The sequence below is a fragment of the Psychromarinibacter sediminicola genome, from assembly GCF_029168335.1.
Lineage (GTDB): Bacteria > Pseudomonadota > Alphaproteobacteria > Rhodobacterales > Rhodobacteraceae > Psychromarinibacter > Psychromarinibacter sediminicola.
This window is the reverse complement of record NZ_JARGYC010000005.1, coordinates 56554-112390: the sequence shown is the minus strand read 5'-3', so window position 1 is coordinate 112390 and position 55837 is coordinate 56554. Positions and strand designations below refer to the sequence as shown.

52 protein-coding genes (2 of these 52 running past the window's edge) are annotated in these 55837 nt (G+C 69.5%); 16 read left to right on the top strand and 36 right to left on the bottom strand.

What is annotated here, in order from left to right; all coding sequences use genetic code 11:
* Positions 1–415, top strand: partial view of an alpha-hydroxy acid oxidase gene (locus P1J78_RS03430; RefSeq protein WP_275565925.1) — the end only. 755 nt of this gene lie to the left of the window's left edge; the window shows 415 of its 1170 coding nt (coding positions 756–1170); its start codon lies off the left edge, out of view; it ends in the stop codon at positions 413–415.
* Between the two features lie 18 nt (positions 416–433).
* Here the strand turns inward: P1J78_RS03430 and P1J78_RS03425 are convergent, their stop codons facing one another.
* On the bottom strand, positions 434–1606 hold the full coding sequence (locus tag P1J78_RS03425) for an MFS transporter (protein ID WP_275565924.1): 1173 nt from the start codon (positions 1604–1606) through the stop codon (positions 434–436).
* A 182-nt stretch (positions 1607–1788) separates the two neighbouring features.
* On the opposite strand from P1J78_RS03425, the gene P1J78_RS03420 reads away from it, so the two are divergent.
* The 3 genes from P1J78_RS03420 (at position 1789) to P1J78_RS03410 (ending at position 3848) form a co-directional block, all read left to right on the top strand.
* Positions 1789–2448 (top strand): 50S ribosomal protein L25/general stress protein Ctc, encoded by a 660-nt coding sequence (locus P1J78_RS03420; RefSeq protein WP_275565923.1) that lies wholly within the window; start codon positions 1789–1791, stop codon positions 2446–2448.
* Between the two features lie 230 nt (positions 2449–2678).
* A complete protein-coding gene (gene pth / locus P1J78_RS03415; RefSeq protein WP_275565922.1) occupies positions 2679–3380 on the top strand; it encodes an aminoacyl-tRNA hydrolase in 702 nt (233 codons plus the stop codon).
* Positions 3381–3476: 96 nt separating this feature from the next.
* Positions 3477–3848: a DUF2237 family protein gene (locus P1J78_RS03410; protein ID WP_275565921.1), complete on the top strand. Its 372-nt coding sequence runs from the start codon at positions 3477–3479 to the stop codon at positions 3846–3848.
* A gap of 39 nt (positions 3849–3887) precedes the next feature.
* Here P1J78_RS03410 and P1J78_RS03405 read toward each other — a convergent pair whose 3' ends face one another.
* The 3 genes from P1J78_RS03405 to trpB form a co-directional block, all read right to left on the bottom strand.
* Positions 3888–4508, bottom strand: coding sequence for a helix-turn-helix transcriptional regulator (locus P1J78_RS03405; RefSeq protein ID WP_275565920.1), 621 nt, complete (start codon positions 4506–4508; stop codon positions 3888–3890).
* Complete coding sequence (locus tag P1J78_RS03400) at positions 4508–5011, bottom strand: hypothetical protein (RefSeq protein WP_275565919.1); 504 nt, start codon at positions 5009–5011, stop codon at positions 4508–4510. Before P1J78_RS03400 ends, P1J78_RS03405 begins: the two co-directional genes overlap by 1 nt.
* A 184-nt stretch (positions 5012–5195) precedes the next feature.
* Positions 5196–6428 carry a tryptophan synthase subunit beta gene (gene trpB, locus P1J78_RS03395; RefSeq protein WP_275565918.1) on the bottom strand — a complete coding sequence of 411 codons (1233 nt, stop codon included), beginning with the start codon at positions 6426–6428 and terminating at the stop codon, positions 5196–5198.
* Between the two features lie 142 nt (positions 6429–6570).
* On the opposite strand from trpB, the gene P1J78_RS03390 reads away from it, so the two are divergent.
* The 6 genes from P1J78_RS03390 to P1J78_RS03365 all read left to right on the top strand — a co-directional run bounded on the left by P1J78_RS03390 (position 6571) and on the right by P1J78_RS03365 (position 13172).
* Complete coding sequence (locus tag P1J78_RS03390) at positions 6571–8232, top strand: tannase/feruloyl esterase family alpha/beta hydrolase (RefSeq protein ID WP_275565917.1); 1662 nt, start codon at positions 6571–6573, stop codon at positions 8230–8232.
* A gap of 146 nt (positions 8233–8378) precedes the next feature.
* A complete protein-coding gene (tmk, locus tag P1J78_RS03385) occupies positions 8379–9002 on the top strand; it encodes a dTMP kinase (RefSeq protein WP_275565916.1) in 624 nt (207 codons plus the stop codon).
* Entirely contained in the window at positions 8999–10117 is a 1119-nt protein-coding gene (locus P1J78_RS03380; RefSeq protein WP_275565915.1) for a DNA polymerase III subunit delta', read from the top strand. The genes tmk and P1J78_RS03380 overlap by 4 nt, the downstream gene beginning before the upstream one ends.
* Before the next feature lie 23 nt (positions 10118–10140).
* Complete coding sequence (locus P1J78_RS03375) at positions 10141–10944, top strand: TatD family hydrolase (RefSeq protein WP_275565914.1); 804 nt, start codon at positions 10141–10143, stop codon at positions 10942–10944.
* A complete protein-coding gene (locus tag P1J78_RS03370) occupies positions 10941–11741 on the top strand; it encodes an MBL fold metallo-hydrolase (protein ID WP_275565913.1) in 801 nt (266 codons plus the stop codon). Before P1J78_RS03375 ends, P1J78_RS03370 begins: the two co-directional genes overlap by 4 nt.
* A 501-nt stretch (positions 11742–12242) precedes the next feature.
* Positions 12243–13172, top strand: a complete 930-nt coding sequence (locus P1J78_RS03365; protein ID WP_275565912.1) for an AEC family transporter — start codon at positions 12243–12245, stop codon at positions 13170–13172.
* Between the two features lie 74 nt (positions 13173–13246).
* Here the strand turns inward: P1J78_RS03365 and P1J78_RS03360 are convergent, their stop codons facing one another.
* The 6 genes from P1J78_RS03360 to P1J78_RS03335 all read right to left on the bottom strand — a co-directional run bounded on the left by P1J78_RS03360 (position 13247) and on the right by P1J78_RS03335 (position 19745).
* Positions 13247–14449 carry an ABC transporter permease gene (locus P1J78_RS03360; RefSeq protein ID WP_374213150.1) on the bottom strand — a complete coding sequence of 401 codons (1203 nt, stop codon included), beginning with the start codon at positions 14447–14449 and terminating at the stop codon, positions 13247–13249.
* A gap of 14 nt (positions 14450–14463) precedes the next feature.
* The gene (locus P1J78_RS03355; RefSeq protein WP_275565910.1) at positions 14464–16245 is read right to left on the bottom strand and encodes an ABC transporter permease; all 1782 of its coding nucleotides are present in this window, start codon (positions 16243–16245) and stop codon (positions 14464–14466) included.
* On the bottom strand, positions 16242–16532 hold the full coding sequence (locus P1J78_RS03350) for a DUF1330 domain-containing protein (protein WP_275565909.1): 291 nt from the start codon (positions 16530–16532) through the stop codon (positions 16242–16244). The genes P1J78_RS03355 and P1J78_RS03350 overlap by 4 nt, the downstream gene beginning before the upstream one ends.
* 126 nt (positions 16533–16658) lie before the next feature.
* Positions 16659–17771: an extracellular solute-binding protein gene (locus P1J78_RS03345; protein ID WP_275565908.1), complete on the bottom strand. Its 1113-nt coding sequence runs from the start codon at positions 17769–17771 to the stop codon at positions 16659–16661.
* A gap of 86 nt (positions 17772–17857) precedes the next feature.
* Positions 17858–18958, bottom strand: a complete 1101-nt coding sequence (locus tag P1J78_RS03340; protein WP_275565907.1) for an ABC transporter ATP-binding protein — start codon at positions 18956–18958, stop codon at positions 17858–17860.
* Positions 18959–19208: 250 nt separating this feature from the next.
* Complete coding sequence (locus tag P1J78_RS03335; protein WP_275565906.1) at positions 19209–19745, bottom strand: tetratricopeptide repeat protein; 537 nt, start codon at positions 19743–19745, stop codon at positions 19209–19211.
* A gap of 203 nt (positions 19746–19948) precedes the next feature.
* On the opposite strand from P1J78_RS03335, the gene P1J78_RS03330 reads away from it, so the two are divergent.
* Both P1J78_RS03330 and P1J78_RS03325 read left to right on the top strand, forming a co-directional pair.
* The gene (locus P1J78_RS03330) at positions 19949–20716 is read left to right on the top strand and encodes an SDR family oxidoreductase (protein WP_275565905.1); all 768 of its coding nucleotides are present in this window, start codon (positions 19949–19951) and stop codon (positions 20714–20716) included.
* A gap of 154 nt (positions 20717–20870) precedes the next feature.
* Positions 20871–21641 (top strand): sulfite exporter TauE/SafE family protein, encoded by a 771-nt coding sequence (locus P1J78_RS03325; protein ID WP_275565904.1) that lies wholly within the window; start codon positions 20871–20873, stop codon positions 21639–21641.
* A gap of 50 nt (positions 21642–21691) precedes the next feature.
* Here P1J78_RS03325 and recN read toward each other — a convergent pair whose 3' ends face one another.
* From recN to P1J78_RS03210, 23 genes are all read right to left on the bottom strand, one after another.
* A complete protein-coding gene (gene recN / locus P1J78_RS03320) occupies positions 21692–23341 on the bottom strand; it encodes a DNA repair protein RecN (protein WP_275565903.1) in 1650 nt (549 codons plus the stop codon).
* Positions 23342–23542: 201 nt separating this feature from the next.
* Positions 23543–24379 carry an outer membrane protein assembly factor BamD gene (locus P1J78_RS03315; RefSeq protein ID WP_275565902.1) on the bottom strand — a complete coding sequence of 279 codons (837 nt, stop codon included), beginning with the start codon at positions 24377–24379 and terminating at the stop codon, positions 23543–23545.
* A 381-nt stretch (positions 24380–24760) separates the two neighbouring features.
* Complete coding sequence (gene lpxC, locus P1J78_RS03310; protein ID WP_275565901.1) at positions 24761–25693, bottom strand: UDP-3-O-acyl-N-acetylglucosamine deacetylase; 933 nt, start codon at positions 25691–25693, stop codon at positions 24761–24763.
* A gap of 223 nt (positions 25694–25916) precedes the next feature.
* Positions 25917–27572 carry a cell division protein FtsZ gene (ftsZ, locus tag P1J78_RS03305; protein WP_275565900.1) on the bottom strand — a complete coding sequence of 552 codons (1656 nt, stop codon included), beginning with the start codon at positions 27570–27572 and terminating at the stop codon, positions 25917–25919.
* 170 nt (positions 27573–27742) lie between these two features.
* Positions 27743–29077: a cell division protein FtsA gene (gene ftsA, locus P1J78_RS03300; protein WP_275565899.1), complete on the bottom strand. Its 1335-nt coding sequence runs from the start codon at positions 29075–29077 to the stop codon at positions 27743–27745.
* Positions 29074–29964: a cell division protein FtsQ/DivIB gene (locus P1J78_RS03295; RefSeq protein WP_275565898.1), complete on the bottom strand. Its 891-nt coding sequence runs from the start codon at positions 29962–29964 to the stop codon at positions 29074–29076. Before P1J78_RS03295 ends, ftsA begins: the two co-directional genes overlap by 4 nt.
* Complete coding sequence (locus tag P1J78_RS03290) at positions 29952–30830, bottom strand: D-alanine--D-alanine ligase (protein WP_374213148.1); 879 nt, start codon at positions 30828–30830, stop codon at positions 29952–29954. Before P1J78_RS03290 ends, P1J78_RS03295 begins: the two co-directional genes overlap by 13 nt.
* 91 nt (positions 30831–30921) lie before the next feature.
* A complete protein-coding gene (murB, locus tag P1J78_RS03285; protein WP_275565896.1) occupies positions 30922–31851 on the bottom strand; it encodes a UDP-N-acetylmuramate dehydrogenase in 930 nt (309 codons plus the stop codon).
* Between the two features lie 96 nt (positions 31852–31947).
* Positions 31948–32202 (bottom strand): DUF2484 family protein, encoded by a 255-nt coding sequence (locus P1J78_RS03280; protein WP_275565895.1) that lies wholly within the window; start codon positions 32200–32202, stop codon positions 31948–31950.
* On the bottom strand, positions 32199–32450 hold the full coding sequence (locus P1J78_RS03275) for a DUF2484 family protein (RefSeq protein WP_275565894.1): 252 nt from the start codon (positions 32448–32450) through the stop codon (positions 32199–32201). The genes P1J78_RS03280 and P1J78_RS03275 overlap by 4 nt, the downstream gene beginning before the upstream one ends.
* A 10-nt stretch (positions 32451–32460) precedes the next feature.
* Positions 32461–33858, bottom strand: coding sequence for a UDP-N-acetylmuramate--L-alanine ligase (murC, locus tag P1J78_RS03270; RefSeq protein WP_275565893.1), 1398 nt, complete (start codon positions 33856–33858; stop codon positions 32461–32463).
* Positions 33859–33886: 28 nt separating this feature from the next.
* Positions 33887–34975, bottom strand: a complete 1089-nt coding sequence (locus P1J78_RS03265) for a UDP-N-acetylglucosamine--N-acetylmuramyl-(pentapeptide) pyrophosphoryl-undecaprenol N-acetylglucosamine transferase (RefSeq protein ID WP_275565935.1) — start codon at positions 34973–34975, stop codon at positions 33887–33889.
* Positions 34976–35091: 116 nt separating this feature from the next.
* On the bottom strand, positions 35092–36258 hold the full coding sequence (locus P1J78_RS03260; protein WP_275565892.1) for a peptidoglycan glycosyltransferase FtsW: 1167 nt from the start codon (positions 36256–36258) through the stop codon (positions 35092–35094).
* An 80-nt stretch (positions 36259–36338) separates the two neighbouring features.
* Positions 36339–37757 carry a UDP-N-acetylmuramoyl-L-alanine--D-glutamate ligase gene (gene murD, locus P1J78_RS03255; protein WP_275565891.1) on the bottom strand — a complete coding sequence of 473 codons (1419 nt, stop codon included), beginning with the start codon at positions 37755–37757 and terminating at the stop codon, positions 36339–36341.
* Between the two features lie 61 nt (positions 37758–37818).
* Positions 37819–38904, bottom strand: coding sequence for a phospho-N-acetylmuramoyl-pentapeptide-transferase (gene mraY / locus P1J78_RS03250; protein WP_275565890.1), 1086 nt, complete (start codon positions 38902–38904; stop codon positions 37819–37821).
* Positions 38904–40349, bottom strand: a complete 1446-nt coding sequence (locus P1J78_RS03245; RefSeq protein ID WP_275565889.1) for a UDP-N-acetylmuramoyl-tripeptide--D-alanyl-D-alanine ligase — start codon at positions 40347–40349, stop codon at positions 38904–38906. The genes mraY and P1J78_RS03245 overlap by 1 nt, the downstream gene beginning before the upstream one ends.
* Positions 40346–41830, bottom strand: coding sequence for a UDP-N-acetylmuramoyl-L-alanyl-D-glutamate--2,6-diaminopimelate ligase (locus tag P1J78_RS03240; protein WP_275565888.1), 1485 nt, complete (start codon positions 41828–41830; stop codon positions 40346–40348). The genes P1J78_RS03245 and P1J78_RS03240 overlap by 4 nt, the downstream gene beginning before the upstream one ends.
* 26 nt (positions 41831–41856) lie before the next feature.
* Entirely contained in the window at positions 41857–43638 is a 1782-nt protein-coding gene (locus P1J78_RS03235) for a peptidoglycan D,D-transpeptidase FtsI family protein (RefSeq protein WP_275565887.1), read from the bottom strand.
* Positions 43635–44006, bottom strand: a complete 372-nt coding sequence (gene ftsL / locus P1J78_RS03230; protein WP_275565886.1) for a cell division protein FtsL — start codon at positions 44004–44006, stop codon at positions 43635–43637. The genes P1J78_RS03235 and ftsL overlap by 4 nt, the downstream gene beginning before the upstream one ends.
* Positions 44003–45001 carry a 16S rRNA (cytosine(1402)-N(4))-methyltransferase RsmH gene (gene rsmH, locus P1J78_RS03225; protein WP_275565885.1) on the bottom strand — a complete coding sequence of 333 codons (999 nt, stop codon included), beginning with the start codon at positions 44999–45001 and terminating at the stop codon, positions 44003–44005. Before rsmH ends, ftsL begins: the two co-directional genes overlap by 4 nt.
* A gap of 3 nt (positions 45002–45004) precedes the next feature.
* The gene (gene mraZ, locus P1J78_RS03220) at positions 45005–45508 is read right to left on the bottom strand and encodes a division/cell wall cluster transcriptional repressor MraZ (protein WP_275565884.1); all 504 of its coding nucleotides are present in this window, start codon (positions 45506–45508) and stop codon (positions 45005–45007) included.
* 703 nt (positions 45509–46211) lie between these two features.
* Positions 46212–47300 carry an Mrp/NBP35 family ATP-binding protein gene (locus P1J78_RS03215; RefSeq protein ID WP_275565883.1) on the bottom strand — a complete coding sequence of 363 codons (1089 nt, stop codon included), beginning with the start codon at positions 47298–47300 and terminating at the stop codon, positions 46212–46214.
* 364 nt (positions 47301–47664) lie between these two features.
* Positions 47665–47940, bottom strand: a complete 276-nt coding sequence (locus P1J78_RS03210; protein WP_275565882.1) for a hypothetical protein — start codon at positions 47938–47940, stop codon at positions 47665–47667.
* 366 nt (positions 47941–48306) lie between these two features.
* On the opposite strand from P1J78_RS03210, the gene trpA reads away from it, so the two are divergent.
* Positions 48307–49098 (top strand): tryptophan synthase subunit alpha, encoded by a 792-nt coding sequence (gene trpA, locus P1J78_RS03205; protein WP_275565881.1) that lies wholly within the window; start codon positions 48307–48309, stop codon positions 49096–49098.
* A 42-nt stretch (positions 49099–49140) separates the two neighbouring features.
* Positions 49141–49965, top strand: coding sequence for a 2-keto-4-pentenoate hydratase (locus P1J78_RS03200; protein ID WP_275565880.1), 825 nt, complete (start codon positions 49141–49143; stop codon positions 49963–49965).
* 399 nt (positions 49966–50364) lie between these two features.
* Here the strand turns inward: P1J78_RS03200 and hisH are convergent, their stop codons facing one another.
* Both hisH and P1J78_RS03190 read right to left on the bottom strand, forming a co-directional pair.
* On the bottom strand, positions 50365–51003 hold the full coding sequence (gene hisH / locus P1J78_RS03195; protein WP_275565879.1) for an imidazole glycerol phosphate synthase subunit HisH: 639 nt from the start codon (positions 51001–51003) through the stop codon (positions 50365–50367).
* Between the two features lie 26 nt (positions 51004–51029).
* Positions 51030–51668, bottom strand: coding sequence for a TetR/AcrR family transcriptional regulator (locus P1J78_RS03190; RefSeq protein WP_275565878.1), 639 nt, complete (start codon positions 51666–51668; stop codon positions 51030–51032).
* Positions 51669–51766: 98 nt separating this feature from the next.
* On the opposite strand from P1J78_RS03190, the gene P1J78_RS03185 reads away from it, so the two are divergent.
* The gene (locus tag P1J78_RS03185) at positions 51767–52375 is read left to right on the top strand and encodes a DUF2306 domain-containing protein (RefSeq protein WP_275565877.1); all 609 of its coding nucleotides are present in this window, start codon (positions 51767–51769) and stop codon (positions 52373–52375) included.
* A 184-nt stretch (positions 52376–52559) separates the two neighbouring features.
* On the opposite strand, the gene proS is transcribed toward P1J78_RS03185, so the two are convergent.
* Positions 52560–53882, bottom strand: coding sequence for a proline--tRNA ligase (proS, locus tag P1J78_RS03180; protein ID WP_275565876.1), 1323 nt, complete (start codon positions 53880–53882; stop codon positions 52560–52562).
* A 391-nt stretch (positions 53883–54273) separates the two neighbouring features.
* Between proS and P1J78_RS03175 the strand changes: the two genes are divergently transcribed.
* Positions 54274–55837, top strand: the 5' portion of a protein-coding gene (locus P1J78_RS03175) for a pyruvate carboxylase (protein ID WP_275565875.1). The gene runs 1880 nt beyond the window's last position; the window shows 1564 of its 3444 coding nt (coding positions 1–1564); the start codon lies at positions 54274–54276; the stop codon falls past the right edge of the window.

Here is a 55837-nt window from a genome sequence, read left to right as displayed (position 1 = left end):
GGGCATCCTCGACGCCGAGGATGCGAAGATGGCCGCCGATGTCGGCGCCGACGCGATCGTCGTGTCGAACCACGGCGGCCGCCAGCTCGACGGCGCGCTGTCCTCGATCCGCGTGCTGCCGTCGATCCTCGACGCTGTCGGCGACAAGGTCGAGGTGCATCTCGACAGCGGCATCCGCTCCGGCCAGGACGTGCTGAAGGCGCTGGCGATGGGGGCCAAGGGCACCTATATCGGCCGCGCCTTCGTCTACGGGCTGGGCGCGATGGGGCAGAAGGGCGTGACCGCGGCGCTGGAGGTGATCCGCAAGGAGCTCGACGTGTCGATGGCGCTCTGCGGCCGACGCCGGGTCACCGATCTCGACCGCGATGTCCTGCTGGTGCCGGAGGATTTCGAGGGCCGCTGGCAGAGCGCCTGAGCCCGGCGAGAAGGCCCGTCAGGGCTGACGAGCGGCCACCTGCGCCCGCCGCCGGCCGGACAGCGCCCAGATCGCCGGGACGATCAGCGCCACGATGACCGCGACGGCCACGAAGGACATCCGCAGCCCGAACAGCTCGGCGATGCCGCCCATCATCGACGGGCCGACGAAGAACCCCACGACCCCGAACATCCACGCGCGCGAGATCGCGTGGCTGCGCTGCGCCTCGGTCACCCGCGCGCCGAGGATCGAGTTGGCCGAGGGCACGATGACGGCCATGCCCAGCCCGGTGATCGCCACGCCGGCGATCGCCACCGGCACCGTCGGCGCGGCGGCCAGCGTCAGCGCGCCGACGATCCCCAGCAGCGCGGAGCCGAAGATCAGCCTGGCGTCGCCGAACCGCGCGGTCAGCAGCTGACCCGACATCCGGCCGATCCCCATGACGAGCCCCAGCGTCGCGGGGCCGAAGCTGCCATGTCCCGCCTCGGCGCCCAGCGTGCGCTCGATATGCAGCGCCGACCACGCCTCGGTCGCGTTCTCGCCGATGAAGGAACAAAACATCACCAGCCCGGTCAGCGCGATCGCCCCCCAGGGCGCGCGCCCCGCCGGCTCCGTCGCCACCGGCGCCGCCCCGGCGCCCGCGCCGCGCGGCGCGCGCATCGCCAGGATCAGCGCGGCCACGACCAGCGCCATCGCCGGCAGGATCTGCGCCGGCCCGCCGCCCGCCTGCCGCGCCATCCCGCAGATCCAGGCGGCGCCGGCGAAGGCGAAGGAGAACATCGCGTGGTTCACGTTCATCAGGTGGCGGCCGTGCCGCGCCTCCAGCGCGCTGATCCGCACGTTCGAGGCGATGTCCAGAAGCGCCACCGCCACCCCCATGCCGAACAGCGCCAGCCCCAGCGTCCAGACCCGCTGTGGCAGGACCGGCAGCAGGATCGCGACCACCACCAGCGCGCCCAGGACCGGCAGCGCCCGCCGCCCCAGCCGCGCCGTGATCCAGGGCGCGGCCCAGAGCGAGATCAGCCCGCCCAGCGCCGACATCAGAAGCGCCACGCCCAGCTCGGCATCAGAGACGCCGACGCGGGCCTTGATGTCGGGCACCAGCGCGGCGAAGCTGCCCCACAGAACCCCCACCGCCATCAGGCCGGCAGCCGGGGCGCGCGACAGGCGCAGGGCAGAGATCACGGACATGGCGGGAGGTCCCGTTTGCGGTAACGCGGCCGCGACCCTAGCCCTGCCCCCGGCAAAGGCCAAGCCCGCCGCCGCGTCAAAAACGCCCTTTCCAACGCGCCGCGGATGCCCTATAGGCGGCGCTTCATCGGGGCATACACCCTTGGAGGATGCCCCATAACGCTGATTTAGGAGAACCGAACATGGCCGGCGAGATTCCCGATCTCATCGCCACGGAACGGACGGGGACAGGCAAGGGGGCCGCCCGTCAAGCACGCCGTGAACACCAGGTGCCTGGTATCGTCTATGGCGGCGGGGTCGACCCGCTGCCGATCAACCTCCACTATCACGACCTGCGCAAGCGCCTGAAGGCGGGCCGCTTCCTGTCGACGCTGTTCAACATGAAGGTCGACGGGCACGAGGATGTCCGGGTGATCTGCCGCGCCGTGCAGCGCGACATCGTCAAGGACCTGCCGATGCATGTCGACTTCCTGCGCCTGCGCCGGAGCACGAAGATCAACCTCTTCATCCCGGTGGAGTTCGTCGGCGAAGACGAGTGCCCCGGCCTGCGCAAGGGCGGCGTGCTGACGGTCGTGCGGCCGGAAGTCGAGCTGGTGGTGACCGCGGGCGACATCCCCGATCACATCACCGTCGACATCTCGGGGCTGAACATCGGCGACACCGCGACGATCTCGTCGGTCGACCTGCCGGCCGGCGCCAAGCCGACCATCGACCGCGACTTCGTCATCGCCAACGTCACCGCGCCCAGCGGCCTGCGCTCCGACGAGGACGAGGACGAGGGCGACGAGGTGGCCGCCGACGAGGTGCCCACCACCGAGCAGGGCGAGGAAGAGGACGAGTAATCGTCCCCCGCCTTTCGAGAGACAGATGCGACGGGGCCTGCGGGCCCCGTTGTCGTTTTTCTGTCCTTCCATCGCAAATCTATCGCAATAATTCGACTACAATGTTCGTTTTGTGATATTTTTGGATCGGCGGCTAAGCCTGCGCCCCGGCGACCCGTACCGATTGCGGCATTGCCGCCGCGCCCCGGCCGCACTAAGACGACCCGCAACCGCAGCAGGGAGTGTCCGCCATGCGCCTCTTCGTCGGGCTCGGCAACCCGGGCGCCAAATACGCCCGCAACCGGCACAACATCGGCTTCATGGCGGTGGACCGCATCGCCGAGGATCACGGCTTCGGCCCCTGGCGGTCGAAGTTCCAGGGCCAGCTCAGCGAGGGGCGGCTCGGCGCCGACAAGGTGCTGCTGCTGAAGCCCGAGACCTACATGAACCTCTCCGGCAACGCCGTCGCCGCGGCGGCCAAGTTCTACAAGCTGGAGCCCGCCGATATCATCGTCTTCCACGACGAGCTGGACCTCGCGCCGGGCAAGTGCCGGGTGAAGACCGGCGGCGGCCATGCCGGCCATAACGGCCTGCGCTCGCTGCACGCCCAGATCGGCCCCGACTACACACGCGTGCGCCTCGGCATCGGCCATCCCGGCCACAAGGACGCCGTCTCGCACTATGTCCTGCACGACTTCCACAAGTCCGACGCCGACTGGCTCGACGACCTCCTGCGCGGCATCGCCGACGGCGCGCCGGAGCTCGCCCGCGGCGACACCGGGCGCTTCATGAACGCCGTCGCCTTGCGCACGGCCCCCGCGCGCCCAGAGCCCACGGGGCCCGAGATGACACCGGCCGCGAAATCCGAACCGAGCCCCGAATCGCAACCGGCGCCGGAAGAAGAGCCCGACGACCGCTCGGCCCTGCAGAAGCTGGTGGACCGGTTCCGGTGAGCCTGCGCGACGCGCTGCGCCACCGGGCGCCGGGCGCTTGATCCGACCCCGCCGGCGCCTACCCTTTCCCCTGCCGCAGCCGAAGGAGGCCCGCCCATGGACAAGGACCCGTCGACGAACGTGATGGGGCGCAGACTCGCCCTTTGCTCGGCCGACCCGCTCACCGGCTTCTTCCGAAATGGCCAGTGCGACACCTGCGACCGCGACGCGGGCTCGCACACCGTCTGCGCGGTGATGACCGCCGAGTTCCTCGCCTTCTCGAAATATGTCGGCAACGACCTGTCCAGTCCGCGGCCGGAATTCGGCTTTCCCGGCCTGAAGCCCGGCGACAGCTGGTGCCTCTGCGCCGCCCGCTTCCTGCAGGCGCATGACGAGGGCTGCGCGCCGCAAGTCAATCTGGAGGCCACCCACCGCCGCGCGCTGGAGATCGTGCCGCTGGAGATCCTGCAGCGCTATGTGGCCGCCTGAAGGCCCGCGGGCGGGGAGACCCGCGGGCCGTCCGGACGGTCAGCCGCCTGAGTCCGGGGTCCGCGCGGACCCCGCGCCCGGGGAAAGCGGCCCGCCGATCAGCTCGTCGACGAAGTAACTCATCAACTGGATCCGTCCGGTCACACCGGCCTTGCGAAACACGGCATTCGTCTGGGACTTGACGGTGCCTTCGCTCTTGCCGGTCATCTTGGCGATCTCTCCGTTCGAACAGCCCTTCAGGGCGAACAGGCAGACCTCGCGCTCGGCCGGGGTCAGCCCCCACTGGCGGAATTCCTCGTCGAGCAGCTCGCCGAACGCGCCGCGGGCGGCGCGCAGCCGGCCCTCGATCTCGCCCGTGCGGCGCAGGATGCGGCGCAGCAGGTAGACGTTGATCACGATCGACAGAACCAATCCGACGCCGGCGGCGATCTGCACGATCTCGCGCAACGTGTAGGGCGCCGGGGTGGAGGTCAGCCCGCCGACATCGACGACGAAGAACGCCAGAAAGGCCGCGGCGCAGATCACCTGCACCAGCATCACGGCCAGGATCGCCAGGGACGCGCCGGAGAGCGACGACGTGACCGGCCGGGCCGGTCCGCCGCGCTCCGCAGGCGGGGCCGGCATCGGCCCCGCCCCCGGCGTATCCGCGTCCTGCGGCATCAGTTCCCGAGGCCGACGTCGGCGTCCACCGAGCCGTCCACGGACCCGCCGGTCCCGCCATTGCCGGCTTCGACACCGACTTCGGCGCCGGCGCCGACCGAGACCGAGGCGCCGCCATTCGAGCCGCTGCCGGTGCCGTTGCCGACCCCGGTCTCCGACTCCGCGTCCACCTTCACGCGCAGCAGCACGTCGCGCAGGATCTCGCCGGTCTGCTGGTGCATCACGATCTCGCGGACATGGGCGGCGTTCTCCGCCTCGATCCGGTAGCGCCCGAGCAGCGTGCGGCGGATGTTGATCTCGGTATAGCCCTCGGCCTCGAGCTGGGCCATGAGTTCTCCGATGCCCTGGGCCGCCGCCGTCTGCCGGTTCGCCTGGCTCTGCGACGCGGCCGAGCCGTTCGACGCGGACTGTGCGGGCGCGGCAGAGCTGTTGGACTGCGCCAGGGCCGGGGTGACGGCCAGGACGGTGCCGAGGGTGGTGGCGAGCAGGATGCTGCGTTTCATCTTTCGTCTCCATATCTCGTTTGCGGTTGAGGCGCCTCGTCTGCGCCGATACCGCCAACCTGTCCCGGCCGCCGCGCCCGGGCCATCGTCCCCCGGTTCGTTTCGGCCCGCATGAACCGGCGATGGAGGCGCCTGATCCGCGGGTTGAGGCCGAATGAACTCCGGTTCATGGCCTCCGGAGGGGTCAGTCGCCCTCGCCCATCTCCATGCCCAGCGCCCGGGCGACGGTGTAGATGTCCTTGTCGCCGCGGCCGCACATGTTCATGCAGATGACGTGATCCCCGGGCAGCTCGGGCGCGATCTTCATCACATGCGCCAGCGCGTGGCTCGGCTCCAGCGCCGGGATGATTCCCTCGGTCTCGCAGGAGAGCTGGAACGCCTCCAGCGCCTCGGCGTCGGTGATCGACACGTACTCCGCGCGGCCGGTGTCGTGCAGCCAGGAATGCTCCGGCCCGATGCCGGGATAATCCAGCCCCGCCGAGATCGAGAAGCCTTCCAGGATCTGCCCGTCGTCGTCCTGCAAGAGATACGTGCGGTTGCCATGCAGCACCCCGGGGCGCCCGCCGGTCAGCGAGGCGCAATGCTCCATCTTCTCGTCGACGCCCTTGCCGCCGGCCTCGACGCCGATGATCCGCACCTCCTTGTCGTCGAGGAACGGATAGAACAGCCCCATCGCGTTCGAGCCGCCGCCGATCGCCGCGATGATGGTGTCGGGCAGACGGCCCTCGGCCTCCTGCATCTGCTCCTTCGCCTCCTTGCCGATGATCGACTGGAAGTCGCGGACCATCGCCGGGTACGGGTGCGGGCCGGCCACCGTGCCGATGCAGTAGAACGTGTCGCGCACATTGGTCACCCAGTCGCGCAGCGCGTCGTTCATCGCGTCCTTCAGCGTGCCGCGGCCGGAGGTCACCGGCACCACCTCGGCGCCCAGAAGGCGCATGCGGAACACGTTGGGCTTCTGCCGTTCCACGTCATGCGCGCCCATGTAAACCACGCATTTCAGGCCGAACTTGGCGCAGACCGTCGCGGTGGCCACGCCGTGCTGCCCGGCGCCGGTCTCGGCGATGATGCGCTCCTTGCCCATGCGGCGGGCCAGCAGGATCTGCCCCAGCACGTTGTTGATCTTGTGCGCGCCGGTATGGTTCAGCTCGTCGCGCTTGAAGTAGACCTTGGCGCCGCCCAGCCGTTCCGTCAGCCGCTCGGCGAAGTAGAGCGGGCTGGGCCGGCCGACATAGTGCTTCCAGAGGAAATCCATCTCGTCCCAGAAGCTCTGGTCGGTCTTCGCCTTCTCGTATTCCGCCTCCAGCTCCAGGATCAGCGGCATCAGCGTTTCGGACACGAACCGCCCGCCGTAGATGCCGAAACGGCCCTTCTCGTCGGGGCCGGTCATGAAGGAATTGATCAGGTCGTCGGGCATGGCACTTCTCCGGGATCGAATTGCAGCGGTGTAGCCCGCGCGCGGGGCGGCGTAAAGCACGGGACGCCCCGCAGAAGCGAGTTGACCCTGAAGGTGTCCGACGGGCAAAGTCGTCCGGCATCGGAGTCGGGGGAGGAGAACCATGCACAAGCGCTTCCTGCTATGGTCGAGCGTGCTGGCCGGGCTTGCGGCCGGGCTGGGCGCCGGGCCGGCCGCCGCCGATGCCGAGGACTGCACCGCGATGGAGGCGGCCGCGCCGGCGGGCGTGACGATCACCGAGGCCGTGCATACCCCCGTCAGCGCCGAGACCCGGGTGGCCCACTGCCGCCTGCGCGGGGTGATGGACGAGCGGACCGGCATGGACGGCCAGCCCTATGCGCTGCGCTTCGAGCTGCGGCTGCCGGACGACTGGCAGGGCCGGTTCATGCACCAGTTCAACGGCGGCAACGACGGCACCGTCGTTCCGGCCACCGGCGAGGGCACGGGCGTCGCCACCTCGGAGCCACCGCTGTCGCGCGGCTTCGCCCTCGTCTCCTCCGACGCGGGCCACGACGGCGGTGCCAACCCTGACGCGGGGCTTGCCGGCTCGAACATGTTCGGGCTCGATTTCGAGGCGCGGCGCGACTACGGCTACGATGCGGTCGCCACGCTGCACCCGGTCGCGCTGGAGCTGGTCGAGCGCTATTATGGCCGCGCGCCCGATTACGTCTATGGCTACGGCCGGTCCAATGGCGGCCGCCACGCCATGGTCGCGGCCGAACGGATGCCCGAGGCGTTCGACGGGCTGCTGGCGGGCTATCCCGGCTTCAACCTGCCCCGCGCCGCGCTCCAGCACGCCTGGGACGTGCAGACCTTCCTGTCGGTCGGCGACAGCCTGGCCACCGCCTTTTCGCGCGACGAGCTGACCCTGGTCTCCGACGCGATCACCGCCGCCTGCGACGGGCTCGACGGGCTGGAGGACGGCGTCGTCTTCGCCACGATGGAATGCCAGGAGGTCTTCGACCCCGCCACGCTCGCCTGCGGCGAAGGTCAGAACAGCGCCTGCCTGCCGCCCGAAAAGGTCGCCGCGCTGAAGAAAATCCACGCCGGCCCGACCGACAGCGCGGGCACCCGGCTCTACAACTCGTGGCTCTGGGACACCGGCATCTCCACCGGCGACTGGCGGTTCTGGAAACTGGAAAGCCCGATCCCGCCCTGGGACAACAAGCCGCTGATCGCGGTGATGGGGGCGGGGTCGCTGGCGCAGATCTTCACCACGCCCCCCACCCGCGTCGGCGGCACGACGGAAGAGCTTCAGGCCTATCTCACGGGGTTCGACTTCGACACCGACGCGCCGAAGATCGACGCCACGACCGAGGCGTTCCCCGAAAGCCCGATGGAGATGATGACCCCGCCGAACGCGGACGACCCGACGCTGTCGGGCCTGGAGGAGTCGGGCGGCAAGCTGATCGTGTTCCACGGCGTGTCGGACCCGGTGTTTTCCTTCAAGGACACGGCCGACTGGTACGCGCGGCTGCGCGAGAACAACCCGGACGCCGCCGACTTCGTCCGCTTCTACGCGATCCCCGGGATGCCCCACGGCCAGGGCGGCAACGCGCCCGACGAGGTGGACATGCTGGGCGCGCTGGTCGACTGGGTCGAGCGCGGCGCGGCCCCCGGCGCCGTCACCGCCACCTTCCGCCCCGCGAACGAGGAGATCGACCCGGGCAATGCCGGCGCCGGCCGCCCGCTCTGCCCCTGGCCGCAGCACGCGGTCTATACCGGCGACGACCAGATGGCGGCGGACAGCTTCACCTGCGAGTGAGCCCGCGCCGAGCGCGTCGCAAGCGCCGGCAAGCGGCTTTCAGGGCGCGTCTCCCAGGCCGTTTCGAAACGGCTCGCGCGCCCAGTTGACCCCGCATCGCCCCGGGGCTAACCCGTCGCAATGACCCGCACGCCCCGCCTTTCCACATGACCGCCGGCCGCTTCATCACCTTCGAGGGCATCGACGGCTCGGGCAAGTCGACCCAGGCCCGCCTGTTGGCCGACGCCCTGCGCGCCGAGGGCCGCGACGTGGTGCTCACCCGCGAGCCCGGCGGCTCGCCCGGCGCCGACGAGATCCGCCGGCTGGTGCTGGAGGGCGACCCCGACCGCTGGTCGGCCGAGACCGAGATCCTGCTGTTCACCGCCGCCCGCCGCGACCACCTGGAACGGCTGATCGAGCCGTCGCTCGCCGCCGGCCGCACGGTGATCTGCGACCGCTTCGCCGATTCCACCCGCATGTACCAGGGCCTGTCCCGCGGCAACCTGCGCGACAAGGTCGACAAGCTGCACGCGCTGATGATCGGCCGCGAGCCCGACCTGACGCTCCTGATCGACATGGACCCCGCAACCGGCCTCGCCCGCGCCCGCGGCCGGCAGGGCCACGAGGAACGCTTCGAGGATTTCGGCCTCGACCTGCAGACCCGGATGCGCGACGGCTTCCTCGCGCTCGCCGCCGAGTTCCCCGCCCGTGTCCGCGTGATCGACGGCAACGCCCCGGTGGACACCGTCGCCGCCGCCGTCCGCGACACGCTGGCGGAGGCGCTGGCGTGACCGACGCGCCCGCCGAAGCCGACCGCGCCCCCGGCGCCCCCCACCCGCGCGAGACGCGGGCGCTGATCGGACAGGACGCCGCCGAAGCGGCGTTCCTCGACGCCTACACCTCCGGCCGGATGCACCACGCCTGGCTGATCACCGGCCCCCGCGGCGTCGGCAAGGCGACGCTCGCCTGGCGCATCGCCCGCTTCCTGCTGGCCACGCCGAAGGACGACGGCGGCGGCCTGTTCGCCGCCCCGCCGCCCCCCGCGACGCTCGACATCGATCCCGACCACCCCGTCGCCCACCGCACCGCCGCGCTGTCCGACCCCGGCCTGTTCCTCCTCCGCCGCCCCTGGGACGAGAAGGCCGAGCGGCTGCGCCAGGAGATTACCGTCGACGAGGTGCGCCGGCTGAAGCACTTCTTCGAGCTCTCCGCCGCCGATGGCGGCCGCCGCGTGGTCATCGTCGACGCCGCCGACGAGATGAACACCTCGGCCGCCAACGCGCTGCTGAAGCTGCTGGAGGAACCCCCGGCCGACACCACGCTCCTGCTGATCGCGCACCAGCCCTCGCGCCTGCTGCCGACGATCCTGTCGCGCTGCCGCCGCCTGCGCTGCCGCTCCCTCGACGCGCCCGAGATCGCCGAGGCGCTGGCCCAGGCCGGCGCCGACCCCGGCCCCGACGCCGCCGCCCTCGCCGCGCTCTCCGAGGGCTCGGTCGGCGCCGCCATCCGCCTGATCGGCCTGGACGGGCTGCAGCTCTATGCCGACCTCGTCGCCACGCTCGCCGACCCCAACGACCGCCCCCGCGCGCTCAAGCTCGCCGACGGCGTCGCCGGCCGCCAGAACGCCGACCGCTTCGCGCTGCTCATCGAGCTTTTCGACCTGTTTCTCGCCCGCGCCGCGCGCACGGGCACGCTTGGCCCCCCGGATCCGGAGGCGGCCCGGGGAGAGGCGGACCTGCTCGCCCGTCTCTCCCCTTCTTCCATCGCCAGCCGCCGCTGGGCCGAGATAGCGCAGGATCTCGGCGCACGCGCCCGGCACGGGCGGGCGGTCAACCTTGACCCTGCCGCGCTCATCCTTGATATGGTCCTGAAGGTCCACGAAACGGCCGCCCGCCTGGCGGCCTGAATCGGAAATCCGCCGAAATCCGTATGTCCGAACCCCAGATCACCGACAGCCACTGTCATCTCGACTTCCCGCAGTTCGAGGGCGAGCACGACGCCCTGATCGCCCGCGCGGCCGAGGCCGGCGTGACCCGCATGGTCACCATCTGCACCAAGCTCCGGCAGGAGCCGCAGGTGCGCGCGCTGGCCGAGGCGCACGCGCCGGTCTTCTACGCCGCCGGCACCCACCCGATGAGCGCGCACGAGGAACCGCTCGCCTCGGTCGAGGAGCTGGTGGCGCTGTCCGACCACCCGAAATTCGTCGGCATCGGCGAGAGCGGGCTCGACTATCACTACACCGCCGACACCAAGGCGATCCAGCAGGAGAGCCTGCGCCTTCACATCGCCGCCGCGCGGCACACCCAGCTGCCGCTGATCATCCACGCCCGCGACGCCGATGCCGACATGGCGCGCATCCTGTCCGAGGAACACCGCGCCGGCACCTACCCTTGCGTGATGCATTGCTACTCGTCGGGCCGCGCGCTGGCGGAAACGGCGCTGGATCTCGGCTTCTACCTGTCGATGTCCGGCATCGCCGCCTTCCCCAAGTCCGGGGAACTGCGCGACATCTTCGCCGCCGCCCCGGTCGAGCGCATCCTGGTGGAGACCGACAGCCCCTATCTCGCGCCCCCGCCGCATCGCGGCAAGCGCAACGAGCCGGCCTATACCGCGCACACCGCCCGCGTCGGCGCCGAGGTTTTCGGCATGGACTACCCCGCCTTCGCCGCGCAGACCCAGGCGAATTTCGAACGCCTGTTCTCCAAGGTCGCCACGTGGGAGGCCGCCGCGTGAGCGGCGAGCTGCGTTTCACGATCCTCGGCTGCGGCTCGTCGGGCGGGGTTCCCAGGCTCGGGGGCCGCTGGGGCGACTGCGACCCGGACAACCCGAAGAACAGCCGCCGCCGCTGCTCGCTGCTGGTCGAACGCGAGACCGGCGACGGCACCACCCGCGTGCTGATCGACACCAGCCCCGACCTGCGCGCCCAGCTGCTCGACGCGGGCGTCGGCGAGCTCGACGCGGTGGTCTACACCCACGGCCACGCCGACCACGTCCACGGCATCGACGATCTGCGCATGGTGGTGTTCAACATGAAGCGCCGCCTGCCGGTCTGGGCCGACGGCAACACCCAGGACGACCTCTATTCGCGCTTCGCCTATGCCTTCGTCCAGCCCGAGGGCTCGTCCTACCCGCCGATCCTCGACATGCACACGATCGACGGCCCGCTGACCATCGAGGGCGCCGGCGGGCCGGTCACGCTGACCCCGTTCGAGGTCGGCCACGGCAGCATCGACGCGCTGGGCTTCCGGATCGGCGACCTCGCCTATCTTCCGGACGTGGCGAAGATGACCGACGAGGCCTGGGCCGCCGTCGCCGATCTCGACTGCTGGATCCTGGACGCGCTGCGCCGCACGCCGCACCCGACCCATGCGCATCTCGACCAGTCGCTGGACTGGATCGCACGCGCCGCGCCGAAACGCGCGGTGCTGACCAACATGCATATCGACCTGGACTACGCCACGGTCGAGGCCGAGACGCCCGACAACGTCACCCCGGCCTATGACGGCATGGTCATCCGATATGAGCTGTAACCCGGGCCGCGCCACAGCGATGACGACGCCAGCGCGCGCCGCCATCCTCCCGTGCAAAGAAGGCCCGCGCATCTCGGCCCCCCGGCCGACACCCGCAGCCCGCACCCCCGGCTTCTTCTGGCCCGAAATACTCCCGCCGGAGGCTCCCACCCCCTACGCTCGCGCGACGCCCCTGCCAACCACAACGCCCCGGCCGACCCCCACAGCCCGCACCCCAGGCTTCTTCTGGCCGCAAATACTCCCGCCGGAGGCTCCCGGCCCATCCGCCCGCAGGACTGCCCTGCCCACACCGCCCCCCCGGCCGACACCCACGGCCCGCACCCCCGGCTTCTTCTGGCCGCAAATACTCCCGCCGGAGGCTCCCGGCCCATCCGCCCGCAGGACGGCCCTACCCACACCGCCCCCCCGGCCGACACCCACGGCCCGCCCCCCCGGCTTCTTCTGGTCGAAAATATCCCCGCCGGAGGCTCCCGCCCCCGCCGCCAGCGCGACGGCCGACTGATGCAGGCCCTGCTCGACGTCATCCTGCCGGTCTTCCTGGTGATCGGGTTCGGCTATGTCGCGGCCTGGCGCGGCTGGTTCGGCGAGGCCGCGGTCGACGGCGTCATGGGGTTCACCCAGAACTTCGCCTTCCCCTGCCTGCTGTTCCGCGCCATCTCGACGATGGACCTCGACAGCGCGCTGAACCTGTCGCTCTATGTCAGCTTCTACACCGGCTCCGTCGCGGGGTTCCTGGCGGGGCTGTTCGGCGCCCGGCTGATCTTCCGCCGCCCGTGGGAGGATTCGGTCGCCATCGGCTTCTGCGGGCTGTTCTCCAACTCGCTGCTGCTCGGCGTGCCGATCACCGAACGCGCCTATGGCGCCGACGCGCTGGAGGCGAACTTCGCCATCGTCGCGGTCCATGCGCCGATCTGCTACGGCATCGGCCTGACGGTGATGGAACTGATCCGCGCCCACGGTGCCAACCCGCTGGAGAAGGCGAAGTCGATCCTGACGGCGATCTTCCGCAACGGGCTGATCCTGGGGATCGTGCTGGGCTTCGCCTTCAACATCACCGGCCTGCCGACCCCGACGGTGGCCGGCGACGCGCTGGACCTGATCGGCCGCGCCGCGCTGCCGGCGGCACTGTTCGCGCTGGGCGGCATCCTGTTCCGCTACCGGCCCGAGGGCGACATGGCCACCATCGCGATGATCTGCGCGATCTCGCTGATCCTGCACCCGACGGTGACCTACGGCCTGGGCCGCGCCTTCGGCCTGTCCACCGACCAGCTCCGCTCGGCGGTGCTGACGGCCTCGATGGCGCCGGGAGTGAACACCTATATCTTCGCCAATCTCTACGGCGTGGCCCGCCGCGTGGCGGCCTCGGCGCTGTTGCTGGCGACGGCGCTGTCGATCGGCACGATCTGGGTCTGGCTCGCCATCCTGCCGTGACACGGCGCGGCGCCCCAAACGAAAACCGCCCGGCGCGGTGCCGGGCGGCTTCCATCGTCCCGAAACACGGAGGCTCAGCCGGGCGACATCCCCCGGATCCGCTCCGACCGGCGCCGCAACAGCTCGACCGTCGTCAGCAGCAGGATCGAGATCACCACCAGGATGGTCGCCACCGCCAGGATCGTCGGCGAGATCTGCTCTCTCAGCCCGATGAACATCTGCCAGGGCAGCGTCTTCTGCGCCGCCGCGCCGACGAACAGCACCACGACCACCTCGTCGAACGAGGTGATGAAGGCGAAGAGCCCCCCGGAAATCACCCCCGGCAGGATCAGCGGCATCTGCACCTTGAAGAACGTCCTGACCGGCCCCGCGCCCATGTTCGCCGAGGCCCGCGTCAGCGAGTCGTCGAAGCCCACCAGCGTCGCGGTCACCGTGATGATCACGAACGGAACCCCCAGCACGCCATGCGCCAGGATGATCTTCACGTACCCCACGAAGGACTGCGAGAAGCCCAGATTCGCCTCCAGCCAGTTGCCCAGCGTCGAGTAGAAGAAGAACATGCCCGTCGCCGAGATGATCAGCGGCACGATCATCGGCGAGATCAGGATCGCCATGATCGGCCGGCGGAACGGCACATGCGTCTGGCTCAGCCCGATCGCCGCCAGCGTGCCCAGCGACACCGAGATCAGCGTCGCGAAGGGCGCGATGATCAGCGAGTTGCGCAGCGCCAGCTGCCAGTCCGAGGTGCCGAAGAAGTCGCGGTAGTGCTTCAGCGAGTAGCCGTCGGGATCGAAGGACAGCATCTCGGGCGTGAAGGTGAAGAAGTTCTCGGCGTTGAAGCTCAGCGGGATGATCGTCAGGATCGGCGCGATCAGGAAGAAGAAGATCAGCCCGCAGATGAACTTGTAGGTGTTGTGCCACAACACCTCGCCCGACTTCGCATAGGGCGGGATGGTCGACCGGTAGGTTCCCCGGTCCAGCCAGTAGACGGCCCAGCCCAGCACGAAGCCGATCACCGCCAGCACCACGAGCCCCGCGACGCCGCCCAGGATCAGCCCGACGATGGCAAAGACCGCGATGGTCACCAGCCGCCCGGTCCGCTTGTCCTCGACATAGCTCGCCAGCCCGTAGGCGAGCGCCGCGCCCGCCACGGCGCCGATCGCCAGGCCCAGTATCCCGGATCCGTTGGCGATCCCGACGAACAGCCCGAAGAAGGCGCCCAGCGCCGCCACCATCGGCACGGTGAAGCTTACAAGCGGCGGGCGCGGAATTGGCATGGTCTGCATGGTCGTCACCCCAGGCTCACGTTGTCGATGCCGACGATCTTGTCATAGACCCAGTAGAGGATCAGCACGACCGCCAGAAGGATCGTCCCCAGCGCGGCCGCGAGGCCCCAGTTGAGCGACGACGAGATGTGGTACGCGATCCGGTTCGAGATGAACGTACCCGTGGTCCCGCCCACCAGCTCCGGCGTGATGTAGTAGCCGATGGCCAGGATGAAGACGAGGATGCAGCCCGCCCCGATCCCCGGGATCGACTGCGGGAAGTAGACCCGCCAGAACGAGGTCCACGGCGTCGCGCCCAGCGACTTGGCCGCCCGCACGTAGCTCGGCGGGATGGTCTTCATCACCGAGTAGAGCGGCAGGATCATGAACGGCAGCAGGATATGCGTCATCGCCACGATGGTGCCGAACTGGTTGTTGATCATCACCAGCCGCGCGTCGTCGGCCACCAGCCCCAGCCAGACGAGGATGTCGTTGATCACCCCCTGCTGCTGCAACAGCACCTTCCATGCGCTCGTCCGCACCAGGAGCGAGGTCCAGAACGGCAGCAGCACCAGGATCATCAGCAGGTTCGACACCCGCATCGGCAGGTTCGACAGCAGATAGGCGACCGGATAGCCCAGAAGCACGCAGGAGCCCATGATCACCAGGCTCATGAACAGCGTCCGCTGGAACAGAAGCACATAGATCTGCTGGCCCTCGGGCTTGGCCGACACGCCGTCGGCGGTCAGTTCCAGGTCCACGGCGTTCAGGAAATAGCCCGGCGTGAAGGACGGGCTGTAGGCCTGGATCGTGCCCCAGGCATCCAGGCTGCCCCAGTCCTCGTCCTCTTCGAGGAAGAACTCGCGATAGGTCGTCTCCGGGAACTCGGGCACCGCCTGTTCCAGCGCCGCCTGCAGTTCCTCGGCCCCGTCGCCGTCATAGCCGGCGATGGCCTCGGCGGCGCCGTCGCGGCGCAGATCGCTGGCCAGCGCGGCGAAGACGGCCTCCCAGGGCTCCTCCTCGGCCACGGTATCGCCGTCCTCCAGCGCCGCATAGGCCGCGAAGGCCGCGTAGGCGTCGGCCGTGCGCGGCAGCACCTCGCCGATGGCGGCGGCCGGGACGAACCCGATCTCGCCGGTCTGCCGCTCGCCGGTCAGCGCCTCCAGCCGGTCGCGCTGCGCCTCGATCAGCTCGGGCTGGCCCGGCTCGTCGCCGGTCGTGCCCATCATCTCGTACCAGAACCCGGCGCTTTCCCAGATCTCGTCGTGATCCTCCAGGACGTCCTGGAACAGCTCGCCATAGTCGTCCAGGCTGCGCCCGGTCGAGCGGAACAGCGACGACAGGCCGGTTTCCTCGTAGTTCAGCCGCGTGCCCAGCCGGGTGTGCCGCTTCGCCTCCGAGGCGAGGAACAGGTCGTAATAGAGCGCCTCGAACACCGCTTCCGGCGGAAGGTCGTCGCCGGCGGAGTCCCAGCTCTGCAGCGTGGCGGTCGTCTCGGGCAGGGTGTCGGACACGATCTGGTTCTCGACCGAGCGGAACAGCATGTCCGCGATCGGCGCGATGAAGGTCACCAGAACGAAGATCAGCAGCGGCGCGATCAGGCCCAGCGCCCGCAGCTTCTCGCGCCGGAGCGCGCGCTGCAGCGACCGCTTCAGCGGCGTGCCGTCGGCCGCCAGGACCGGGCCGCCCTCGCCGCTGCCGTGCGGCGGTTCCTTGTCGCGCCCTTCCAGGGTGGCCGACTCGTGGAAGGCGTCCTCCGGCGTCGGCGCGTCGGCCGTCTGCTCGCCGGTGCTGCTGAGCTTGCTCATTCGGTTCCCTCCACCACCAGGATGATGCTTTCGGCGGCGTTCCGGCGGATCTCCGCGACCTCCTGGTAGTCGGGGTCGTTATAGGCCGCCAACGCCTCTTCGTAGCTCGGGAACTCGATGACCACGTGCCGGTCCCCGCAGTCGCCTTCGCAAATCTCGTTGCGCCCGCCGCGCACCACGAATTTCGCCCCCAGCCGTTCCAGGATGGGCGTGTCGCGGCGTACGTATTCGGGATAAGCCTCGGGGTCGGTCACCTTGATATGGCCGATGATATAGCCCTTGGGCATTGTCCGTTCCCTGTTGGTCTTCGTTTTCTTTTGGTGGAAGCGGCCCCCGGCCCTGTGCCGGGGCCCGCTCCGGTCGTCCGATGCGACTGGGGCGGGGTCATCTGCCCCGCCCCGCCGTAGGTCGTCTTACTGAGCCAGCCAGGCCTGGAACTTCGCGTCGATGTCGTCGCGATAGTCGGCCCAGAACTCGTAGTTGTAGACGAAGATGTTTTCCGAGTTCTCCGGCGCGGTCGGCATATGCGGCCCCATCGGGATGCCAAGTTCGGCGTGCTCGCCCACCAGCGGCGCCGAGCTCTTGCGGGCCGGGCCGTAGGAGATATAGGCGGCCTGGTCGGCCAGGCGCTGGGTGTCGGTGGCGAAGTTGACGAAGTCCTTCACCCGGGCAAGGCGGTCTTCCGGCAGACCGGCCGGGATGATCCAGCCGTCCAAGTCGAACACCTGCGCGTCCCACATCATGCCGACGGGCTGGTCCTGCTCCTCGATGACTGAGAATAGGCGGCCGTTATAGGTCGAGCCCATGAAGATCTCGCCGTCCGCCAGCAGCTGCGGCGTGTCGGCGCCGGCCGACCACCAGACGACCTCGTCCTTGATCTCGTCCAGCTTGGCGAGCGCGCGGTCCTGACCTTCCGGGGTCTCCAGGACGTCGTAGATCTCGTCCTTGGCCACGCCGTCGCACAGCAGTGCCCATTCCATGTTGTTGATCGGCCGCTTCTCCAGCGAACGCTGCCCCGGATAGGTCTCCAGGTCCCAGACGTCGCAGATGTCGTCCGGCGGCTCGACGCCTTCCGGCACCATGTCGGTGCGGTAGCCGAAGGTGGTGGAGTAGACGATCTGCGGGATGAAGCAGTCGGAGACCAGCAGGTCGCCGAAGTCATCCTCGGCCGACGTGCCGTCCGGCGCCTCGGCCAGCAGGTCGTCGGGGTCGATCTCCATCGCCAGGCCCTCGTCGCACAGACGGATCGCGTCCGAGGCGACCACGTCCACGAGATCCCAGGTGATGTTGCCGGCCTCGTTCATCGCCCGGAGCTTCGCCACCGCCTCGTTGGAGCTTTCGTCCCAGACGATGTCCACCTCGGGGTGCATCTCCATATAGGGCTCGGCATAGGCCTTCTGCTGGCTGTTCTGATAGGCGCCGCCCCAGCTGACGATCGTCATGCTGTCGGCCATGTCCTGCGCGACCGCCATCGGCGTGATCGCGACGGCAGCGCCCGTCATCAGCATCAGTGTCTTGAGTTTCATTCGGATACTCTCCTGTTGTCGTTTACCCGTTCACTCCCGTCCCCTCTCGGACCCCGGGCAGGTCGCCGTGCGGAGGGGCGGTTCGCTCAGGCATCCAGCGCGCGACAGTCCTCGGGGCGCCAGCCGATCTCCAGCTTTTCGCCGGGTGTCAGCCGGCGCTGGTCGGGCGCGTTCCGGGTCTTGACGATGAAATCGTCCTTGCCCGCCACGCGCAGCCTCGTTCGATAGATATCGCCCATGTAAATGAATTCCAGAACTTCCGCCTTCAGCGTATGCGCGTCGGCCGGCAGACGGTCGCGGTTGAACTCCACCCGCTCGGGCCGGATCGACACCAGCGTGCGGTCGCCCACGCCGTTCACGTTGACCGGAACCGTGTCGATCACCTCGCCGTCGTCCAGCGTCACCTCGGCGCGGTCGCCGTTCATCTTGGTGACCTTGCCCATCAATGTGTTGTTCTCGCCGATGAACTGCGCGACGAAGCTGTTCTCGGGGCTTTCGTACAGCTCGTCGGGCGGCGCGAGCTGCTGGATCTTGCCGTCGTTGAACACCGCCACGCGGTCCGACATCGTCAGCGCCTCGGTCTGGTCGTGGGTCACGTAGACCACCGTAATCCCCAGATTGTCGGCGATATGCTTGATCTCGAACTGCATATGCTCGCGCAGCTGCTTGTCGAGCGCGCCCAGGGGCTCGTCCATCAGCACCAGCTCCGCCTCGAACACCAGCGCCCGGGCCAACGCGATCCGCTGCTGCTGGCCGCCCGACAATTGCGCCGGCCGCCGGCCGCCGAAATCGCCCATCTGCACCATGTCCAGCGCGCGCTTGACCTTCTGCTCGCGCTCGGACTTCGACATGTTCCGCACTTCCAGCGGAAACGCCAGGTTCTCGGCCACCGTCATGTGCGGGAACAGCGCGTAGTTCTGGAACACCATCCCGATGCCGCGCTTGTGCGGCGGGATGTTGTTGATCTCCTTGCCGCCCAGCCGGATTTCCCCGTGCGTCGCGGTCTCGAACCCCGCGAGCATCATCAGGCAGGTCGTCTTGCCCGAGCCCGAGGGCCCCAGCATCGTCAGGAACTCGCCCTTTCCGATCGCGAGGTTGAGGTCCTTTACGACAAGCGTCTCGCCGTCGTAGCTCTTCTGCACCCGGTCGAATTCGACAAAGGCGCCATCGCTCGCGCTCGCGTCCAAACCCAGCTCCCTGTCTGTTTTCCCCTGGGCCGTTTGCCGACCCTTCGGAGAACATCCAAGCAAATGTATAAAAGATACGCAACAGTCCCGCCGGATTTGTCGTGATAATTCCGCAAAACCCCGGGAAAACAGGACCCTGCGACGGCCGGCAGACGCCCGAGTCCCGGTCGGAGCGGCGAAAAATGCGCCACATCGCAAAGACCTCGGGACCCCTCCGCAGACCTGACGCAAGGGCAACCGCGGGCCGCGGTCAGAGATCCTCGCCCGACGGAACCTCCAGGATCGCGCGTTCGGCCAGATAGGGATGGACCTCCATCGCCTCGCGCACCGCGAGCTGGGCCAAGGGGATCCGCCCCTGCTGGAAATAGATCACCGCGCGCCCGGCCAGGGCCCCGAAATGCCGCGGCTCGCGCTTCAGCACCTCCGCGACATCGGCCAGCGACCGCTCGAAGTTGCCAGTCAGGAAATGCACCGTCGCCCGCTGGTTCCAGCCCTCGGCATAGTCCGGATACTCCGCCACCAGCCGGTCGAGATGGCGCAGCGCCCCCAGATAGTCGTACGCCCGCCGCCGCGCCAGCGCCGCGTCCAGCACCTCCTGCGCCGCCGCGTCCGGCGCGGTCAGCCAGATCTCCCAGATCCGCGGCACCAGCGCATCGGCCTCGGCCTGGCTGTCGGCCGCCGCCAGCTCCGCCAGCAGCGCGTCGTAGTCCCGGGCCTCCTGCGCCACCGCCGGCAGCATCGCGACCCGGACCGCGAGCAGGAGCGCGGCGAGCCACCGAAGGACCATGGGCGGCGCGCAGGCGCGGGGACGGGAGACGACGGCTCGTCGTCCCCCCGTGCTCGGGCCGCGCGCGGTTCGTTCCATGCCGGGAAGTTTCCGCCCCGCCCTGCCCCCGCGTCAAGCGCCGCCCGGACACGTCTGCGTCAACTCGCACTGGCAAACCGCCGCGTCCTGCGCCACTCTCGCGCCGGACCGAGAAGGACAGAGCCATGCAGATCGCCCTGACCGGCGCCGCCTCCGGCATCGGCGCCGCCACCGTCGGCCGGCTGAAAGCGGCCGGCCACCACGTCACCGCCTTCGACATCGCCGAACCCGCCGGCGTCGACCGCTGGCTGCCCGTAGACCTGTCCGACATGGACGCCATCGCCGACGCGACGGCGCAGGTCGCGGGCCCGTTCGACGCGCTGATCCTGAACGCAGGCCTGCCGCCCCGCGCGGACAACGCGGTGGAACTGCTAACGGTCAACGTCTTCGGCCTGATGGCCGCGGCCCGCGCGCTGGAGCCGAAGCTCGCGCCCGGCGCCTCGATCGTCGCCACCGCCTCCCGCGCGGGCGAGCACTGGCGGCAGAACCTGCCGCAGGTGAAGGCGCTGATGGGCCTGACCGGCCCCGCCGCCCTGCCCGACTTCGTCGCCGCCAACCAGATCGACCCGCTGCGCGCCTATTGCCTGTCGAAGGAGGCGGTCGTCGTCTGGACCCTGCGCCAGACCGAGCGGCTGCTGGCCAAGAACATGCGCGCCAACTGCGTCAGCCCCTCGGCGGTGGACACGCCGATCCTCGGCGACTTCAAGGCGGCGCTCGGCGAACGGGCGGCGCATTCGCTGGCCCGCGTCGGCCGCGCCGGCCAGCCCGACGAGATCGCGGCGCTGATCGCCTTTCTGGCCGGGCCGGAGAGCGGCTGGGTGCGCGGGCAGAACGTCACCGTCGATGGCGGGATGACGGCGATGGCGCTTTGCGACGAGCTGGGATTGGGGTGAGAGGGGTTTCGGACCGCCTGCGGCGGTCCGATCCGCTGGGGGGACGCTGTCCCCGCCGTCCATCGGGCTCGAACCGATGGCGCCTCGATAAACGCCCCCCCCTGGGATATTTTCGGTCAGAAGAAGCAGGGGAGGTAGCACAGGGGGGCGGTGCATGCTCGAATACATGGTCGCGGGGCTGGAGCCTTGGGTAGCTCTGGTGCTCCTGATTGTCAGTGCGGGAGCGTCTTTCATCACCGCGGCCTTCGGGATCGGCGGCGGCGGGGTGATGCTGGCGGTGCTGGCGACGCTGCTGCCGCCGGCCGCGATCATCCCGGTGCATGCCGTCGTGCAGTTCGGCTCCAACGCGGGGCGCGCGGCGCTGTTCCTGCGGCACATGCGGTGGGAGTTGTTCGGCGCCTTCGCCGCGGGCACGGTGCTGGGCATCGGGCTGGGCGGGGCCTTCGTGGTGCAGTTGCATCCCGGCTGGCTGCAGATCGCGGTGGGCGCCTTCATCCTGTGGTCGGTGGTGGGGCGGCCGCCGGGATTCCTGAAGCGGTCGGGGCTGATCGCGGGGGCGTTTTCCAGTTTCCTGACCATGTTCATCGGCGGGACCGGCCCGTTCGTGGCGACCTACGTCAAGGCGCAGGGCTATGCGCGGCACGATCACGTGGCGACGCAGGCGGTGCTGATGACGCTGCAGCACGGGCTGAAATGCGTGGCCTTCGGCGTGCTGGGCTTCGCCTTCGCCGTGTGGGCGGGGTTCATCGCGGCGCTGGTTCTGGCGGGCTTCGTCGGGACCTGGACCGGCAAGCGGATGCTGGCGCGGATCGACGAGGCGCTGTTTTCGAAGGTGCTGAGCGCGATCCTGATCGTCCTGTCGCTGCGGCTGATCTGGGCGGGGGCGGAGCTGGTCTGGACCGGCGCGGATGCGGGGATTCGTTAGCGCTATCTGTAGCGGTATCAGGGGGTTGGCCCCCTGTCCAACCTCGGACACTACCCCGCCAGCAGCGCCCTGGCGGCCCCTCTCGCCTCTTCGGTGATGGTGTCGCCGGCGAGCATCCGGGCGATCTCGTCGACCCTTCCGTCGCCCACCAGCGGCACCACCCGGCTGAGCGTGGCGCCGTCGCTGACCTGCTTGGCCACCTGCCAGTGATGCCGCCCCCGCGCCGCCACCTGGGGCGAGTGGGTCACCACCAGCACCTGCCCCTGATCGGCCAGCGCCGCCAGCCGGCGGCCGACCGCATCGGCCGTGGCGCCGCCGACGCCGCGGTCGATCTCGTCGAAGATCAGGGTCAGCCCGCTGTCGGTGCCGGTCAGGCAGACCTTCAGGGCCAAGAGGAACCGGCTGAGTTCGCCGCCGCTGGCGATCTTGTTCAAGGGGCCCGCCGGGGCGCCGGGGTTGGTCGCCACCGTGAAGGCCACCGCGTCGCGGCCGTCCGGGCCCGGCTCGGCGGCGCCGATCTTGGTCTCGAAGACGGCCCGATCCATCTTCAGCGGCGCCAGTTCCTCGGCCATCGCCGCGTCGAGCCGGGCCGCGGCGGCCTGGCGGAGCTCGGTCAGGGCGGCCGCCGCCCGGTCGTAGCCTGCCTCGGCCGCCTCGACGGCCGCCGCCAGCTCCTTGAGGTCGGCCGCGCCGCCGTCGAGCGCTTCGAGCTGGCCGCGCAGGGTCTCGGCATAGCTGCCCAGCTCGTCGGGCATCTGGCCGTGCTTGCGGGCGAGGGCCCGGATGGCGAAGAGGCGCTCCTCGACGCGCTCCAGCTCGGCGGGGTCGATATCCATCGCCTCCAGCGTGTCGGCGACCCCCTGCTCGGCCTCGCCGAGGGCGTTGAGCGCCCGTTCCAGCGCGCCGACCGGGGCGTCGAGCCGGCCCTCGGCCTGGTCCATCGCCCCTTCGAGCCAGCGCAGCGCGTTCGAGATCAGCCCCTCGGCCCCGTCGTAGCCGAGCGCCTGGTGGGCCTTGGCGATGTCCTCGCGGATCCGGCCGGCGGCCTGCATCAGGCGGCGGCGCTGGTCGAGCTCGGCCTCCTCGCCGGGCTGGGGGTCGAGGGCGTCGAGCTCGGCCACGGCGTGGCGGAGGAAATCCTCCTCCTCGCGGATCTCGGCCAGGGCGGCCTCGGCCTCGGCCAGGCGCTTGCGGGCGGCCGCCTGCTCGCGCCAGGCGGCGCGGGTGGCGGCGAGGGCCTCGGCCGCGCCGGCGAAGTCGTCGAGGAGGGCGCGGTGGCCGCGGGCGTTCAGGAGGCCGCGGTCGTCCTGCTGGCCGTGAAGCTCGACCAGGACGTCGGAGAGGCGGCGGAGGATGTCGCCGGAGGTGCGGCGGTCGTTGACGAAGGCGGTCTTGCGGCCCTCGGCGGTATTGACCCGGCGGAGGATCAGCTCGTCGGAGACGTCGAGGCCGGCCTCGTCCAGGACATCGCGGGCGGGGTGGCCGGGGGGCAGCTCGAAGACCGCCGTCACCTCACCCTGCCGGGCGCCGGCGCGGACCAGCTCGGCCCGGCCGCGCCAGCCGAGGACGAAGCCGAGGCTGTCGAGGAGGATCGACTTGCCGGCCCCGGTCTCGCCGGTCAGGACGTTCAGGCCGGGCTGGAAATCGAGCTCCAGCCGGTCGATGATCAGCATGTCCCGGATATCGAGGCTGCGCAGCATTTTGGCGGGTGTCCGAGGTTGGACGGGGTGTCTAGTGTTTGATTCTATTGAGTCTAGCGCTAACAGGGGTCGCTCGGACGGCACGACCCGGCGCAGGCCGGTCGGGGGTGGCGGAGTGCGGCGCGGGCCCTGCGGAGCGCCGGGGCGGGGCGGAGCTTTGCGACGTCGTGCGGCGGGCACCGGGGCCGGTCGCCGGCGCCGTCACAACCATTCGCCGCGCACCATCTGCCGGTAGATCTGGCTGAGCCAGTTGTTGCCGGCCGTCTCCAGCCGCAGCCCCTTGCCGGTCAGCAGCGTATAGGCGTCGTCGTACCATTCGGTCGACTGGTAGTTGTAGCCCAGGATCGCGCCGGCGGTCTGCGCCTCCTGCACCAGCCCCAGCGCCAGGTACGCCTCGACCAGACGGTACAGCGCCTCGGGCGTGTGGGTCGTGGTCTGGAACTGCTCGACCACCACGCGGAACCGGTTGATGCCGGCGGTCCAATGCTTGCGGCGGTGATAGTAGCGGCCGATCTCCATCTCTTTCGCGGCGAGATGGTTGAAGGCCAGGTCGAATTTCAGCACCGCGGAGCGGGCGTATTCGCTGTCGGGGTAGTTCTCGATGACCCGGCGCAGCGCCTGCAGCGCCTGGTAGGTCAGGCCCTGGTCGCGGCCGACCTCGTCGATCTGGTCGTAATAGGACAGCGCCAGCAGGTACTGGGCATAGGCGGCGTCCTCGTCGGCGGGGTAGAAGTCGATATAGCGCTGGGCGGAGGCACGGGCCTCCTCGTACTTCTTGTCCTGGTGGTAGGCGTAGGCCTGCATGATCAGCGCCCGCTTGGCGAGCTCGGAATAGGGGTAGAGCCGCTCGACCTCGCCGAAGAGCTCGGCCGCGTCGTCGGCGCGGTTCACTTCGAGCTGGTACTCGGCGCGCTGGAAGATCTGCTCGGCCGACTGGTCCTCCAGCGGCACGTCGGGGCCGTCGAAGGACCCGCAGGATGCCACGAGGGCCAGCGCCGCAGCTGCCGGGAGCGCGGCTATTCGAGACTTTGCCCGCATCGTCAATGGCCTACCCTATCCGCTCTTTATCGGAGCGCCCGGCCGGGCACCCCCGTTGCCCGCGTTCCTAGCACAGATGCGACGGGGGCCAAAAGCCCTTTCGGCGGGTGGGCGGCGTGTGGCCCTTGTATGATAATCGCTCTGAACGGTGCCCGGCGCGGAACAAGGCGAAGCCGCCGCGCAAGCGCCGACGCGCCCCAGAGCGGCGGCGCTGTAGTGGACGTTATCGCAGAGTTCCGAGGTCGTCCGGATTTGGCTGCCATAAAGTGCGAAGCTCGACAGTCGGTGCGCCGCCGCTCTGGGGCGCGTCGGCCCTTGCGCGGCTTCTCACACTGCTCGGAAATGCTCAGGGACGTCCCGCATCCCCAGCGCCCCCGCCCCTCAAGCCGCCCGCGGCAGCCCGACGAGGTCGGCCTGGCCCAGTCCGGCGCCGGGCAGGCGCGCGGCGGTTTCGGCGTCGCATTTCACCACGCGATACGCCTGCGGCTGCGCGAACAGGGCGCGCAGGAGCTGGTTGGTGACGGCATGGCCGGCGCGGAAGCCAGTATAGCGGCCGAGGATCGGGCAGCTTGCCAGCGCCAGATCGCCCAGCGCGTCCAGCATCTTGTGCCGCACCGGCTCGTCGGCGTGGCGCAGACCGCCCGGGCACAGCACGTCGGCCCCGTCGAACACCACCGCGTTCTCCCCCGGCTTGCCGCCCAGCGCGAGGCCGTTGGCCTGCATCAGCTCCACGTCGGCGCGGCGGCAGAAGGTACGGCTGTCGCACAGCTCGTGCACGAAGGCGCCGTTGGCCATGTTCAGGCGGCGCTGCTGGCGGCCGATGGCGGAGTCCTCGAACTCGATCTCGAACTCCAGCTCCAGCCCGTCCGCCGGCTCCAGCCGCGCCATCGCGGCGCCGGCGCGTACCTCGACCGGCGCCAGCACACGGATGGCGCGCAGCGGCGCGCGCAGGCGGCGCAGGCCGCGATCCACGATGCCGGCCACGAAGGGCGCCGAAGAGCCGTCGAGGATCGGAACCTCGGGGCCGTCGATCTCGACCTGAGCGTTATGCACGCCGCAGCCGGCGAGCGCGGCCATCAGGTGTTCCACCGTGGCGACGGACACGCCGGCATGGTTGACCAGCCGGGTGCAGAGCGGCGCGGCCTCGACCGCGTCCCAGCGCGCCGGGATCAGCGCGTCGCGGTCGGTCACGTCGCTGCGGTGAAACCAGATGCCGGTCTCCGCCGAGGCCGGATGCAGCGTCACCTGCGTCGGACGGCCGCTATGAAGGCCGACGCCGGCAAAGGTGACGGTGTTCTTGAGTGTTGTCTGCAACTGCTTGCCTCGTCCCCGTTTCGGACGGAGTCCGCCCGTTAAGTGTGCGTTAATGGGTCGGGCGCTTCAGCTCAATTCACTCTTTGCAACGCTCTGAAACATGCGATTCGCGGCTGCGCGGGATCTTGCCACATGCGTGAGTTGAGTGATCCAACTGCTTGATTGGAAAGCAAAAGACCGGCCGGAGCCGGTCTTTCACACTGTGGTCTCGTGACCACGTTTCTCAGTTCGCCTGGCGCCGCAGGAAGGCGGGAATCTCGATCCGCTCCTGTTCGGGGTCGAGCTCCATCTCCTCCTCGGGGGCCGAGACCGGCGGCTGCCGGCGGACGGCGGGCTGCGGCTTGGCCTGGGGCTGCGCGGCGGCCTCGCCGTGATGGCCGGTCATCCGGCCGATCAGCGAGTTGATCCCGAAGCGCGGCTTGTCCTGGTGACGCTCGCCGGCCGGGGCGGCGGGCGCCTCGGTCGGGACCGCGGTCGGGCGCGGGCGCGGGCTGCGCTGCACGGCCTGCTCCAGCCGGGCGACCGCCTCGGGCGAGGCGCTGCCGGCCTTGGGCGCGACGAATTCCTCGGCCTGCGGCTCGGCGAAGGCCTGCGCGGGCTCCGGCTGCGGCTCGGCCCGCGGCGCGGGCTGGTAGGCCGGCGGCGGCAGGTCGTCGCTGTCGTCGTCCTCGAAGAGGTTCTCGGCCTGCTCCTGCGCCGCCGCGGTCTGCGCGTCGAGCGCGGCGAAGAGCGGTTGCTGCTGCTCCTCGGCGGCGGGGGCCTGGGCCGGGGTGTCGGCGGCGGGGACGTGCTGATCCTCGGCGGCTACCTGCGCGGCCGCCGGAAAGCCGGCCTCGATCTTCTCCTCGACCTCCTCGGGCTTGTGCAGCGGCTCGGCCATGCGGCGGCGCGGCACCGGGATCTCGGCGTTCTCGGTGGCGTCGATGCCGGTGGCGACGACCGACACGCGCATCGCGCCTTCCATGCCGTCATCCAGCGTCGAGCCGACGATGATGTTGGCCTCGGCATCCACTTCCTCGCGGATGCGGTTGGCAGCTTCGTCCAGCTCGAACAGGGTCAGGTCGTGACCGCCGGTGATGTTGATGAGAACGCCCTTGGCCCCGCGCAAGGAGATCTCGTCCAGCAGCGGGTTCGCTATGGCCTTCTCGGCCGCCTGGATCGCGCGGTCCTCGCCGGTGCTCTCGCCGGTGCCCATCATCGCCTTGCCCATCTCGTCCATCACGGCGCGGACGTCGGCGAAGTCGAGGTTGATGAGACCCGGGCGGACCATCAGGTCGGTGACGCCCTTGACGCCCTGGTAGAGCACATCGTCGGCCATCGAGAACGCCTCGGTAAAGGTCGTCTTCTCGTTGGCCAGCCGGAACAGGTTCTGGTTGGGAATGATGATCAGAGTGTCGACCATCTTCTGCAGGGTGTCCACGCCCTCTTCCGCCTGGCGCATGCGCTTGGCGCCTTCGAACTGGAAGGGCTTGGTCACCACGCCGACGGTCAGCACGCCGAGCTCGCGCGCGGCCTGGGCGATGATCGGGGCGGCGCCGGTGCCGGTGCCGCCGCCCATGCCGGCGGTGATGAAGCACATATGCGCGCCGGCCAACTGGTCGACGATCTCCTCGATCGTCTCCTCGGCCGCGGCGGCGCCGACGGAGGGCCGGGCGCCGGCGCCGAGACCCTCGGTCACCTTCACGCCGATCTGGATGCGCTGGGGTGCGTGGCTTTGCGAGAGCGCCTGGGCGTCGGTGTTCGCGACGACGAAGTCGACACCTTCAAGCTGCTTCTCGATCATGTTGTTGACGGCGTTGCCACCGGCGCCACCGACACCGAAGACGGTGATCCGGGGCTTGAGGTCATCTCTCTCGGGCATCTGCAAATTCAATGTCATCCTCGTTCCGCCTGTCCTTTAGCCCGGGTGGAACCCAGGTCTGCCTCATTGCCCGTAACCTTACCGACTCACCGAGACAAGGTCACGAAAAAAACTCTGATTCGCCGCAAAATGTCGAGCAAATTAAGCATTCTTAAGCGTGATTTCGCGCAGTTCCCAAGATGTGGTGGTTACCAGTTATCCTTGAACCATTTTACGGCGCGCCTCAGCGACCGGGCGGGGTAACGTTCAATGGGCATCTCGAAGTCCCACCACTCGTCCTGCGGGTGGGCCGCGAACAGGGACAGGCCCACACACGAGGCGAACGCTGCACCGGTTGCCGCCTGAGGTAAACCCTGAACCCGCAACGGCCGCCCGATGCGCACCTGATTGCCGAGGATCTTCGGCGCCAGGCCGTCGAGCCCCGGAATCTGGCTCGCCCCGCCAGTTAGGACAATCTGCTGGCTGGGCAAATGCTCGAATCCTGCGGCATCCAGCCGCTCCCGCACCTCTTCGAGGATCTCCTCGACCCGCGGGCGCATGATCCCGATGAGTTCGGCACGCGACACGGTGCGCCGGTCGTGTTCCCAGTCGCCGGTGTCGCCGCCGATCTCGATGCGCTCGCGGTCGTCCATGCCGGTGGCCACGACGCCGCCATGCACCGTCTTGATCCGCTCGGCCGTGGCCAGCGAGACCTGCAGGCCCTTGGAGATGTCCGAGGTGACATGCTCGCCGCCCAGCCGCACGCTGTCGGCGTAGATCATGTGTTTCTTCATGAAGATCGACAAGCCGGTCGAGCCGCCGCCCATGTCGACGCAGGCCGCACCGAGCTCCTGCTCGTCCTCCACGAGGCTGGAAATGCCCGAGGCATAGGCCGAGGACGCGATGCCGGCCAGTTCCATGTCGCAGCGCTTGATGCAGTAGAGCAGGTTCTGCACCGCGTCGCCGTCGATGGTCATCAGGTGCATGTCGCAGGCCAGCCGGTTGCCGATCTGCCCGCGCGGGTCGTTGAGGCCCGAGCGGTGGTCCAGCGCGAAGTTCACCGGCTGGGCGTGCAGGACGTGGCGCGTCTCGCCCAGATCCGGCACCTCGCAGGAGGCCAGCACGCGGGCCACGTCCTGTTCGGTGACGGTCGCGTCGTGCAGGTCGATGGAGCCGGCCAGCCCGTAGCTGCGCGGCATCGCGCCGGACAGGCAGGCGATGACGTGGTCGACGCGCACATTGGCCATCTTCTGCGCGGCCTGCACCGCGGTGCGCACCGCGCGCTCGGTCTCGTTCATCGCGCTGATCTCGCCGAAGCGGACCCCGCGCGAGCGGGTGGTCGCCGCGCCGATCACGCGGAACGCACTCTGCCCCGCGAGACTGCCGACGCCGTCGTTCTCGCGATACTGCTCGGGCCCGTCGAACCGCAGAACCAGGCAGGCGATCTTGGACGTGCCCACGTCCAGGATCGCGATCACGCCCCGCTGGAGCGCCGCCTTGCGCATCGCCCGCATGGCGCGCTGCGATTCGTAGAGATCCGTCATTGCAGTATATCTCCCAACTCTATCCCCTTGATGCGGTGCAGTTCCTCGACCGCGTGCGGCCGCATCCGCAGCGTCGGCCGGGCGGGGTTGCGCATGTCGACGGCGGCGAGGTCGCGCGCCAGAAGCTCCTGGGCCTGATGCAGCGCGATCACCTGTTCCAGCGCGTCCACCGGGCGCGTCTCGGGCAGCATGATGCGCTGGTCGCGGTCCAGCACCACGTCCCAGCGGCGTTCGCCCACCCGCAGGACGCCGCGCATCCGGTCGGCGATGGGCCCGGCGGCCGCGATCAGCTCCAGCGCCTCGGGCACCTCGCGGTCGGCGCCGAGCCCGGCGATCAGCGGCAGGTCGGCGCGGTCGGTGCGGGCATACAGCGCCGCCACCCGGCGCCCGGCCTCGTCCAGCAGTTCCAGCATCCCCTGCACCCGCCAGACCACGGCGGGGATGCGTTCGGTCACGTCGATCTGCAGCAGGCCGCCGGGGCGGATGCGCAGGTCGACCCGCGCCACGGCGTCGAGCTGTTCGACCACCTCCTGCATCGCTTCGAGGTCGAGATCGAAGGACGAGATCGGGAAGTCCACGGGCAGGATCTCGCGGATGTCGGCCGAGAGTTCCTCGGAGGCGCCGTCGATGGCCATGACCTGGACCATGAATTCCGGCCGCTCGGCGATGGAGCGGCGGATGTCGGAATACATCTCGGTGAAGGCGCTGCGGTTCTGCGGCTGCGCGAAGACCCATGTCAGCGCCAGGCCGGAGACGGCCAGCGGCAGGCCCAGCCGCAGGAATTTCCGCACCGCAGGCGTCAGCCACAGCCGGTGCAGCCGGTAGGCCCAGCGCGACGGCGCCGGGTCGCGGCGGGCGGGGGCGCTGTCGGTGTCTACCTGTCGCATGAGGCGTCCTCGACGATCCAGCGGCAGAGCGCCCCGAAGGAGAGGCCGCGATGCTCCGCCTGTTCGGGTGTGAGCGAGGTGGGGGTCATGCCGGGCTGGGTGTTGGTCTCCAACAGGATCAGCCCGTCGAGGCCCCTGCCCTCGTCCCAGCGGAAGTCGGTGCGGCTGACGCCCCGGCAGCCCAGCGCGGCGTGGGCGCGCAGGGCATAGTCCTCGCAGGCCGCGGCGATCCCGGCGGGGATGTCGGCGGGGATTTCGTGGCGCGAGCCGCCGGCGGCGTATTTCGCATGATAGTCGTACCAGCCGTCGGTGATGATGTCGGTCACGCCGAGCGCGGTGTCGCCCATGACGGTGGTGGTCAGCTCGCGGCCCGGGGCGTACGCCTCGACCATCACCGTATCCGGCATGTCCTCGGCCAGTTGCGGCGGGCCGTTGGCGGCCGCGTGGACGAGGTAGACGCCGACGCTGGAGCCTTCGTTATAGGGTTTCACGACATAGGGCGGGTCCATCACGTGGCGCTGTTTCACCTCCGCGGCGGCGGCGAGGCAGCTGTCGACCACCGGCAGGCCGGCGGCGCGGTAGGCGGCCTTGGTGCGTTCCTTGTCCATCGCCAGCGCCGAGGCGAGCACCCCGGAATGGGTGTAGGGGATCCGCAGCCATTCGAGCATCCCCTGCACGCAGCCATCCTCGCCCCAGCGGCCGTGCAGGGCGTTGAAGACCACGTCGGGCCGTTCGTCTTGCAGGCGCGCGGCAAGGTCGCGGCCGGCGTCCAGCCGCACGACCTCGAATCCTTCGCCCGTCAGCGCGGCGGCGCATTCGCGCCCGGTGGACAGCGACACCTCGCGCTCGGCCGAGGGTCCGCCCATCACTACCACGACTTTCGGGGATGCCCTGCCCGACATTCCCACCGCTTCTGCCTCTCGTCCCCGGGCCTTGTTGGCGGCCCTTCGGGTTAGGTCATTCTTCGGAAACGGGTTCTCCGACCCGTATGACTTCCCATTGTAGACGAATTCCGCTGGTTTGGAAGACCCTTTCTCGGACGTACTCGCCCAGGGATTCGAGGTCGGCGGCGGTGGCGTCGCCGGTGTTCGTCAGGAAATTCGGGTGCTTTTGCGACATCTGCGCCCCGCCCAGGCGGTGGCCGCGGAGGCCCGCGTCGTCGATCAGCTTCCAGGACTTCAGCTCGTGGGTGTCGTCCGGTTCGCCGGTGGAGCTGTGGCCCGCCGGGTTGCGGAAGGTGGAGCCGGCGGTGCGGTCCTTCGAGGGCTGGGTGGCGTCGCGTTTGGCCAGCTGCTCGGCCATGGTGGCGTCGAGCGTGTCAGGGTCGGCGCGCGGGGCGCGGAAGGTGGCCGAGGTGATGACGGTATCGGGGGCGAGGTCGGTCTCGCGGTAGCGGAAGTTCAGATCGTCTGCGGTGAGGGTGATCTGCGCGCCCTGGCGGGTGATGGCGGTGGCGCGGAGGAAGCGGTCGGCGGTGTAGGTGCCATAGCAGCCGGCGTTCATCCGCACGGCGCCGCCGATGGCGCCGGGGATGGTTCTGAGGAACGTCAGGTCGAGGCCCTGCGCGGCGGCCTTGCGCGCGACATGCGCGTCGAGCGCGGCGGCGCCGGCGGTGACGGTGTCGTCTTCGATCTCGATGGCGTTGAAGCCGCGGCCGAGGCGGATGACCACGGCCCGCACGCCCCCGTCCCGGACGATCAGGTTGGAGCCGACGCCGATGGGGAAGACGGGGATGGTCGGGTCCAGGTCCTTGAGGAACTGGGCGAGGTCATCTTGGTCGGCGGGCTGGAACAGCCAGTCGGCCGGGCCGCCGACGCGCAGCCAGGTGAGGCCGGAGAGCGGCCGGTTCGGGGTGAGCGTGCCGCGAGGGGTGGGGAGCGTGGTCATGTGGGTCGGATAGGGCGGTCATCGGCGGAGGGCAAGGGAACGCGCCTGCGGCGCGTGCCTCCGGCGGGGATATTTTTGGTCAGAAGAAGCTGGGGGTTATTCCTTCGTGCCCAATGTGCGGTTCAGCCAGCGAAACAGGAAGCGGACGGGCCAGCGCAGGATCGACATTCCGGCGATGAGGAAGACGAGGGCGAACCAGGGGCCGTCCTCGAGGTAGAGCCAGGCGAGGATCGGCAGGCCGAGGGCGATGAGGGTGTAGGCGGCGGGCCAGTGGCTGCGGCGCGAGGGGAGCATGCCGGCGAAGTTGGCGGCGATGCACCAGAGGCAGGCGAGGATGAACGGCAGGCTCATGCCGTGCCCCCCGAGCCCCCCGTGGCCTTGCGCCAGAAGTGGACCAGCGGGCGGCGGAACATCGACAGGACGGCGAAGAGGCCGATCAGCGTGAGCACGGTGCCGTTGGTGCGGGCGATCCAGACCAGCAGGACCGGCGCGGAGATCAGGAGCGCGAGCCCCGGCGCGATCTGCCAGCGCATCGGCAGCGTCGCCGTCAGCGCGGCGGCGACCACCCAGAGGCATCCCAGGAGAAGCGGCAGGCCCATGCCGCCGCCCCTACCCTGCGAGCCGCGCCGGCAGGCCGTTGGCCCAGGCGGAGATCGTGCCGGCGCCGAGGCAGACGACCATGTCGCCGGGGTTCGCGTGTTCGCGCACCAGCGCCTCCAGGTCGTCCTCGGTGCCGATGGCATAGGCGCTGCGGTGGCCGGCGCGGGTCAGCCCGGCGACGAGATCCTCGCGCGTGGCGCCGGGGATCGGGTCTTCTCCGGCGGCGTAGACCTCGGCGATGCCCACCACGTCGGCGTCGTTGAAGCAGCCGCAGAAGTCGTCGAAGAGGCTCGACAGGCGGGTATAGCGGTGCGGCTGGTGGACGGCGATCACCTTGCCCTCGGTCGCCTGGCGCGCGGCCTTCAGCACCGCCGCGATCTCGGTCGGGTGGTGGCCGTAGTCGTCGATGACGGTCACGCCGCCGACCTCGCCGACGCGGGTGAAGCGGCGATTCACGCCCTTGAAAGTCGCCAGCGCCTCGCGGATGCGGTCGCGGTCCATCCCGAGATGCCGGGCCACGGCGACCGCGCCCAGCGCGTTCGAGACGTTGTGGTTGCCGGGCATCGGCAGGGTGCAGCCCTCGATCCCCTTGTCCTCGGCCTGCAGCCGGATGTCGAAATGCGCCACCCCGCCCTCGTAGCGCAGGTTGTCGGCGCGGACGTCCGCCTGGGCGTTGAAGCCGAAGGTGACGACGCGGCGGTCGGTGACCTTGGCCACCAGGGTCTGCACGTCGGGGTCGTCGGTGCAACAGACGGCGAGGCCGTAGAACGGGATGTTCTCGACGAAATCGAGAAAGCCCTTGTGCAGGTTCTCCTCTGTCCCCCAGTGCTCCATGTGCTCGGGGTCGATGTTGGTGACGATGGCGATGGTCGCCGGCAGGCGGTTGAAGGTGCCGTCGCTCTCGTCGGCCTCCACCACCATCCAGTCGGAGGTGCCGACGCGGGCGTTGGAGCCGTAGGCGTGGATGATGCCGCCGTTGATCACGGTGGGGTCGATGCCGCCCGCGTCCAGCAGCGTGGCCACGAGCGTGGTGGTCGTGGTCTTGCCGTGGGTGCCGGCGACGGCGACGTTGGATTTCAGCCGCATCAGCTCGGCCAGCATCTCGGCGCGGCGGACGACGGGCATGCCGCGGGCGCGGGCGGCGTCGAGTTCCGGGTTGCCCGGCTTGATCGCCGAGGAGATCACCACGACCTCGGCCTCGGCGAGGTTCGCCGCCTCCTGGCCGATGAAGATCTTCGCCCCCATCGCCTCCAGCCGCTCGGTGATCTTCGACGCCTTCAGGTCGGAGCCCTGCACCGTGTAGCCGTGGTTCAAGAGCACCTCGGCGATGCCGGACATGCCGATCCCGCCGATGCCCACGAAGTGGATCGGCCCCATTTCCAACGGAAGCTTGGTTGCCGCGTTCACGCCTGCGCCCCGAAACCGTTCCCAGCGCTCATGTCTCATGCCCGACCGATTGTCCCTCTGCCAGTGCCACCACCATGGCCGCCAGACGGTCTGTCGCGTCCGGTCGGCCCGTCGTTCTTGCCGCCTCCGCCATCTTGGTGGCGTGCTGCGGATCGTTCAGGATCCCATGGATATGCTGCGAAAGCGCCTGCGGGTCCAGATCGCGTTCCTGAATCACGATCGCGGCGCCGGCCTGTGACAATCCTGTCGCATTCGCCGTCTGCTCGTCGCGGACCGCTGCGGCGTAGGGGATCAGGATCGACGGGCGGCCGATGACCGAGACATCCGCCACGGTGGAGGCGCCGGCGCGGCCGATCATCAGCTGCGCCTCGGACAGCCGCTCGGGGACGTCGGTGAAGAAGGGCTGCACGTCGGCGCGAAGGCCGTGTTCGGCGTAGAAGGCGGTGACGCGGTCGCGGTCCTCCTCGCGCGCCTGGTGCGAGACGCGGATGTGCCGGCGGAGCGGCTCGGGCAGCGCGGCGATGGCCGGGGGGACGGTGTCGGAGAGGATGCGGGCGCCCTGGCTGCCGCCGATCACCAGGATCTGCATCGGGTGGTCGCCGGGGGCGATGTAGGGGGAACCGGCCTTCTCGGCCACGGCGGCGCGGACGGGGTTGCCGGTGTGCTCGGCGGTGACGCCGGGGGGGAGTTCCGTGGGCCAGGTGCCGCAGGCGACGGCGTTCACCCGCTTCGCGAAGAGCTGGTTGACCCGGCCCAGCACTCCGTTCTGCTCGTGCAGCATCCGCGGCAGCTTCATCAGCGTGGCGGCGCCGAGCGCCGGGATCGAGGGGTAGCCGCCGAAGCCCACCACCACGGCGGGGCGGTCGCGGCGGAAGCGGGCGCGCGCCTCCAGCACGCCGGCGGCGACGCGGAAGGGCACGGCGAGTTTCGCCAGCGCGCCGCCGCGGGCGAAGGTGGCGGAGGCGACCTGTTCGATCCGCACCGCGTCGGGGAAGCCGCCGGTGTAGCGGGCGCCGCGCGCGTCGGTAGAGAGATGGACGCGCCAGCCCTGCGCCAGCATGTGCTCGGCCAGCGCCTGGGCCGGGAACATGTGGCCGCCGGTGCCGCCCGCGGCCATGACGAGGAGCGGCGCGTCCGTCACGGGAGCGCCTTGCCCTGCTCTGACACAGTTGCAATATTCGACACCGGATTTTGCGGCTCTAACGCCGCATTCTCATACTTTTCGAACATTCGTCAGCGCCTCCGCTTCAGGAGGATGTCACCGATCTCGCCCTGCGGCCGGGTCCGGGAGAAGGCCAGCAGCATGCCCAGCGTGATGCCGCCCGCGATCAGCGACGAGCCGCCATAGGACACGAAGGGCAGCGTCATGCCCTTGGCCGGCAGGAGGCGCACGGCCACGCCCATGTTGATGATCGCCTGCACCCCGAAGGAGCATGCGAGACCCGTTCCCGCCAGGCGGATGAACGGGTCCCGCTCGCGTATGAGCCGCATGAGCGACCGGACAGTAATCGTCATGTAGAGCAGGATGATGAACAGCACGAGGATCAGCCCGTATTCCTCGGCCGCGACCGCGATGATGAAGTCGGTATGGGCGTCGGGCAGCGACCATTTCACGTGGCCCTCGCCGACGCCGACGCCGAAGAAGCCGCCCTCGCGGATGGCGTCGGTGGCATAGCCGAGCTGGGTGCGCGGGTCGATTTCGGGCGAGAGAAAGCCGTCGATGCGGCGGGCGAAATGCTCGGACGTCTTGTAGGCCATGGTGCCGCCCACCACGACCATCGCCGCCATGCCGATCAGCAGGGTGAAGGGGGCGCCGGCCACGAAATACATCACGCCCCAGCCGAACAGCACCAGGCACGCCTGCCCGAAATCCGGCTGGATCGCCAGGAGCCCGACGACCACCAGCACCAGCCCCAGCGACAGGCTCTTGCCCGGCGGGCCGTTGATCTCCTGGCTGGCGGCCATCAGCCAGCCGGAGACGACGATCAGCCCGGGCTTGAGAAATTCCGACGGCTGGACCGACGCGAAGCCCAGAGAGAACCAGCGCACCGCGCCCTTGCCGAAATCGGTCCCGAAGAACGGCAACAGCGCCAAGGCCGCCAGCGCGCCGACGCAGCCCAGCACGCCCAGCCGGCGCACGACCTGCGGCGACATCATCGACACCAGCAGCATCGTGGTCAGCGCCAGCCCGCCGAAGAAGGCCTGCCGCTGCACGTAGTAGAACGGGTTCAGCTCGTTGCGCGCGGCCAGCGGCGGCGAGGCGGCGAGGCCCAGAAGCATCCCGACGCCGAAAAGAAGGAAGACGCAGGCCAGCGACCAGCGGTCGATCGTCCGCCACCACCGGGGGAGAATCGGCTCGCCATCCCGGACCGGAGCCGCGCCGAACACCATTTCCGTCATTGGAAACCGCCTGCCAAGATCTACTGCCCGCCCGGTTTTCCGGGTCTGTGGAAAACTCTACCGCGAAACAGGCCCTGACGCTAGGCCGAATTCGGCCGATCGGACAGTCGCGCCCGCACTTCGGCCATGAAATCCTCGCCCCGTTTCTCGAAATCGGGGTACTGGTCGAAGCTCGCCGCCGCCGGAGCCAGCAGGACCGTGTCGCCCGGCTCGGCCTCGGCCAGGGCGCGGGCGACGGCCTGCGCCATGGTCTCGCTGATCTCGTGCGGCACGCCGCCGAGATGCAGCGCGAAGTCGCGGGCGGAATGGCCGATCAGGTAGGCTTTCACCACCCCGCCGAGATCGTCCTTCAGGCTCTCGATCCCGCCGTCCTTGCCCAGCCCCCCGGCGATCCAGCGGATGCGCTTGAAGGCGCGCAGCGCCTGCGCGGCGCTGTCGGCGTTGGTGGCCTTGGAGTCGTTGACCACGGTCACGCCGTTCGCCTCGGCCACGATCTGGCTGCGATGCGGCAGGCCGTCGAAGGTCCGGAACGCCGCCTCGACCGTCTTCGGCGACAGGCCCAGCGTGCGGGTGGCGGCATAGGCGGCGCAGGCGTTCTGGTGGTTATGCGCGCCGGGCAGCCCGCGGATGTCGCGCAGGTCGATGGCGCCGACCTGCTTGGCCTTGCGAAATTCCGACAGAAACCCCTTGCGCGCGAAGACGTGCCAGCCCGGGCCTTGCAGTTTTCCGGCAGAGGACACGCGGATCACCCGGTTGTCGCCGGGCCCCTGCCCCATCTGGTTGGCCAGGAACCGGCCCTCCGGCTCGTCCACGCCGATCACCATGCGGTCCGGCGCGCCCTCGGCGAAGAGCCGGCGCTTGGCCGCAAAATAGCCGCCCAGCCCGGCGTGACGGTCCAGGTGGTCGGGAGTGAGGTTGGTGAAGACCGCGATGTCGGGGGTCAGCGCGCGGGCCAGCTCGGTCTGGTAGCTCGACAGCTCCAGTACCACGATCTCGCCGTCGCGCGGCGGGTCGATGTCCAGCACGCCGCGGCCGATATTCCCGGCCAGCTGCGAAGGCCGGCCGTCATGTTCCAGGATGTGGTGGATCAGCGCGGCCGTCGTGGACTTGCCGTTCGAGCCGGTCACGGCGATCACCCGCGGCGGCTGTTCGAACTTGTCCCAGGTGCGGCTGCCGAAGCTGGCGAAGAACAGGCCGATGTCGTTGTCGACGGGGATGCCGGCCTCCCACGCGGCGGCGATGGCCCTGTTGGGCGCGGGGTAGAGATGCGGGATGCCCGGGGAGACGACGAGGCAGGCGATGCCCTCGAAGGCCTCGGGCCGCGACAGCTCGCGCAGGGCGAAGCCCTCGGCCTCCGCCCGCGCCCGGCCCTCGGCGCCGTCGTCCCAGCAGACGGGCGTGGCGCCGCCCGCCTGCAGCGCGCGGGCGGTGGCCAGGCCGGAGCGGCCCAGACCCAGCACCGCGACCTGCGCGCCTGCGTATCCCGTGACGGGGATCATGCCTGCCCTTTCCTTTCCCCTGCGCGGGCTTGCGAGGAGGGCCGCCCGGCCCGCCGAGCGGTCACCGGAGCTTCAGCGTGGCCAGCCCGATCAGCGCCAGGATCAGCGAGATGATCCAGAAGCGGATGACGATCTGCGGCTCGGCCCAGCCGCGTTTCTCGAAATGGTGGTGGATCGGCGCCATCAGGAAGACGCGCTTGCCGGTGCGCTTGAAATAGGCGACCTGCACGATCACCGACAGCGCCTCGACCACGAACAGGCCGCCGACGATGGCCAGCACGATCTCGTGCTTGATCGCCACCGCGATGGCCCCCAGCGCGCCGCCCAGCGCGAGGCTGCCGGTGTCGCCCATGAACACCGCCGCCGGCGGCGCGTTGTACCACAGAAAGCCCAGCCCGCCGCCGATCAGCGCGGCGGCGAAGACCAGGATCTCGCCGGTGCCGGGCACGTAATGGACGTCGAGATACTCGGTGAAGTCGACGCGCCCCACGGCATAGGCGATGACGCCCAGCGTGCCGGCGGCGATCATCACCGGCATGATCGCCAGCCCGTCCAGCCCGTCGGTCAGGTTTACGGCGTTCGCGGCGCCGACGATGACGATCATCGCGAAGGGCAGGAAGAACCAGGACAGGTTCAGAAGCACGTCCTTGAACACCGGGAAGGCCAGTTGAAAGGCCAGTTCATCGGGATGCCAGAGCGACGCCCAGTAGGACGCGAATGCGGCAATCGTGAAACCGATGAGCAGGCGGACCTTGCCCGAGACGCCCTTGGCGTTCGATTTGGACACTTTCGAGTAATCGTCGGCAAAGCCCACCAGGCCGAAGCCGACGGTCACGAACAGGATCATCCAGATATACGGGTTGTCCAGCCGCGCCCAGAGCAGGCTCGACACCAGCAGCCCGCCCAGGATCAGCACGCCGCCCATCGTGGGCGTGCCCTGCTTGGTCTCCAGGTGGCTTTCCGGCCCGTCGTCGCGGATCGGCTGGCCGTTGCCCTGCCGCCGCCGCAACAGGTCGATCAGCGGGCGGCCAAACAGGAACCCGAAGATCAGCGCGGTGAAGAACGCGCCGCCGGACCGGAAGGTGATGTAGCGGAACAGGTTGAAGATGTCGCCGCCATCCGAAAGCGCGGTCAACCAGTACAGCATCAGGAGAGCCCTTCGAGTTCAGTCAAGAGCGGATGGCCCAATTTCCGGATCGCGTCAACAACGCGGCTGACCTTCGAGCCCTTGGAGCCCTTGACCAGCAGGACGTCGCCGGCGTCGAACAGCCCCCGCGCCTCGGTCGCCAGCGCATCGGCCGTCTCGACCCACTGGCCGCGCCGTTCCTCGGGCAGCGCCTCGTGCAGCGCCCGCATCCGGGGGCCGACGCAATGCACGACATCCACCGCGCCCATCGAGGGCAGCTCGGCGATGGCGCTGTGCAGCGCCGTCTCGCCCGCGCCCAGTTCCAGCATGTCGCCCAGCACCGCGATGCGCCGGCCGCGGCTGATCCGGCCGACGCCGTGGCGCGGCTCGGTCGCGGCGAGGATCTCCAGCGCGGCGGCCATCGAGGCGGGGTTGGCGTTGAAGGCGTCGTCGATCAGTTCGACCGACATCGACGGCTCCACCGCGTCCATCGACAGCATCTCGATCTTGCCGCGGCCTTCCGCCGGCTCCCACCGGCCCAGCGCGCCGATCGCCAGCGCCACGTCGCCCTTCAGCGCCTTGACCACGCCGAGGACGGCCAGCGCGTTGACCGCGAAATGCCGCCCCGGGGTGCGCACCTTGTAGGTCACCTTCTGCCGCCAGAGCCGGCCCTGCGCGACGGTCGTCTCGCGCGACAGGCGGACCTCCATCACCCGGTGGAAGTTGCGCCGCGCCTCGCCGAAGGTGCGTACGGCCGCCCGCTTCGCGCGCGCCGCGTCGACCAGGATCGGGGCGGTCGGGATGTCGCCGTTGACGACGGCCACGCCGCCCGGTTCCAGCCCGTCGAAGATCGCCGCCTTCTCGCGCGCGATGGCCGCGACGCTGTCGAACGCCTCCAGATGCGCCGGCGCGACGGTGGTGATCAGCGCCACATGCGGCCGCGCCAGGCGCGACAGCGGCGCGATCTCGCCGGGGTGGTTCATGCCGATCTCGATCACGGCGAAATCCGCGTCGGCCGGCATCCGCGCCAGGGTCAGCGGCACGCCCCAGTGGTTGTTGAAACTCTTCTCGGCCGCGTGGACCGCGCCCAGCGCGCCCAGTGCGGCGCGCAGCATCTCCTTGGTCGAGGTCTTGCCGACCGAGCCGGTCACGCCCACGACCCGCGCCCGCGTCCGCGCGCGACCCGCCGCGCCCAGGCGTTCCAGCGCCGGCAGCACCTCGTCCACGATCAGAAGCGGCGCGTCGTCCGCCACGCCCTCGGGCACCCGCGAGACGAGCGCCGCCGCCGCGCCCTTTGCCAGCGCGTCCGCCACGAAGTCGTGGCCGTCGCGGGCATCGGTCAGGGCCACGAACAGGTCGCCCGGCTGCAGCGAGCGGGTGTCGATCGACACGCCCGAGGCCGCCCAATCCGACGTCGCCCGTCCGCCCGTGGCGCGGGCCGCGTCGGCGGCGGTCCAGAGCGTCATACCAGCCGCCCGTCCAGCGCCGCGACGGCCACGCTCGCCTGTTCGGCGTCGTCGAAGGGATAGACGTCCTCGCCGATGACCTGGCCGGTCTCGTGCCCCTTGCCCGCGATCAGGAGCGCGTCGCCCGGCTGCAGCGCGTCGACGCCGCGCAGGATCGCCTCGGCCCGGTCGCCGACCTCGGTCGCCTCGGGGGCGCCGGCCAACACCTCGGCGCGGATCGCGGCCGGTTCTTCGGTACGCGGGTTGTCGTCGGTGACGAAGGCGAGGTCGGCGTAGGTCGCCGCCGCCTGACCCATCAGCGGGCGTTTCGTGGTGTCGCGGTCGCCGCCGGCGCCGAACACCACGATCAGCCGGCCCAGCACGTGCGGGCGCAGCGCCTTCAGCGCCGTCTTCAGCGCGTCGGGCGTGTGGGCATAGTCGACGAAGACGGCCGCCCCGTTCTCGCGCGTCGCGGCCAGCTGCATCCGCCCGCGCACGCCGCGCAGGGCGCCCAGCATGTCGAAGGTCCGGACCGGGTCGCAGCCCGAGGCGATCACCAGGCCGGCAGCGGTGAGGACGTTTTCCGCCTGGAAGCCGCCGATCAGGTCGAGCCGCACCTGCCGCGGCCGGCCGTTCCAGTCGAACCGCAGATCCTGGCCGGTGGCGTCATAGCGCTGACCCCGGATGCGCAGGTTCGCCTCCTCGGCCCGGCCCACGGTCAGGACATCCTGGCCGCGCTCCATCGCGATCTCGACCAGCGCGGCGCCGCGCGGGTCGTCGAGGTTGATGACGGCCGCCGCGTCGTCGGGCAGGACCCGGTCGAACAGCCCGGCCTTGGCGGCGAAGTACTCCTCGAAGCTGGCGTGGTAGTCCAGGTGGTCCTGGGTGATGTTGGTAAAGGCCGCCGCCGACAGCGTCACGCCGTCCAGCCGCCGCTGGGCCAGCCCGTGGCTGGAGGCTTCCATCGCCACGTGGTCCACGCCGGCCGCGGCGATGTCGCGCAGCATCCGGTGCAGGGTGATCGGCTCGGGCGTGGTGTGCGCCAGCGGCGCGACATAGGCGCCCTCGACCCCGGTGGTGCCGAGATTCGCCGCCTTCAGCCCCAGCTCGGTCCAGATCTGCCGGGCGAAGGTCGCCACCGAGGTCTTGCCGTTGGTGCCGGTGACGGCCACCACCGTCTCGGGCTGCTGGCCGAACCACAGCGCGGCGCAGAAGGCCAGCGTCTGGCGCGGATCCTCGGTGACGACCAGCGCGGCGTCGCTGGCGGCCAGCTGGTCGGCCGCGATCCGCGCGCCCTGCCGGTCGGTCAGGATCGCCCCCGCCCCCATGCGCAGCGCGAACTGGATGAACTCGCCGCCATGCACGCGACTGCCGGGCAGCGCGGCGAAGAGATGGCCGTCCTGCACCTTGCGGCTGTCGACCGACAGGCCGGTGATCCGCGCCTCGCGCCCGCCCTGGGCCGTCAGCCCCAGATCCGCGAGTGTTTTCGCCCGATTCCCCATGCCGCCTGCCTTCTTGTCCGGGAGAGTCAGCCCTTTGTTACCCCATTGGCGCCCTCGGGTTCAATCTCGGGCCGGAGCCCGAGAAGCGGCGCGACGCGACGGATGATCTCGGCCGCCACCGGCACCGCCGTCCAGCCCGCGGTGCGGCGCGGGCGCTCACCCGAGGTCTCCACCGGCTCGTCCAGCGACACGATCAGCACATACTTGGGATCGTGCGCGGGGAACACGCTGGCGAAGGTGGCGATCACCTTGTCGTCATAATAGCCGCCCGTCGGCTTCGGCTTGTCGGCCGTGCCGGTCTTGCCGGCCACGGCATAGCCCTCGACCTCGCCGAAGCTCGCCGTGCCGCGGGTGACCACCGCGCGCAGCATGTGGCGGGCCGCGGCCGAGGTCTCGGCCGAGATCACCCGCTTGCCGGGGATGCGGTAGGGCTGTTTCACCAGCGTCGGCGTCACCTTGGTTCCGCCATTGGTGACGGTGGCGTAGGCGGCGGCCAGGTGCAGCGGGCTGGCCGACAGGCCGTGGCCGTAGGACACCGTGATGGTGTGGATTTCCGACCATTTCTCGGGCACCAGCGGCTTGGCGTAGGGCGCCTCGAACAGCTCGACCGGCGTAGGGTCGAACAGGCCGAGCGACTTCAGGAATTCCTGCTGCCGCGTCTTGCCGATCTGCAGCGCGATGCGCGCGGTGCCGACGTTGGAGGATTTCACGATCACGTCCGTCACCGACAGGAGCGGGCCGTAATTGTGGTTGCGGAACTCGCGGATGGTGAACTTGCCCCATTTCATCGGCGCGTCCGCGTCGACCAGCGTGTTGGCGTTCAGAAGCCCCAGCTCCATCGCCTGCGCCGCGGCGAAGATCTTGAAGGTCGAGCCCAGCTCGTAGAGCCCCTGCACCGCGCGGTTGAACAGCGGGCTGTCCGACGGGTCGCCCTTGGTCAGCGGAACGGGGCGGTCGTTGGGGTCGAAGTCCGGCAGGCTGGCCATGGCGACGATCTCGCCGGTCAGCGAATCCATCAGCACGCCGGTCGCGCCCTTGGCGTTCATCAGCTTCATGCCGCCGGCGAGGATTTCCTCCATCGCCGCCTGGATCGTGACATCGAGCGACAGCTCCAGCGGTTTGCCGTTGTTCGCCGGGTCGCGCAGGAAGTCGTCGAACTGCTTTTCGACCCCGGCGGTGCCGATCACCTCGGCCGCATAGACGCCCTCGCGCCCGAAGCCGTAGCCGCCCAGGATATGCGCGGCGAGCGGGCCGTTGGGGTAAAGCCGCATCTCGCGCGGGCCGAACAGCAGGCCGGGCTCGCCGATGTCGTGGACCATCTGCTGCTGCTCGGGGCTCAGCACCTTCTTGATCCAGATGAACTTGCGGTCTCCGGTGAACTGCTTTTCCAGCTTGTCCTTGTCGAGGTCGGGAAAGATCGCCGCCAGCGCGGCGGCGGCGCCCACCGGATCCACCATCTGCGGCGGCTGGGCATAAAGAGAGTGCGTCTGCAGGTTGGTGGCGAGGATCTTGCCGTTGCGGTCGACGATATCGGCGCGCAAGGCGGTGATCTCGCTGGTGGAGGCCGACGAGCGCGGCTCTTCGGGCACCGAGGCCGCCATCAGCCCCATCCGCGCGCCCACCACCGTGAAGGCGCAGAAGAAGAACAGCCCCAGCACCAGAAGCCGCCCCTCGGCGCGCTGACGGGCGCGGTCGCGCATCTCCTCGTGGCGCAGGCGGATGTTCTCGCGCTCGATCGCGTCGGGGTTCTCGCCCTTGCGGCGGGCTTCGAGGATGCGGGCGAGCGGCCGCAGCGGCACGCGGGTCATGGCAACAACTCCTCGTCGTCGGGCGTGTTGGCGGCGGTGTGAACCGGTTCCTCCAAGAGCGCGGTCAGCGGGTCGCGTTCGGGCTGCGGATAGGCGATCTGTTCCACCCGGCCGAACTGCGTCGGCGACAGCGGCACCAGCCGCAGGCTCTTGAAGTTCAGGCTGGCCAGGTCGCGCAGCCGGTCGGGCCGGTTCAGATAGGCCCATTCCGCCCGCAGGACCGAGCGCGTCTCGCGCAGGTGCCCGATGCGGCGCTGCAGCTTCTCCACCTCGTTCAGCGCGTGCTGGGTCTTGTAGTTCTCGCTGTAGGCCCAGAAGGCCAGCCCCATCACGCCAAGGATCGACAGTACGAACGCCAGGCTCTTCATGATCTCGTCCCCCTGTTCAGCATCGGCATGCCCAGCCTTGTGCGGTCCACCGCCCCGGCGGGCGCCTCGGTCCGCCGCGCCACCCGCAGCCGCGCCGAGCGGGCGCGGGGGTTGGCGGCGATCTCGTCCGCGTCCGGGCCGACCGCCTTTCGCGTGATCAGCTCGAAGCGCGGCGTCTCGGCCTCGGTCGGCGGGGCGTGGCGGCTGCCCTGCCCTTCGCGGCCCGCGCGGATCTGCAGGAATCGCTTGACCATCCGGTCCTCCAGCGAGTGGAAGGTCACGACCGCCAGCCGCCCGCCCGGCTTCAGCGCGCGCTCGGCGGCCTCCAGCCCGTCGGCCAGTTCCTCGAACTCGTCGTTCACCGCGATCCGGATCGCCTGGAACGTGCGGGTGGCGGGATGCACCTGCCCCGGCTTCTGGCGCGGCAGCTGGCTTTCGACGATCTTCGCCAGCTCCAGCGTCGTCTCGATCGGCTTCTCCGCCCGCGCCTTGACGATCGCCTTCGCGATCCGGCGCGAGGCGCGTTCCTCGCCGAAATTGTAAATGATATCCGCAAGCTCCGCCTCTGGCGCCTCGTTCACCAGGTCCGCCGCCGTCGGCCCGCTGTCGCCCATCCGCATGTCGAGCGGGCCGTCCTTCTGAAAGGAGAATCCCCGCTCCGCCCGGTCGATCTGCATCGAGGACACGCCGAGATCCAGCACCACCCCGTCGAGGGCGTCGTCATAGGCGTCGAGCCGCCCGAACGTCCCCTCGACCAGCGTCAGGCGGTCGCCGTAATCGGCGGCCCAGCCTTCGGCCATCTCGAACACCGCCGGGTCGCGGTCGACGCCGGTGACATGGTCGGCCCCCGCCTCCAGAAGCCCGCGCGCGTAGCCGCCCGCGCCGAAGGTGCCGTCGAGCCAGCGGCCCTCCACCGGCGCCACCGCCTCCAGGAGCGGGCGCAGCAGGACGGGGATGTGGGGGTCGGACGCGCTGGCAGGTGCGGCTCCGGCCATGGCCTATTCGCTCCGGTTCCGGCTGAGAAGGATGCGCGGGTCGAAATCCTCGGGCTGCTGTTCCAGCCAGGCCTCGGTCTTGGCCTTCTTGACCGCGTCGTAGGTCTCGGGCTTCCACACCTGGAAGGTGGTGCCCTTGGCGATGAAGAACGCCTCGTCCTCGATGCCCAGCTTGTCGCGCAGCTTCTTCGACAGGACGATGCGGCCGGTATCGTCCAGCGACATCTCCATCGAATGGCCGTGATAGATGGTCTCCAGCACGTCGCGCTCTTCCGAGCCGGCGGGCAGCGCGTCGATCTCGTCTTCCAGCGCCTCCATCGACTCGATGGTGTAGCATTCCAGGAATTTCCGGCGCTCGTCGCCGTAGACGATGATGAATTCGGGAGGCTTGCCGCCGGTGCAGTCGGGATCGCCCGCCTCGATCACGCGGCGATAGCGCGAGGGGATGGACACACGGCCCTTGCCGTCCACCTTCTGGGTGTATTCCCCTCTGAAGCGTCGCGCCACTGTCCCGCGGCTCCCTCGTCACCCCCCGTTTCGGTCCCTTGAACGGAAACGGCGGACCGAGCTGCTGCCACTGCTCGATCCGCCGCCCTCGTCCCGCTGTGCGGGTGGTCCAGCTGCGCGCGCCACCTGGGGGGATGTCTGCTCGCCCGCGCGCCGGATCTCTGTCGTTCGATGAAAGCGGGGTGCCTGTATGAAACCTGCTCTCGTTTGGGTTACCTGGGGTCTTTTCTGCGCCCCTTTGTTCCCGTCTTCATCGTGTAAAAAGGGATGCCATGGGAAATTATGGAAATCAACAGGAATTATTCCAAAGGGGCACTACATGCTGCGTTGACACTGGCAGAAAAACAACAGTTTGTGGGGTAGTCGCGAGTCTGAAACCGATATATAGATCAAATGTTTGATCAGGACACTACATATACGGGAAATTGGCCGCGAAAAAAGTGGGATGAAATCCCGGAAAACCGGCACCCGCGACGCCGCGACGCTCGGGACACGCCGCCCGACCCCGTGAAATCCGCTCGAATCCACCGGATTCCGCCGCGGATCGGGGTTGGGACCAGATGGTCCCACGCGAGTACCATGAATTCCCGGCAGTGCCACGCCCCCCTGAATCGCGATACCCCGCACCGGGCGGGGCATCGGGTTGTCCAGAGACTATAGCACGGAGCTGTGGATAAGGGAATCCCGCGCGCGGGATCCCCTGTCAGGCCATCCCGCCCTGCACCAGCCCGCGCGCGAGCGCGGCATAGGCGTCGGCCTCCGGGCCGTCGCCGGCGGCGATAGGCGTTCCGTCGTCCCCCGCCGTGCGCACGTCCAGCGCCAGCGGCAGCTCGCCCAGGAACGGCACGCCGATGCGCTCCGCCTCGGCCCGGACGCCGCCGTGGCCGAAGATATGCGCCTCGTGCCCGCAGTTCGGACAGATATAGGCCGACATGTTCTCGATCAGGCCCAGGACAGGCGCCTTGAGCTTGCCGAACATGTCAATCGCCTTGCGCGCGTCCAGCAGCGCCACGTCCTGCGGGGTCGAGACCACGAGCGCGCCGGTCAGCTGCGTGCGCTGGCACAATGTAAGCTGCACGTCGCCGGTGCCCGGCGGCAGGTCGACGATCAGGATGTCCAGCTCGCCCCATTGCACCTGGGTCAGAAGCTGCTGCAGCGCGCCCATCAGCATCGGGCCGCGCCAGACCACCGCCTGGTCCGGGTCCACCAGAAGACCGATGGACATGACCGTGACCCCGTGCGCTTCCAGCGGCACGATCATCTTGCCGTCCGGCGAGGCGGGGCGTTTCGACACGCCCATCATCCGCGGGATCGAGGGGCCGTACATGTCGGCGTCCAGCAGGCCGACGCGCCGGCCCTGCTTCGCCAGCGCCACAGCGAGGTTCGAGGCGACGGTCGACTTGCCCACGCCGCCCTTGCCCGAGGCAATGGCGACGATCCGGTCGACGCCGCTGACCTTCTGCGGCCCGCCCTCCTGCGGGCTCGGGTGGCGGCCGATCTTCAGATCCGGCGCCTCCTGGCGCGGCTTTTGCTGCGGTGCAGCGGGGACATGCGCGGTCAGGACAACCGAAGCGCTTTGGACCCCCGGCATCCCGGCGACGGCCTCCTCGCACTGGCGGCGCACGTCCTCCAGCTTCGACGCAGACTCGGCGGACTCGGCCTCCAGCACGAAGCGGACGGCCCCGCCGTCGACGCTGAGCGCCCGAACCATGTCTTTCGTGACGGGATCGCCACCATCGGGCAGCGCGATCCGGCTCAGGACTTGACGGATTTCCTTTGGATCTACGGTCATTGGGTGCTCTCCGGCCTGCGTTGCTCCTCTACCTGTCATCTTTTGCTGAAATCGCAAGGCATGTTTCCAGAGACTGCCGCAATCTTAGGCATTCGTCAGGGAATCTGACTTAGGGTCACGTATGCAGGCCCCGCATAGCCGGAATGAACACGCGACGGATTGTGCATCTGCAGCATTGGATTATCTTGGGTCTCAACAGCGGGGCCGAAACGCGGCCCGCCGCAAACGGTTTGAAAGAGGGAAAGCACGATGGCTTTCACGCAGGACATCGCCGGGTTCGAGACCGCCATGGTGCGCCACATGCGCCGCGAGCAGGAGTTCGCCCGCCGGATGGCCGGCAAGAAAGCCCGGAGGTCATAGAGTTTCAGAGTTCAGGCTGCCTTCTCCTCCTCCCTAGGTAAGTCTGAAACTTAGCGGCGGCATCTTCCTCCTCCCTGATGTCGCCGCACCTTTCTTCCCGCAGGCACCCCTCCTCCTCCCTGGGTGTCTGCATCGCGAAGACGGCGGTGCCCTCCTCCTCCCTGGGCACCGCCGATCTTCCCGAAACAGCTTCGCGGGCGTCCCTCCTCCTCCCTGGGACGGTCCGTGTCTGAAGGCCGGCGGGGTCCTCTCCTCCTCCCGGGGCGCCGCCGGCCTTCACACCAGCTTCCGCGGGTCGCCGACCTCCTCCCTTAGGCGCCCGCATCGGAAGACGGCGGTGTCCTCCTCCTCCCTGGACACCGCCGCTTCTTCCGGCAGGATCGCGGGCGCCCCTCCTCCTCCCTGGGCGGCCCGTGTCTGAAGGCCGGCGGGGCCCGCTCCTCCTCCCGGGGCGCCGCCGGCCTTCACAGCAGCTTCCGCGGGTCGCCGACCTCCTCCCACAGGCGCCCGCACATGAAGACGGCGGTGCCCACCTCCTCCCGGGCGCCGCCGTTCTTCGTTCCGGGCCCGGCCCAAGCCCGCGATTTCCCCATTGATTTCCCACGGTCCATTCGCCAAACCCCTCGGAACGACACGAGGGGATGCCATGACACGGATCGACGCCAAATTCGCCGAGCTGAAGGCCCAGGGCAAACGCGCCTTCGTCGCCTACGTGATGGCGGGCGATCCGGACTACGACACCTCGCTGGAGCTGGTGAAGGGCCTGCCCGCCGCCGGCGTCGACATCATCGAGCTGGGCGTACCGTTCACCGACCCGATGGCCGACGGCCCCACCATCCAGCGCGCCGGCCAGCGGGCGCTGGAGGCGGGGATGACCCTGCAGGACAGCCTCGATCTCGCCACCGAGTTCCGGCGCGTGGACGACACCACGCCGATCGTGCTGATGGGCTATTACAACCCGATCTATTCGCGCGGGGTCGACCGCTTCCTGATCGACGCCGCGACCGCCGGCATCGACGGGCTGATCGTCGTCGACCTGCCGCCCGAGGAGGATGACGAGCTGTGCATCCCCGCCCAGAAGGCGGGGCTGAACTTCATCCGCCTCGCCACCCCCACCACCGACGACAAGCGCCTGCCCAAGGTGCTGCAGAATACGTCGGGCTTCGTCTATTACGTCTCGATCACCGGCATCACCGGCTCGGCCGAGGCGCAGGCCGACGAGGTCGGCCCCGAGGTGGCGCGGATCAAGGCCAAGACCGACCTGCCCGTGGTCGTCGGCTTCGGCATCAAGACGCCCGAGGCCGCGCGCGCCATCGCCGGCGTGGCCGACGGCACGGTCGTCGGCTCGGCCATCGTGTCGAAGATCGGCGGCGGGGAACCGCCGGCCAAGGTGCTGGACTTCGTGAAGAGCCTCGCCGACGGCGCCCACCAGGCGTGAGCGCCCCCTTGCGACGCGCACGCCCCTGTGCAAGGTGACGGCATGCCCCTTCCCGCCGACCGCATCGCTTCCTACGCCGAAGACCTGCTCGCCGCCCGGGACGCCGGCCGGCAGGTCGCCCCGATCTCCGAGCGCGAGCCGGGTTTCGGCATGGCCGACGCCCATGCCATCGCCGCGCGCATCCGCACCCTGCGCTATGCCAGCGGCGAGGCGCCGGTGGGCCGCAAGATCGGCTTCACCAACCGCACCCTGTGGGAAAGCTACGGCGTGGCCGCGCCGATCTGGGGCGACATGTACGACGACACGGTGCACCGGCTGGGCGACGGGCCGGCCCGGGTCGCCCTGCCCGCCCTGCCCGAGCCGCGGATCGAGCCCGAGATCGCCTTCGGCCTGACCGCCGGGCCCGAGGCGGGGATGGACCGGGCCGCGCTGCTCGGCTGCATCGGCTGGGTCGCGCACGGGTTCGAGATCGTGACCTCGGTCTTTCCCGGCTGGCGCTTCGCGGCGGCGGACACCCAGGCGGCGTTCGGCCTGCACGGCGCGCTGTTTCTCGGCCCGCGGCAGAAGCTGTCGTCGCTGGGCGCGGATCCGGCGGGCGTACTGTCGGGCCTGACGCTAACGCTGTCGGGCGGCGACGGGATCGAGGCGCAGGGCACCGGCCGCGACGTGCTGGACGGCCCGGTGCAGGCGCTGGAGCATCTGTTGCAGGAACTCGCCCGGGTGCCGGAAGAACCGCCGCTGAAGGCCGGGGACATCGTGACGACGGGCACGCTGACCGACGCGATGCCGGTGAAGCCGGGCGAGCGCTGGACGACGGAGATCGCCGGCTGCGACCTGCCCGGGCTGGACGTGACGTTCAAGGGCTGAGGCGGGGCGTCAGGGCGCCGCGTATCCGAGGCTTTCGTACGGTGCCTCGCGCGGAACATGGCCGAAGGCCGCCGCGCAAGCGCCGCCTCTCGGCGATTGCCCTGCAATCGCCTGTCGGCAGGGCATTTCGCCCGCGAAATGCCCGAGAGACGCGCCCCCGAGCGGCGGCGGGCGGATGAACTGTGAGGCATGTACGACGACCCCATCTGAACGATGCCCGGCGCGGAACAAGGCCGAAGGCCGCCGCGCAAGCGCCGACGCGCCCCGGTGCGGCGGCGCTGTGGTCAACGTTATCGCGGAGCTCGGAGGTCGCCCGCGTTTGGCAGCCATAAAGCGCAAAGCTCAAAGTCCGGTGCGCCCCCGCGCGCGCCGGCCCTTGCGCGGCTTCTCACTCGCCCCCTACGGCACCCACCGCAAGAAATTCCCGATCAGCCGCAGCCCCGCCGACTGGCTCTTCTCCGGGTGGAACTGCGTGCCCACGATGTTGTCGCGGCCCACGATCGCCGTCACCGGCTCGCCGTAGTCGCAATGCGCCAGCAGCTGCGCCGGATCCGCCACCCGGAAATGGTAGGAATGGACGAAATAGGCGTGGTCCCCGGTCCCGAGCCCCTCCAGCACCGGGTGCGCCCGGTCGACGACAAGGTCGTTCCAGCCCATATGCGGCACCTTCAGCGCGGCGTCCTGCGGCTCGATCCGCACCACCTCGCCGCCGATCCAGTCCAGCCCCGCGACCGCCTCGTATTCGTGGCCGGTGGTCGCCAGAAGCTGCATGCCCACGCAGATCCCCAGAAACGGCCGGCCCTGCTGCAGCACCGCCTCGGCCATCGCCTCGTAGACCCCGTCGACAGCATACAATGCGTTGCGGCAGGCCGGGAACGCCCCGTCGCCGGGCAGCACGATGCGGTCGGCGCGCGCCACGTCCTCGGGGCGCGAGGTCACCAGCACCTCGCCGCCGCCCACCTCGGCCGCCATCCGCTGGAACGCCTTTTCCGCCGAGTGCAGGTTGCCGGAATCGTAGTCGATCAGAACGGTCAGCATGTCAGAACCCCTTCGCCCGGCGCTGGTTAGGCGAGATCGCCGGGCTTTCCAAGCCCCTGCTCGGGCAGCGCGTCCAGAAGCGCCATCACCGCGTCGAACAGCCCGTTGGCCGCCGCCTCGTCCGCCGGGTCGCAGGCGCCGCGGAACCGGCCCGAGAGGTATAGCGACGTGAAGCCGTGGACCAGCGACCAGACCTGCGCCTCGACCACCTCGGGCGCGGTGCCCGCGGGCACGAAAGGCGCGCAGCAGCGGCGCAGCGGGGCGTAGCCGTAGGCGCCCACGTCGCTCAGCCCCGCGCTCGGCGCCTCGGACAGGTCGTAGCCGAAGATCAGCCAGAACAGCGCCCGGTTGTCGCGGGCGAAGTTCAGGTATCCGCGACAGATGCTCTTCAGCCGTCCGCGCGGCGTCTGCTCGCCCAGCACCTCGGCGTCGACCATGTAGTTGCGGAAGCGGCGAAAGCCTTCCGCCGCGATGGCCAGCTTCAGCCCCGGCAGCCCGTCGAAGTGATGCGCCGGCGCCGCGTGCGACACCCCCGCCAGCGCCGCGCAGCGCCTGAGCGTCAGCGCCTCGGGCCCGCCCTGTTCCAGCAACTGCACGCCGGCCAGCACCAGCGCCTCGCGCAAGTTGCCGTGGTGGTGCGGTTTTTTCGGCTCGGGGACTGCCATGGGCGGCCAGCATAGCAACGGGCTTGACAGCGTCAAGCCGATCTGATCTTTACGCTGTCAAGTTGTAGCTTTACACTGTCAAACCGATGGAGCAGCCAATGCCTCTTCTCCTTCGCACCCGCGTGGTCGCCTTCTGGATCCTGTCGCTCGCCGTGGCGCTCGCGTCGTGGCGCTGGGCGGTCTTCGGCGTCGCGGCGTCGATGGAGGTCATGCTCTACCACGCGCTCGCCCGGCCGGTGGCCTTCTATGCCCATGTCGGGTTCGCCCCCGTCGCGCTGGCGCTCCTGCCGCTGCAGTTCTGGACCCGGCTGCGGGTCCGGCGCCCGGGGCTGCACCGCTGGCTCGGCCGGCTCTACGGCCTCTCGATCCTGCTGTCCGGCCTGGGCGGGCTGGTCCTGGCGCTGACGACCGAGGCGGGCCCGGCCGCGGCCTGGGGCTTCGGGTTGCTGGCGGTGATCTGGCTCGCCGTCACCGCCCGCGCGGTGCAACTGGCCATGGCGCGGCGCATCGCCGAGCATCGCCGCTGGATGATCCGTTCCGCCGCGCTGACCTTCGGGGCCGTGACGCTCCGGCTGGAACTGCCGGTCCTGGTCGTGCTGTTCGGGTTCGACACGGGCTACCAGGTGGTGTCCTGGCTGGCCTGGGTGCCGAACCTGCTGGTCGCCGAATGGCTACTGTGGCGGCCCCGGCCGGCCGTGGCCGCCTGAGCGCAGGGCGCGCCGCCCCGGCCCGACAGGGGCCGGTCGGCCGGCACGGGCAGCGAACTCCGCGGGACCGCTGCCCTCCGTTCAAGCGCCGTGCAGCGCGCGGACGCGGGCACGGACGCGAGCGTCCGTTAGCGCTATCCACAGCAATTACAAGGGCTTGGACCCCCGTCCAACCTTGGACACTTCAGCTCAGCCGCTCCGCCACAAGCTCCGGCTTGATCTCCTCGCTCTCCCCGGTCCGCCGGTCGGTCAGCTCCACCACGCCCTTCTCCAGCCCGCGCGGCCCCACGGTCACCCGCTTCGGCAGCCCGATCAGGTCCATCGTCGCGAACTTCGCCCCCGCCCGCTCCTCGCGGTCGTCATAGAGCACGTCGAACCCCGCCGCCGTCAGCGCCTTGTAGAGCCCCTCAGAGGCGGCATCCGCCGTCGCATCGCCCTGCTTCACGTTGACGATGCCGACCTGGAACGGCGCCACTTCCCACGGCCAGACGATGCCCCGCTCGTCGTGGTTCGCCTCGATCAAGGCGCCCGCCAGCCGGCTGACGCCGATCCCGTGGCTGCCCATGTGAACCGGCACCGACTTGCCGTCGGGGGTCTGGACCGTCGCGCCCATCGGCTCGGAATACTTGGTCCCGAAATAGAAGATCTGCCCCACCTCGATCCCCCGCGCCTGCCGACGCCGCGCCTCGGGCACCCGCTCGGCGAAGACCGCCTCGTCGTGGGTCTCGTCGGTGCGGGCATAGCGCGAGGTGAACTCCTCCAGCACCGCCCGGCACTGATCGTGGCTGTCGTAGTCGATCTCCCGCGCGCCGAATTTCAGCTCGGTGATCTCGCTGTCATAGAACACCTCCGACTCGCCGGTCTCGGCCAGGACCAGGAATTCGTGCGTGTCGTCGCCGCCGATCGGCCCGCTGTCCGCCCGCATCGGGATCGCCTGCAGGCCCATCCGCTCGTAGGTGCGCAGGTAGCTGACGAGGTGCCGGTTATAGGCGTGAAGCGCGTCTTCCTTCGTCAGGTCGAAGTTGTAGCCGTCCTTCATATAGAACTCCCGCCCCCGCATCACGCCGAAGCGCGGCCGGATCTCGTCGCGGAACTTCCACTGGATCTGGTAGAGCGTCAGCGGCAGGTCCTTGTAGGACGCCACATGGGCGCGGAAGATGTCGGTGATCAGCTCCTCCGCCGTCGGCGTGAACAGCATGTCCCGCTCGTGCCGGTCGCGGATCCTGAGCATCTCGGGGCCGTAGGCGTCGTAGCGGCCGGATTCCTGCCAGAGGTCGGACGACTGGATCGTCGGCATCAGGACCGGCAGGTGGCCGGCGCGGGCCTGTTCCTCGTGGATGATCGTCTCGATCTTGCGCAGCACCTTGTAGCCCAGAGGCAGCCAGGAATAGATCCCGGCCGAGGCCTGCTTGATCATGCCGGCGCGCAGCATCAGCCGGTGGCTGGCGATCTGCGCCTCGGACGGCGTTTCCTTGAGAACGGGCAGGAAATAGCGGGAGAGGCGCATAGGGGCTCCTTGGCGCGGGAATCCGGTCGGGAAGCGGTCTAGGCGAAAGGCAGGCACGTCGCAAGCTGGCTGTCCGGACCTGCGGGGTGTCCAAGGTTGGACGCATGGGTAACCTGTTGTTCTTGCTAGTGTTAGCGCAATCAGGTCTGCAGCATCCGCGGGGCGGCCGGCGGTATTGCCTGTCCCGGCCGGGCGATCTCGCGCCGCCGGACAGCCGCTTCGAAGCGGCTTCGGGGCAAGCGGTTTCGAAACCGCTTGCAAGGGCCTTCGAAGGCCCTTGCGCAAGGCGCTTCCAAGCGCCTTGCCCGGCCCGGCCGGGAAAATCCGGTTTACGCGGCGCACGCTTGGCCTATTCTGCGCCTGCAAAATAACCGATGCACGGGGGACATACATGGCCGACTTCAAGAAGATCCTGATCGCGAACCGCGGCGAGATCGCCATTCGGGTGATGCGCGCGGCGAACGAGCTGGGCAAGAAGACGGTCGCCGTCTACGCGGAGGAAGACAAGCTCTCGCTGCACCGCTTCAAGGCCGACGAGGCCTACAAGATCGGCGAGGGGCTGGGCCCGGTACAGGCCTACCTGTCGATCGAGGAGATCATCCGTGTCGCCAAGATGGCCGGCGCCGACGCGATCCATCCCGGCTATGGCCTGTTGTCCGAGAACCCCGATTTCGTGGATGCCTGTACCGCGAACGGCATCACCTTCATCGGCCCCAAGGCGGAGACGATGCGCGCGCTCGGCGACAAGGCCAGCGCCCGGCGCGTCGCCATCGAGGCCGGCGTGCCCGTGATCCCGGCCTCCGAGGTGCTGGGCGACGACATGAAGGTCATCCGCAAGCAGGCCGAAGAGGTCGGCTATCCGATGATGCTGAAGGCCTCCTGGGGCGGCGGCGGCCGGGGGATGCGGCCGATCCTGGAGCCCAAGGAGCTGGAGGCGAAGGTCAAGGAAGGCCGGCGCGAGGCCGAGGCCGCCTTCGGCAACGGCGAGGGCTATCTGGAGAAGATGATCCAGAAGGCCCGGCACGTCGAGGTGCAGATCCTCGGCGACAGCCAGGGCCACATCTACCACCTGTGGGAGCGCGACTGTTCCGTCCAGCGCCGCAACCAGAAGGTGGTCGAGCGCGCCCCTGCCCCGTATCTGGGCGGCGCGCAGCGGGAGAAGCTGGCGAACCTCGGCAAGAAGATCGCCGAGGCGGTGAATTACGAATGCGCCGGCACCATCGAGTTCCTGATGGATATGGAGACCGGCGAGTTCTACTTCATCGAGGTGAACCCGCGCGTGCAGGTCGAACATACCGTCACCGAGGAAGTGACCGGCATCGACATCGTGCGCGCCCAGATCCTGATCGCCGAGGGCAAGAGCCTGGTGGAGGCGACCGGCACCGCCAGCCAGTACGACGTGAAGCTCGACGGCCACGCGATCCAGTGCCGGATCACCACCGAGGATCCGCAGAACAACTTCATCCCGGATTACGGCCGGATCACCGCCTATCGGGGCGCGACCGGCATGGGGATCCGGCTGGACGGCGGCACGGCCTATTCGGGCGCGGTCATCACCCGCTACTACGACTCGCTGCTGGAGAAGGTCACCGCCTGGGCGCCGACGCCCGAGGCCGCCATCGCGCGGATGGACCGGGCGCTGCGCGAGTTCCGGATTCGCGGGGTCAGCACCAATATCGACTTCGTTATCAACCTGCTGCGGCACCCGACCTTCCTGTCGAACGAGTACCACACCAAGTTCATCGACCAGACCGACGAGCTGTTCGAGTTCAAGCAGCGCCGCGACCGGGCGACGAAGCTTTTGACCTATATCGCCGACATCACCGTCAACGGGCATCCCGAGACGACGGGCCGGCCGATGCCGCATCCCGAGCTGAAGCCCGCCCGCGTGCCGGCGCTGGCCACCGAGACGCCGCCGCCGGGCACGCGCCAGATCCTCGACGAGAAGGGGCCGG

Excerpts from the sequence above, each read along its gene's own strand:
- trpB (WP_275565918.1), bottom strand. The coding sequence starts at position 6,428 with ATGCCCGACGACCTGATCAATTCCTTCATGACCGGCCCCGACGAGAAG.
- P1J78_RS03390 (WP_275565917.1), top strand. The coding sequence starts at position 6,571 with ATGCACAAGCGCTTCCTGCTATGGTCGAGCGTGCTGGCCGGGCTTGCG.
- P1J78_RS03335 (WP_275565906.1), bottom strand. The coding sequence starts at position 19,745 with ATGGTCCTTCGGTGGCTCGCCGCGCTCCTGCTCGCGGTCCGGGTCGCG.
- P1J78_RS03360 (WP_374213150.1), bottom strand. The coding sequence starts at position 14,449 with ATGCCAATTCCGCGCCCGCCGCTTGTAAGCTTCACCGTGCCGATGGTG.
- P1J78_RS03425 (WP_275565924.1), bottom strand. The coding sequence starts at position 1,606 with ATGTCCGTGATCTCTGCCCTGCGCCTGTCGCGCGCCCCGGCTGCCGGC.
- recN (WP_275565903.1), bottom strand. The coding sequence starts at position 23,341 with ATGCTGCGCAGCCTCGATATCCGGGACATGCTGATCATCGACCGGCTG.
- hisH (WP_275565879.1), bottom strand. The coding sequence starts at position 51,003 with ATGCTGACCGTTCTGATCGACTACGATTCCGGCAACCTGCACTCGGCG.
- ftsL (WP_275565886.1), bottom strand. The coding sequence starts at position 44,006 with ATGAAGAGCCTGGCGTTCGTACTGTCGATCCTTGGCGTGATGGGGCTG.
- P1J78_RS03280 (WP_275565895.1), bottom strand. The coding sequence starts at position 32,202 with ATGAGCCTGCCGTTCATCCTCGCCTGCCTCTGGTGCATCGCCGCCAAC.
- P1J78_RS03375 (WP_275565914.1), top strand. The coding sequence starts at position 10,141 with ATGTCCGAACCCCAGATCACCGACAGCCACTGTCATCTCGACTTCCCG.
- P1J78_RS03400 (WP_275565919.1), bottom strand. The coding sequence starts at position 5,011 with ATGAAACGCAGCATCCTGCTCGCCACCACCCTCGGCACCGTCCTGGCC.
- P1J78_RS03405 (WP_275565920.1), bottom strand. The coding sequence starts at position 4,508 with ATGCCGCAGGACGCGGATACGCCGGGGGCGGGGCCGATGCCGGCCCCG.
- P1J78_RS03410 (WP_275565921.1), top strand. The coding sequence starts at position 3,477 with ATGGACAAGGACCCGTCGACGAACGTGATGGGGCGCAGACTCGCCCTT.
- P1J78_RS03420 (WP_275565923.1), top strand. The coding sequence starts at position 1,789 with ATGGCCGGCGAGATTCCCGATCTCATCGCCACGGAACGGACGGGGACA.
- P1J78_RS03330 (WP_275565905.1), top strand. The coding sequence starts at position 19,949 with ATGCAGATCGCCCTGACCGGCGCCGCCTCCGGCATCGGCGCCGCCACC.
- ftsA (WP_275565899.1), bottom strand. The coding sequence starts at position 29,077 with ATGACGGATCTCTACGAATCGCAGCGCGCCATGCGGGCGATGCGCAAG.
- ftsZ (WP_275565900.1), bottom strand. The coding sequence starts at position 27,572 with ATGACATTGAATTTGCAGATGCCCGAGAGAGATGACCTCAAGCCCCGG.
- murB (WP_275565896.1), bottom strand. The coding sequence starts at position 31,851 with ATGACCACGCTCCCCACCCCTCGCGGCACGCTCACCCCGAACCGGCCG.
- P1J78_RS03315 (WP_275565902.1), bottom strand. The coding sequence starts at position 24,379 with ATGCGGGCAAAGTCTCGAATAGCCGCGCTCCCGGCAGCTGCGGCGCTG.
- P1J78_RS03345 (WP_275565908.1), bottom strand. The coding sequence starts at position 17,771 with ATGAAACTCAAGACACTGATGCTGATGACGGGCGCTGCCGTCGCGATC.
- P1J78_RS03245 (WP_275565889.1), bottom strand. The coding sequence starts at position 40,349 with ATGACGCTCTGGACCGCCGCCGACGCGGCCCGCGCCACGGGCGGACGG.
- tmk (WP_275565916.1), top strand. The coding sequence starts at position 8,379 with ATGACCGCCGGCCGCTTCATCACCTTCGAGGGCATCGACGGCTCGGGC.
- P1J78_RS03215 (WP_275565883.1), bottom strand. The coding sequence starts at position 47,300 with ATGACCGTAGATCCAAAGGAAATCCGTCAAGTCCTGAGCCGGATCGCG.
- P1J78_RS03325 (WP_275565904.1), top strand. The coding sequence starts at position 20,871 with ATGCTCGAATACATGGTCGCGGGGCTGGAGCCTTGGGTAGCTCTGGTG.
- trpA (WP_275565881.1), top strand. The coding sequence starts at position 48,307 with ATGACACGGATCGACGCCAAATTCGCCGAGCTGAAGGCCCAGGGCAAA.
- P1J78_RS03290 (WP_374213148.1), bottom strand. The coding sequence starts at position 30,830 with ATGGGCGGACCCTCGGCCGAGCGCGAGGTGTCGCTGTCCACCGGGCGC.
- murD (WP_275565891.1), bottom strand. The coding sequence starts at position 37,757 with ATGATCCCCGTCACGGGATACGCAGGCGCGCAGGTCGCGGTGCTGGGT.
- P1J78_RS03295 (WP_275565898.1), bottom strand. The coding sequence starts at position 29,964 with ATGCGACAGGTAGACACCGACAGCGCCCCCGCCCGCCGCGACCCGGCG.
- mraY (WP_275565890.1), bottom strand. The coding sequence starts at position 38,904 with ATGCTGTACTGGTTGACCGCGCTTTCGGATGGCGGCGACATCTTCAAC.
- P1J78_RS03235 (WP_275565887.1), bottom strand. The coding sequence starts at position 43,638 with ATGACCCGCGTGCCGCTGCGGCCGCTCGCCCGCATCCTCGAAGCCCGC.
- proS (WP_275565876.1), bottom strand. The coding sequence starts at position 53,882 with ATGCGCCTCTCCCGCTATTTCCTGCCCGTTCTCAAGGAAACGCCGTCC.
- P1J78_RS03275 (WP_275565894.1), bottom strand. The coding sequence starts at position 32,450 with ATGGGCCTGCCGCTTCTCCTGGGATGCCTCTGGGTGGTCGCCGCCGCG.
- P1J78_RS03190 (WP_275565878.1), bottom strand. The coding sequence starts at position 51,668 with ATGGCAGTCCCCGAGCCGAAAAAACCGCACCACCACGGCAACTTGCGC.
- P1J78_RS03350 (WP_275565909.1), bottom strand. The coding sequence starts at position 16,532 with ATGCCCAAGGGCTATATCATCGGCCATATCAAGGTGACCGACCCCGAG.
- P1J78_RS03260 (WP_275565892.1), bottom strand. The coding sequence starts at position 36,258 with ATGACGGAAATGGTGTTCGGCGCGGCTCCGGTCCGGGATGGCGAGCCG.
- pth (WP_275565922.1), top strand. The coding sequence starts at position 2,679 with ATGCGCCTCTTCGTCGGGCTCGGCAACCCGGGCGCCAAATACGCCCGC.
- P1J78_RS03185 (WP_275565877.1), top strand. The coding sequence starts at position 51,767 with ATGCCTCTTCTCCTTCGCACCCGCGTGGTCGCCTTCTGGATCCTGTCG.
- P1J78_RS03365 (WP_275565912.1), top strand. The coding sequence starts at position 12,243 with ATGCAGGCCCTGCTCGACGTCATCCTGCCGGTCTTCCTGGTGATCGGG.
- P1J78_RS03240 (WP_275565888.1), bottom strand. The coding sequence starts at position 41,830 with ATGGGGAATCGGGCGAAAACACTCGCGGATCTGGGGCTGACGGCCCAG.
- P1J78_RS03355 (WP_275565910.1), bottom strand. The coding sequence starts at position 16,245 with ATGAGCAAGCTCAGCAGCACCGGCGAGCAGACGGCCGACGCGCCGACG.
- P1J78_RS03265 (WP_275565935.1), bottom strand. The coding sequence starts at position 34,975 with ATGGCCGCGGGCGGCACCGGCGGCCACATGTTCCCGGCCCAGGCGCTG.
- P1J78_RS03200 (WP_275565880.1), top strand. The coding sequence starts at position 49,141 with ATGCCCCTTCCCGCCGACCGCATCGCTTCCTACGCCGAAGACCTGCTC.
- rsmH (WP_275565885.1), bottom strand. The coding sequence starts at position 45,001 with ATGGCCGGAGCCGCACCTGCCAGCGCGTCCGACCCCCACATCCCCGTC.